The following is a 45,868-nucleotide window of genomic DNA, read 5'->3' as shown; positions in this document are numbered from 1 at the left end:
CATCAAAGCCGTCATAGCCGAACCGGCCGATCAGGCCGGCCACCGCCGCCGTAAAGGCCGCAAAGGAGGTCGACCTCCCGCCTTCGATGCCGAGGACTACAAGCGCCGCAACGTCGTCGAACGAGCCTTCAACGTCTACAAACAATGGCGCGGATTAGCCACTCGCTACGACAAACTCGCCCTGACCTACCGCGGCGGCACCGTACTCAGAGCCATCACCATGTGGACCAACTTATTGGGAGACACGCCCTAGCCGAAGCCGCCGGCGTTGCGCAGCAGGAAGTCTGTCTCGGTATCCCGTCCCATTTTCGGGTCCGGCACCGGCCGTGTGTCCTTGGTCGCGATCATGTCCTCGGCCCGGACCGGCTCCGGCAACTCGCTATACCGCCCCCCGGCACTATCCGGTTCCCCGTTCGCCGCGTCAACGCCATTCGCCGGATCTTCGGGGTTCTTCGCGCTGTCGCGGCTCTCCGCGGCTTCAGAGTACTCCGCGTCCTCGAGGTCTTCGGCCAACCAACCCTTGTCCACCATGGGCACCAACCTCCCTGCTTCCAGTATGCGCCACCCACGCACTCTGGTCGAGGCCGGTGAGGGCACCGGCACGGGGCTGGTTCCCACGAGACAGCCACCGCCTGCAAGCGGGCACTGCACGAGCCAGACGCCCGCCACAGGCAGCCACCGCCCGGCGGGCGGCCCCCACGAGCCAGGTGCCTCCCGCTGAAAAAAATAGTTCCCACCGAGGTGGAGGATTGCACCCCTCTACCTCGGCGGGAACGGTTACCTCACGCCCGGTGGGCCCGAAAGGCACACACCAAACGAGCCGTCGGCAAACTTATACCTTGACGACCTCGCTGGTCACCGGCGTCGGGTTGCTGAGCAAATCCAGCACCGGGCAGTGCGCGTCAACGGCCTGGCGCAGTTCTTCGTACCGCTCCGCCGACTCCGGCCCGCTAATGTTCACCTTCAGGCGGACCTCGCCGAAGCCGGGGCGCACGGCGTCGTCCTTGCCGAAGATTCCCCGCACGTCCAGGTCACCCTCGGCTGCGATGTCGATATCGTCGACCGTGATCCCCAGCTGGTGCGCGTACAACCGGTATACCACCACCTGGCAGGAGATCAGCGCGCCGAGCGCGGCCTCAACCGGGCTGGTGGCTTCATCATCGCCGGCAAGTCCCGCCGGCTCGTCGATGTGGAATTCGTGCTTGCCAGCCGTCACGCGGGTGGCAACCGAGCCGACGCCTTCGCCGTTGGCCGTGTACGTCAGCTTCGCGTTGGCGGTGTCCTCGGTAATCTTGCGGTCCCAGAACGCGCCGGCCTCGTTCAGGCGGTCGGCGCGTTCGGTGGTCACGTCCTTTACTGCGGTCTCAGTCATGAGTCCCCTTCGTGTCGTGGCGCATGCCATGCACGGCGCCATACTTACGCCCCCGTTTCGTCACCGGGCCAGCGTCGAATCGTCACCTGGGGCACCCCGCTACAGCGACGAGGGTTGCCGCCCGACCAGCCAGGGCTTTCGGTCGGGACTCTTGATTCTGTTTCGATTCTGCGGGCTCGACGGCGGAGAACTCAACCTGCGGGAGTAACAAAAGTCAACATGGACCACGACGACGGCGGCAAGGAGCCAGCGACGACGGCGGCCACCGCCACCGGGGATGGTGACGCGGACCATGACGGCGACGACAGGAACCGATGACCACGCGGTAACGGCGGGCGGCCCCGACGACAACAGTCCGAAAACGACACCGCCGCCGGCTTCCACACCCGATTGTCACGAAGTGCCCTTATACCGCCTGACGAAGAGGCACTTTTTGTCCTCTCGCCGGGGTCCTCACCGGCAAAACGGCACATAACGTCCATTCGCCCGTCCGCAGAGGGCACTCGTGTGGAAGTTACGCCGCTTCCCGGAAGAGCTCTCCAATGATGCGCGCCCCGCGCTGGATGTCATCCTCGGTGGGCAGGCAGAAAGACAGCCGCATCTCGTTGTGCCCGGCGCCATTGGTGTAGAACGCCGTGCCCGGCACAAACACCACCCCGCGGTCGATCCCCTCGTAGGCCAGCTTTTCGGTATCGATCCCGTCCGGAACCGTCACCCACAGGTAGAAGCCGCCAGTCGGCTGGTTCCAGGTGGTGCCCTCCGGCATCACCTCTTCCAGCGTCTGAACCAAGGCCTCGAACTTCCGGCAGTAGATCCCCCGGTACTCGTCCAGCTTGGTCTTCCATGACGGGTCGTCCAGGTACGCGCTGATCAGCTGCTGGTTGAACACCGCCGGGTTGAGCGCCCCCGTTTCGCTGGTGTTGACCATGTGCTCGTGCAGCCACGACGGCGGCAGCATCCATCCCACCCGCGGGCCGGGCGCGATCATCTTGGAGAACGACCCGAAATAGATGGTGATGTCGGCAAAGTCCGGCTGGATGGCACGCGTAGTGGTGCCGTCGAACCCGAGCAGCCCATACGGATTGTCCTCGAACACCAGCATGCCCTCCGCCCGGCACAGTTCACCGATCCGGGTGCGCCGTTCAGCCGACAGATTCACTCCGCCGGGATTTTGGAAGTTGGGGATGGTGTAGACACCCTTCGGCGTCTTGCCCACGGCACGGACCTGGGCGAGCAGCCGCTCCAGTTCGGCAACCACCATACCGTCGGCGTCGACCGGCACATGCACAATCTCAGCCTCGTACCCGGCGAACGCGGCCATGCCCCCGGCGTACGATGGCCCCTCGGCAAAGATGACATCACCTGGGTTGACCAGCACCCGGGCGGCGACGTCGATGGCCTGCTGGCTGCCGGTGGTGACGACGACGGCGGCAGGGTCAGCGGTGATGCCTTCCAGGGCCATCAACTCACAGATGTGGCGGCGCAGTTCAGGGATCCCCTCGCTGGGGCCATATTGGAACGCCTTCGAACCGTGATGCTCCAGGATGCGGTGAGCGTCGTCCGCCAGCCGATCGAACGGCAGCGCACCCAGATACGGTGCCCCATTGGCGAACGAGATGGTGTCGGGCCGGGGCGAGGCCCTCAGGATCTTGCGCACTTCCGACGGCTGCGCGGCGATGGCGCGTTGCGACAGGTAATGCTCAACGTCGACTGACTGCTCAGCGAATACAGACATCCGCCTCCTTTCAAGGCACAACCCCGCCGACACCAGCGGCGGCAGAGCATTCGGGAAAACGGCCTGTTACCGGAACGGAGAAGTTGGCAACGGCGATACAAGCTTCGCTTCGAGTGTGGCCGGTATTTTCAGAACTGTCCAAGACCGGTTTACGATACGCCCCATACCGGCAAGGTATGGGGCCCGCAGAGCCACACGTTGCCCTGCAGGAACACGCAACTTCCGCTGAACCGCCGGTAAGGCACCAGCGCCGCTACCCGCCGCCGTCGTCGCGCTCCCTGGCACCGGCGGCAGCCAGCTTCGCCGCAGCACGATTGGTCCGCCAGATCACGAACGCGCCGGAGGCAGCCACCAGCACGATCCCGACATAGGCCGCGGGCGACAGGCTCTGCCCCATCAACAGCGCGCCAACCAACGCACCGGTCACGGGATCGATACTGAACAGCACCCCGACGGTGGCCGCCGAGGTCAGCTGCGCGGCCAGCACATCCATCGAGAACGTGAACGCGACACCAAGCAGTCCGCTCAGCGCCAGCAGGCCCCAGTCGGGCGCATCCACCCGCGGGATCTGCGGGACGGAAAACGGCAATAGTACGACGGCGGCAACGGTCACCGACAGCGACAGTCCCTTGAGTCCGGAGCTGGCTTCCGACGCTTTGCCGATGCGGGCCGACATTACGGTATAGACGGCGAATGCGGCGGCCGCGCCCAATCCGAACACGTAGCCCAGCGGGTCGAAGTCCGCCGCGGGACCAGCGATCAGCGCCACCCCCACCAGCGCGAGCAGGGCAAACATGCCATCGCGGAGTCGGCGGGCGGCCAGCATGGCCACGGTGAAGGCGCCAAGGAATTCCAGCGTCACGGCCACGCCGAGCGGCAGCCGGCTCAGCGCGAGGTAGAAGAAGACGTTCATCGCCGCCATCGCCACCCCGAACACCAGCACGCCGCGCCAGTCCGCCTTGCCCAGCGCGCGGATATTGGGCCGGGCAATGGTCAGCAGCACGACGGCGGCAATCACCATCCGCAGCCCGGAGACACCCATGGTGGTGTAGGAGTCGAACAACGAAAACGACACCATTGACGAGATCTGGATACCCAGCGACCCCATCAAGACGGCGAGCGCGGCGATCAGCCCGTTGGACCGATTACCCAGACGCGCCCGTAGAGCGCCGGCCACCTATTCAGCGGCGGCGAGCTGCCCGCACGCGCCGTCGATCTCCTCACCGCGGGTGTCGCGCATCGTTGTCGGGATGCCGGCGGCAATCAGCCGGTCGATGAACTCCTGCGCCACGTCCTTCTCCGACGCGGTCCAGATGGAACCGGGGGTGGGGTTAAGGGGGATGGGATTCACGTGCACCCAGCCGCGACCGCGCTGGTTGAGCTTCTTGGCCAGCAGGTCGGCTCGCCAGGCATGGTCGTTCATGTCCTTGATCAGGGCGTACTCGATGGAGACCCGGCGGCCGGTGGTCCGGTAGTAGTTGTAGGCGGCATCGATCGCCTCGTCGGCCTTCCAGCGGCTGTTCACCGGAATCAGCTCGTCGCGCAGTTCATCGTCCGGGGCGTGCAGCGACAGCGCGAACGTGATGGGGAGGTCCTCGTTGGCCAGCTTGTTGATCGCCGGGACCAGTCCGACGGTGGAGATGGTGATGTTCCGGGCGGACATGCCGAGTCCTTCGGGTGCCGGATCAACCATCCGCCGCACGGCATTCATCACGCGCTTGTAGTTGGCCAGTGGCTCGCCCATTCCCATGAAGACGATATTGGTGACCCGCTCGGCGTCGTGCCCGCCGTCGGAGCGCAGTGCGCCGAGATCCCCGTCGGCGATGGCGCGGTTGGCCGCGACGATCTGGTCCACGATTTCGGCCGAGGACATGTTCCGGGTCAGTCCCGCTTGGCCGGTGGCACAGAACGGGCAGTTCATCCCGCAGCCGCACTGCGATGACACGCACAGGGTGATCCGGCCCGGGTAACGCATCAGCACCGACTCGACGAGGGCGCCGTCGAACAGCCGCCAGAGGAACTTGATGGTGTCGCCGTTGTCGGTGGTGAGCTTCTTGACCTCGGTCAGTAGCGGCGGGAACATTTCCGCTGCCAGTTCCTCCCGGCCTTCCTTGGGCAGGTCGGTCATGTCGGCCGGGTCGGTGGTGTAGTGGTTGAAGTAGTGCGTCGACAGCTGCTTGGCGCGGAACGCGGGGTGGCCCAGCTCGGCCACCTTGGCCTGGCGTTCGGCCATGGTCAGGTCCGCCAGATGTGCGGACGGCTGCTTCACCCGCGGGGACTTGAACTGCAGTTCGGGACGGCCATCGGGCGCGACGGCCTGCTCCCATCCCTCGGTGGCGGGACGGACTTGGGGGCGGTTCGTATCGGGAGCCGGGGTTTTAGCGACAGACATCGTCGCCCATTGTCCCATGGTTTGGCGGTCTTGTGATTCGATGGCCTCATGAAACTCGCCACGATACGCCGCCCGGACAATCCCGCAGAGACCTACGCCGCCGTCGTCTCCGGCAATGAGACCGCTGAGCTGAGTGGATATGCCGACGTCGGCGCCTACCTGGCCTCCCCCAAGGCGGCGCGCGACGAAGCGGTCGCTGCAGCCGCGCCCGCCAGACGCGTCAGCGACGTTTCCTTCGCCACGTTGATTCCCGAGCCGTCCAAGGTGTTCTGCATCGGGCTGAATTACCGCAACCACATCCTGGAGACCGGCAACGAACTGCCCGAGTACCCGACGATTTTCACCAAGTTCGCCGATTCACTGACCGGCGCCCACGACGACATCGAGATTCCCGCCGAGGAGCACCGGATCGATTGGGAGGGCGAACTCGCCATCGTGATCGGGCAGGGCGGGCGCCGGATATCCGAGGCCGACGCCGCGGCAGCCGTCGCCGGCTATGCGGTGTCGAACGACATCTCGATGCGCGGCTGGCAGAGCCGGACGTCGGAGTGGACGCAGGGCAAGTGCTGGGAGGCTTCCGCGCCGGTCGGCCCGTATCTGGTCACGCCGGATGAGTACGACGACGGCGCCACCATCACCACGAAGGTCAACGGCGAGGTGGTACAGCAGGATTCAACCGGCGACCTCGCCTTCGGCTCCGCCGCGCTGGTCTCGTACCTGTCCACCATGGTGACGCTGCGCCCGGGAGATCTGATTCTCACCGGAACGCCGGCGGGTGTGGCGCTGGGTCGCCGGAACGAGCAGGGACGGCATCCCTGGCTGAAGGCCGGGGACGTGGTCGAGACGGAGATCGCCGGCCTCGGCGCGCAGCGGAACACGTTTGTCTGACGCGACGTGGCCACCGACCCAGTGGCGGGCAATTCCATCTCAAAGGCGGTCGCCCTTCGCCTGACCCGAGGTGCATGGGGCCGCCGGAACGCCTTCGCCTGAAATCCAGGTCGCCGAGGTAGGGGGTTTCCGCCCAGGTAGCGGGTTGCAACCCGCTGACTCGCGGCTAACCCCCTACCTCGGCTTAGACTCGTAGCCGATGGCACTACTCGACGAACCGCTCACCGATCGGGAGGGCCCATGACGACCGGAATCGTGATTGCCGCGGTCATTGCCATCCTGGTGGGCTCGACGCTGCAGCGGCTGTCCGGAACGGGAGTCGGGCTGGTGGTGGCTCCGGTGCTGGCCCTGCTCATCGGTCCGGCGCTCGGGGTGTTCGTCACGAATTCGACGACGGTGGTCTCGGGTTTCCTCATCATGCTGGCCGTCATTCGTGACGTGAATTGGAAGCGGTATCTCATCTTCATGCCCATGGCGCTGCTCGGGGCGATTCCGGCTGCGTTTATGGTCCGCGAAGTCGATGCCGCGTGGCTGAATATTGTCATCGGGTCAGTGGTGCTCATTTCCCTGGCGCTGACCTTCGGGACGCCGCGCGTTCCCCATGTCCGGACCCACGCGCTGACCGGGGCGACCGGCCTGGTCGGCGGCTTCCTCAATACAAGCGCCGGCGTCGCTGCCCCGGCCATGGTGATGTACTCGAAGTTCTCCCGCTGGAATCAACGTTCCTTTGCGGCGACGATGCAGCCGACGTTCATGACCATGGGCATCTTTTCGGTGGGTACCAAGCTGGCGGTGGGCGCCACCACCATCGAGCAGCTGCCGCCATGGTGGCTTTTCCCGATCATCGTGGTCACCGTGATCGCCGGTATTCGCATCGGCGCTTGGCTGGCGAAGAAGGTCTCGATGGACGCCGCACGCAGAGTCGCCATCACGCTGGCCGGAATGGGCGGGGCGGTGGCGGTCATCCGCGGCATGGCGATGCTGGCCTAATGGACCGGCCGGGCGGCGCGCCCTATGCTGGCGAGTCGAGCTATATGTACACCATGGTCCGCTATGCCAGCCGACGCTCGGCCTCGGCGACACCCTGGCGGCAGGCCTTCCCGTACTTTTGCTCGCGGCGCATCCGCTGCCACACCGTCGGCACCGGCTCCAAGCCGCTGGATCCGGGCTCCGGCGCTTCAGCCACCTCCAGCACGGCACCGGTCTCGGTGCTGTCCGGGCTGCTCCCGGTGCAGAATCCGCGGTACTGCCAGGTGGACCATTGCTGCCGGTCCGGGAACGACGCGTCCTGTCCGGCCAGCACCGCCCGCCCGCGCGGTAAGGCGCCTCCGGCCACCGGTTCCAGCAACAGCGCGCGGGAGGAACCGGATTCGGCCGCACGGACCAGATGTGTTTGGAGGCGGCCATCGACTGACACAGCCAGCAGGTACTCAACGGCCAGCGGGCGTTTGGCGTCCGACGACGTCGGACCCTGCCCGGTCCGTGGCGGCAACGAACGGAGTGCCTCGACGTCGAGGGTGACAATCAGCCGCGGCAGGTACCACCAGTGTTCCCGGCGCAGCAGCACGGAGTCGGCAAAGACCCGCGCCGGCGGGTGGCGGCGCAGCTCCTGTTCCAGCAGTTCCTCAGTGAAGGTCGAGCCGTCGTAGTCCTCCACCAAGGCCGGGCGCCCGGTGATGGCGCCCGGCACAAAGGTGCTGCTCGTGGACCGCGTCTCGGTGAAAGCGAAAGCGGCCTGCGGTGCGGCGGCGATACTGCGGGCAAGGTCGGCGTACGCGTAGCTAAAGGCGATGGCCGGAGTCTCACCCCAGAGCAAGACGACGGCGCCGCACGCCCGGATGCCGCCGTCGTCGTCGATCCATGCCACATCCGCCAAGGAGGAACCATGCACCGTCCTGGTCACGCTGTCCACAATCACTCCTCACCAGCTGCCGCCAGAAAATCCGGGTGATCACCACCGTATAAGACGCGCTGCCCGACGCCGGCACCCGACGCCCCGCCCCCGACGCCGACACCCGATAACAGTCGAAGGCAATCCGCCGACCCCAGTGACCCATGCCACTGCTCAGCATGCTTGGCATGTTAGGCTGGTGCGGAATTCGCCCACAGCGAAATTTGGCCATGTTGCAAGGGAGACCATCATGCCGGCGCCAGTCATTGTCGCCATCGTAGCCGTCCTGTTCTGGCTCGGATACCGCTACTACGCCGGGTACCTGACTAAGCACGTCTACGCGCTGGACCCCAAGTTCGTCACTCCGGCCCACCAGTTCACCGACGGCATTGACTTCGTGCCGACCAACAAACACGTGCTGTTCGGCCACCACTTCACCTCGGTCGCCGGCGCCGCCCCCATTGTCGGCCCTGCGATCGCAGTTTTCTGGGGGTGGGTCCCGGCGCTGGCCTGGATCGTGCTGGGCACCATCTTCGCCGCCGGAGTCCACGACATGGGGTCGCTGGTGGTCTCCGTGAGGCACAAGGCACGCAATATCGGCACCATCGCCCAGGACATCATCAACAAGCGGGCGAGGACGCTGTTCCTGCTGATCATCTTCTTCCTGCTGACGCTGGTCAACGCGGTGTTCGCCGTCGTCATCGGCAACTTGTTTATCGCCAACCCCGGCGCGGTGATCCCGATCTTCCTGCAGATTCCCGTTGCGATCGCGATTGGCCAGTACATCTACCGCACCAAGTCGGCGGCACTGATCCCCTCCCTCATCGGTCTCATCATCCTGTACTTCCTGATCTGGGTCGGCCAAATGGTCCCGGTCGATATCAGCCCGTGGGCCGAGGCAATCGGTATGGAGCCGCGGAACCTGTGGGTGATCATCATGTTCGCCTACACCTTCATCGCTTCCAGAATTCCGGTATGGATGCTGCTGCAACCACGTGATTACATCAACTCGCACCAGTTGTTCGTGGCGCTGGCGATCATCGTTACCGGCATCACCGTCGGCTGGGAGACAATCGTGGCCCCCGCCTTCAACGACGTGCCGGAAGGCTCACCGTCGATCTTCCCGTTCCTGTTCATCACCATCGCCTGCGGCGCCATTTCCGGATTCCACTCCCTGGTCTCCTCGGGCACGACGGCGAAGCAGTTGAACAAGGACACGGATGCCCGACACGTCGGCTATGGCGGGGCCCTCGGCGAAGGCAGCCTCGCAACCGGTGCTGTATTGGCGGCCACGGCCGGTGTTGCCGCCACCCGCGCCGATTGGAACGAACTCTACTCGGACTTCGCCACGGCCTCGGGCGGCGGCGTCGGAAACTTCGTCAACGGCATCGCCGCCTTCGCCAACAACCTCGGCATCCCGCTTCAGCTCGGAGCGGTGTTTGCCGCCGTCGTCGTCATCGCTTTCGCCGCAACCACGATGGACACGGGTGTGCGGCTGCAGCGCTACGTGGTGCAGGAAATCGCCGAACTTGCCGGTTGGAAGACGCTCTCGCGCAACCTGACGCTGGCCAGTTTGGTGGCAGTGCTCGTCCCGCTGGGGATGGCACTGCTGCCCGGCGGCGGCGAGGACGGCTACACTTTCGGCGTGCTGTGGCAACTGTTCGGCACCACCAACCAGCTCACTGCCGGTCTCGCCCTGGCCGTCATCGCGGTGTGGGTGACCCGCGGCGGACGCTCCATCTGGCCGGTGGTCGTCCCGCTGGTGTTCCTGCTGATCATGACCACCTGGGCGCTGATCGTGAACCTGATCAACTTCGTCGAAGCCGGCCAGTGGGTGCTTGCCCCGCTCGACCTGATCATCTTCGGCCTGGCGATGTGGCTGATCGTCGAGGCAGCGCTGGCGTTGGGCAAGGCACGCCGCGGCGAACCTGCCCCTGTTGCCGGCGGGAACGACGACGGCGCCGGGTCCGGCGGCGGAACGGCCGCCCGCGGCCGGCACGTGGACACCGACCGGTCGGAGGAGTAGGACAGCCATGCAGGTGATTCTGGTCCGGCCGTGGCGGAGCGCCACCATCGGCGGCGGCTGCTGCAGCGCCGCGCCGGACAGCGTCGCCCTGGAAGAGGACCCCGACGACCACGCCACAGCCCACGCGTGCCATGACGCCATGGATCCGGTCGCCCAAACTTACCGCTTGCTGCGCAACCGTGTCCCCGCCGTCGACGTGCAAATGACGACGGCGGACAACACGCTTTTTCTACTGCCGGCCACCTACCGTGCCGCGCGAGAGAGGCACGGCCGGTGGCAGGCGGTGCGCCAGGCCACGCGTTCGACGACGGCAGGCGCCGTGATCATCGACGGCGACGTGGCCGGCGACATCGAGACCATGGGGCCCGAAGCGGTGCTGGACCAGGTGCAGGCCGCGGCGTAGCCATGGCTCGGGCGACCATGGTGGAGCCCTGGTGCCGCACCCCGATACCCGCAGCCCGTAGGTGCCCACCTCTTGCCCCTGGACCCGTCATGGTGTCGAATCTGTAGGCAAGGAGATTTTTCGGCAGCATCGCGATGACCGGGGAAGGCAGCTATGTCCACGAAAGGCACAACGGACGGAGCGAAGAAGCCGGCCCGCGGCGCAGCCGATCACCCCCGCCTCGAGGCACCGGAACCGGCGCAGCGGCCCGCCTCCATCCGTAATATCGCCCTCGTTGGCCATTCCGGCGCGGGCAAGACGATGCTGGTCGAGGCGTTGCTGGCTGCCACAGGAGCGATCACGCGTGTGGGGTCGGTCCTCGACGGCACTACCGTCAGCGACGCGGAGGCATCGGAAGTCCGCCAGCAACGTTCCGTCTCGCTCGCGGTGGTTCCGGTGATGTCCGACGACGTGAAGGTGAACCTGCTGGACACCCCCGGCTACGCCGACTTCACTGGGGAGCTGCGGGCCGGGCTGCGGGCGGCGGACGCGGCGCTGTTCGTGGTCTCGGCCGTCGACGGCGTTGACGCCGCAACCACCGCCCTGTGGGCCGAATGCGAGCGCGGGTCGCTCCCCCGGGCCGTGGTGATCAGCCAGATGGATCATCCCCGGGCAGACTACGACGGCGTGCTGGCGGCGTGCCGGCAGTCATTCGGCGAGGCGGTATTGCCGCTTTACCTTCCCGTGCGCGACGGCGGGATGGTGACGGGGCTGCAGGGACTGTTGTCCGGAACCGTGCCGGATAGCGAGGATAGCGAGGTGGCCGACGCGGAGCCGGCGCGGAATGCGCTCATCGAAGGCATCATCGCCGAGAGCGAGGACGAGACGCTGATGGACCGGTATCTCGGTGGCGAGCAGATCGGTTTCGAGACCCTGGCCGCCGATCTGGAGACCGCCGTCCGCCGCGGATCGTTCTTTCCGGTGCTGGCCACGTCGTCGGAGACCGGCGTCGGCACGGCCGAACTCCTGGAGATGCTGCGCCGGGCGTTCCCTTCGCCGGCCGACTGCACGCCGCCGGGCGCGACCACCCTGGACGGGGCCAGCACCCGCGCGTTGGCGTGCGATCCCCAGGGACCGCTCGCCGGTGAGGTGGTGCGCACCACCAGCGACCCGTTCCTCGGCCGGATCAGCGTGGTGCGCGTCTTTTCCGGGACGCTCCGCGAGGATGTGGCAATACACGTGGGCGGACACGGCCTGGCCGACCGCGGCCACCCCGACCATGACAGCGACGAACGGGTCACCCATCTCTATGCACCCATGGGCTCCGCCCTCCGCGCGACGCCGTACTGCGTCGCCGGTGACATCTGCGCGCTGGCGAAGGTGCTCAGTGCCGAGACGGGCGACACCGTGTCGGCCAAGGAGAATCCGCTGCTGATCGAGACCTGGGACATGCCCGAGCCGCTGCTGCCGGTCGCCGTCGAGGCCGCCTCGCATGGCGACGAAGACGCCCTCATCCGGTCACTGGCCAAGGTCACGGCGGGCGATCCCACGCTGCAGGTGGAGCGCAATGCCGAAACCCATCAACTGGTCCTGTGGTGCATGGGCGAGGCCCACGCTGATGTGGTCCTCGACCGGCTGCGCGAGCAGGGAGTGAACCTGCACACGGTCGACGTCGTCACCCCGCTGCGGGAAACGTTCACCGGGCACGCCGCCGCCCAGGGCAAGCACGTCAAACAGTCCGGCGGACACGGACAATACGGAATCTGCGACATCGAAGTCGAGCCGCTGCCACGCGGCGGCGGATTCGAATTCATCGACCGGGTCGTCGGAGGCGCCATCCCCAAGACCTTCGTCGCCTCGGTCGAGAAGGGTGTCCGTGACCAGATGCAGCAGGGAGTCTCGGACGGTTTCCCCGTAGTCGACATCAAGGTCACATTGGTCGGCGGCAAGACCCACGGCGTGGACTCGTCCGATGCGGCGTTCCAGGCGGCCGGTGCACTGGCCCTGCGCCAGGCCGCCACCGCGGCCAAAATCCAGCTGCTGGAACCGGTCTCGGCCGTGAGCATCAGCGTCCCGGACGACTACGTCGGCGCGGTGATGAGCGATTTGTCGACCCGGCGCGGTCACCCCACCGGCACGACGTCGGCCGACGGGGAACGCACTGACGTCACAGCAGAGGTGCCGGACCAGGAACTATTGCGGTACGCCGTCGAACTGCGTGCCCTGACCGCGGGCACCGGCCGGTTCGCCCGAAATTACCTGCGGCACGAACCGGTGCCGTAGTCCGGGATTGCCTGGAAACCACCGCATACAAAGGAGCGCGACGATGAGCACCACACTTGCCACCTACATTTCCCTGCCCGGCAATGCCGATGAAGCCTTCGCCCATTGGCAGGAGGTGTTCGGCGGGCAGTTGGAGCTGATGAAGTACGGCGATGCGGATCTGGAAGGGATGCCGTTCGAACCGGATCCGGACCTGGTCGCCCACGCGGTGCTTCACACGCCCGGAGGGGATATCGCCGGCGGCGACGGGATGCCCGGGGAGGGCGGCCTGCCCCTGCGGGGAACGGCCTATTCGTTGCTGTACTCCGTGGACGATCCGGCCGAGGCCCGGACACTGATCCAACTGCTACTGGATGGCGGCGGCTCGGTGAACATGCCATTCGAGGTGGCGCCGTGGGGTGATTGGTACGGCCAGGTCTTCGACCGGTTCGACGTGATGTGGGCCTTCGTCGCCCCGGACAGCGAGGCGTACGGTCACGCCTGAGGCCGGCGGGTCGGTTCGAAGCACGGACGCGAACGTGCATGTCGCGCATTGACTGCTGTGGAGTCTTGCCAGCCGGTGCGAACTCCTTACTCGAAGAAATCCTCATCGATCTCGACAACGTCATAACTCTGCCGCGCTTGAACGCCCACCCGATACTTAATCATCAGCGACACCAGCCGCACTCCATCGATGAGGATCACCCGTGTGGGGATGCTTTGCGCATAGCTTTCAGCGGAAGCAGTGAAGGCGCTGCTAGTGATGAATACGCCTTTGGCCGCCCCGAATCCATGGAGGGCACCGACGAATGCATTGATCGTCTCAACGCCAACGTTGCTGCCGGCTGCATAGCGCTTGGCTTGCACATAGATGCGGTCCAGCCCGAGTGCATCCTGGTCGATGACCCCGTCGACCCCTCCGTCGCCGGTGCCACCTATCCGTCGTCCGCGTTGCTCTGCACCGCCGTACCCCATGGCCAACAGCACCTTGACCACGGCCTCTTCGAAGAAGTCCGGACTGCTATTTCGAAGCCTGGACAGGAGAGACTCGGCCACTTCGGCCTCGATTCGGTCAACCCCGGTCTCGATTTGCTCGAGCGGTGACAATTCGCCCGCATCAGCAGCCCTTGGGGGTTTCGCCGAGGACGAGGCCTTCGTCCGCTTGGCCCGCTCGTAGTCGGCATATGCCGAGATCTCAAAGAGGTCGGACTGGCTTATGCCACCTGGCTTGTTCTTCAGCAGCCCACGCCCGACGTCGGTCATCACGTAGGTCGCCCTGGCCGGCTTTTCGACGGCTGTTGCCTTGAACAGATCGGACATTGCCCAACCCACACGATTGACAGCCTTGGAGTCGCCCGCGCCCAGCAGGACTTTCCGCTGCTCAGGAGTAATTTTGGCGACATCCAGTGCGGCATCGATCAAGTCACGTCTCGCCCAAGTTCGCCCGTCCGACAAAACTTGAAGCACAGGGATCATAAACGCTTGCCACGGCGGTATCCCGTCGCTGGCTTCAGCTTCGGTCATCAGAACTCCCCTTCCGAAAGCCGCAATCCCTCTAATCACGCATGCCACCACACACATAATAATCCGCTGGTGGTATCCATATTGGTAGGGGTTGACGTGTACATAACCGAATCGTGTTCCATTTGCTGCTTGGACTGCCAGCGTCGGCCCGTCTGAATCGTGGGCGGGCTCGGGGAACGAATCGGGATCTCAGCGGTAATTGCCTTCTCAACTACATCGATAGCTGATTCCGCTCACTTCCAACGGATTGGAGATGCCGCCACACCAGAAGGCGTTCCATACGTTATCGACTTGGCTAATGAGGTCCGATAAACACATGGTTCAGCTTAGCGGCCATCGCCTGCCGTGGGCTGGCACCGGGCAGGTCGTCTACTGGGGGATCTGGACAAGCCACGGCTTCTCCATCCTCAACCGGCTCCGCTCGCATCTACCTGACGTGTCCACTGTGCTGATGGATATCACTACCTTGGAGGCGTACCAGGACCTGGCAGTAATCGAACCGCGTCCAGCCACCGCGGCATTGACGCATTTATTGCCCGAGGAGAACGCCGTCGTGGGCGAACTCGCTGCCCGCGGCAACCTGCGCCTTGAACAGGAACGCCTCGACTGGGCACACTGCCTTGAGGTTTTGCTCAGCGCAGCGAACCGGCCTCAACGGTGACCAGCGGCTGGTTAATCCGCAGGTCCCGTCGCTGACATGGGTCTTTCAGCAGCTCACAGCACGAGGCTCGCTGCCATGATCAACCCGAGCGAGATGACCGACGCAATGGATATCGGCAGTGTGAGGGTCTTCAGTGTGCCTTGCGTCGACAGCCCGAGCAGCGGCTGGAAGATCCAGAAGAAGTTGCTGTTCAGGTGGATCCCGAACAACGCACCGGACGATGCGGCAAGGGCGACAAGCACCGTCGGGACATCGAGCGACCCGAGGACCGGAGCCAGGATCCCGCCTGCGGTAATGATCGCCACCGTGGCCGAGCCCAAAGCGATCTCCAGGATCACCGCGATCAGCCAGGCCAGGAACAGCGGGGCGAGGATGCCCGCCGAGAAGTAGTCACCGAGGATATTCTCCAGCCCCGTCTTTCCGATGACCGCCGCCAGCGAACCGCCGACGCCGGTGATAATCAGCACGATGCCGCTTTCCCGGAAACCGTTGCTGATCGCGGAGTCTGCCCGTTCCTTTGTCAGGTAGCCCCAGGCGAGCAGGTACGCCGATACCAAGGCAATGAAGATGGCAATGACCGGATCTCCGATGAACGAGATGAATCCGCCTTCCACGCCTGCGATCTTGGCGACCACGCCGGCGGAAACCAGCACCAGTGCGATAAGCACCGGCAGCAGCGAGATCCGCAGCGGCGGGTGGTGATTTCCGGCCGGTTCGGCGTCCGTCCCGGCTCCACTGCCGCCATGACCGGCAGCCGACGTCGTGCCTTCATCCTGCCCGGCTCCGACTGCTGCCTTGGTTCCTTCCACGGCCATCTCGTCTTTCGCCGGATTCCACAGTCCGCGGTTGACCAGCCAGCCGTAGATCAAGATGGTCAGCACCGCTGTCGGGATCGCGACCAGGATCCCGGCGACGAGCATCAGGCCGAGCGGGACGTCCAGCAGGCCTGCGATCGCTATCGCCGCAGCGCCGGGGACGACAAACACCAGCCCGACGTTGATGCCAATGGCCAGCGCCGTGCTCATTTTAGCCATCCCGCCCTTGCCCATCCGGGGCGCCAGCGACCGGACCAGCGGGGCCATCAGGACCAGCAGCACGTCCCCGTAGATGACGGGAAAGAATGTGGTCAGGGTGACGCTGGACGCCAGAGGCAGCTTCCGGGGAGCAAACAGCCTGAGGAGCTTGTCGACGATACTCTGCAGTGTTCCCATTTCGGCGAGCAGCGACCCCAATAAGACACCCATCGCGATGATCAAGCCGACGGAGGCCATGATGTCGCCGAACCCCGTGGCGAGGGCTTCGGTGGTTCCCTGGAATCCCAGCCCTGCGGCCAGTCCCAGGTAGATCGATCCGGCCAGCAGCGAGATCACCGGGCCAATGCGAGCCACCATGATGAGCAGAATTATTACCGCTATGGCGACGCCTGTGTGGACCAGGACCAATATATCGCTCACGTCACTCCCCTCCTACAGGTTGCTTGCCTCCAACAGCCTGGCAGTGACGTGAGTTACAGAACAATGACGCAACGTCGCCGTTTCGGCGGTCCAACTTGGGCAAATGCACATCACTGTCGAAGTGGACTGCGTGCCGCGCATGAGCAACAGCCTTGCACCTGCCATGACCGAGTTGTGATCCCCATTGAGCACTTGTCGCGGGGGCCGAAACCAGGGTGATAACGAAAACTCGACCTGACTTCATCTGGTCACCCGGGGCCAGAAGACCATAGAATCCAAATATGGGCTTCGAACGAATCACAATTGACCCCACGCGCATGGGCGGAGTGCCCTGCATCCGTGACCTGCGGGTCACGGTGAGCATGGTCTTGGGTCAATTGGCCGGCGGCGCAACTCTCGAGCAACTGCTGACGGACTACCCGTATTTGGAAAGTGCTGATGTGACGGCCGCGCTGGAATACGCTGCGATGATCGTCAACGAGCGTGAAGTGCCGATCGCCCGACCGGCATGAGGCTCCTGCTCGACGCCAACCTGTCGCCCAAGCTCGTCGAACCCCTCACAATCGCAGGCTATGAGGCGATCCACGTCCTTGATGTCGGACTGCTACGCGCCAAAGACGACGCCATCTTCAAGTATGCCGCTGATGTGGGCTGTGTCGTGGTCACAGCGGACAGCGACTTCCCGATGATGCTGGCTCTACAGCGAACCGACCGGCCATCGGTCGTTTTGTTGCGCCACATCGCCGAACTACCGTGCCACAAACAGGGCGACTTACTGGCAGCGAACCTGCCTCTTGTGGAAAAGGACCTGCGGGCGGGCGCCATCGTCTCATTGAGCCCCGCTCGGTTGGCGGTGCGCGACCTACCAATGCAGTAGTAACGCTGATATTGGAAAGCGCCACGGAAGCCAGCCGGTATGGCACTATCAGAGCTACCCTTCGCCCCACTGCGGCGCGCGCAGACCGTGCACGTTGGCGTATTCTGCACGCCCCGAGGGTTGCCAGCCGGCCAACAATTCCTCATCCGGCCGATACACCTCGATGCCCAGTGGGTGACAGACGTCGATGGGATCGCGGGCGTCCGGCCCCCACATCGGAACGGAGAGGTCGCCGCCCGGGCAGGTGGACAGTGCACACAGCAGATCGGTTTCGGCGAAGAACTCGAAGTAGTCGCCCTGCTTCGCCGGGCAGGTCTTCATGAAGTACCGGTCTTCGTCGTTGAGACCGGTGCATTGGAAGACGTTGAGCACGTCGTGCACGTCGAATTCCGTCAGCCCGTAGGGCAGCACCGCGCGGGTGAGGTTGGAGTGGCAGTGGTAGTCGAAGTCCTCGCCGCTGAGCATCCGGTTCACGTACGGGTCGCACCGGGTTCCCAGCAGGTCGTGGACCCGGCCGCCCTCGTCGTCGAACCCGTAGTCGGCAAGGCTGTCGCCGGTGATCGTGGCCAGCGGGCGCATGAACGGCAGCGTGGACCACAGCCGGTCGAAAGTGCTCACGTGCGCGGCCTGCAGCTGCCGGGTCCGGGCGGCCCACATCCGCTCACGGGGATCGTGCCGGTTCCAGAGGTTCAGGTCGCCGACCTGAGCGCCTTCGATCGTCACGATGCGGCACAGGTGTCCGGCCGGCACCTCCCAGGCCCGTCCCGAGCGGAGGGGAATCACGAACGAGTCGACGGCCTCCCGCCGGTCGGTTGATTCGCCGATCGTCCGGTAGAAGTCCCGGTCGAGGTCCAGGGCGCCGCCCGGGCTCGCCTGGTATGCAGCTGCTGTCGGCTTCATGGCGTCATGTCCTTTCGATCGGTGGTTTAAGTCGCGGCAGTTGGCTTCGGAGCCCGGCCCGCCGCCGTCTGGCGCCTGCCTCGCCGGCACTGCGACGGACAAAGTCGAGCACCTGGCGTTGAGAGTGTGCCTGCGACTATATCCGCTCCGTTCAACAAATGCCGTCGCGGTCATCGTCATCGCCCAAGCAGCCAACGGCATTCTGCTGCCCATCATCGCCGCATTCCTGATGATCGTCATGAACCGCAAGGGGTTCCTGGGCAAGTACAGCAACGGAACATTCACTAACATCTGCGGAACGGTCGTGTTGGTGGTCGTCACCGGGCTGGCGGTGTACCAACTCGCTGATGTGGTCGGACTGCTGCCCGGCTAAGAGTTAGCATCAGCGCATGCCCTCGAGCCGCCTGACAACCGGAGCCACCGCTTCAACACGCTTTCCCGCGCTGCTGCTGACTGCCCTGGCGATGCTGTCGATGGCCGGCCCGATTGCCACCGATCTCTACCTGCCGGCCTTCCCGCGCATGGCGCAGGACTTCGACGTCGGCGCCTCGGCCATCCAGCTGACGCTTACCGCTTTCCTGCTGGGCATGAGCGCCGGCCAGCTGCTGTTCGGGCCGCTGTCCGACCGGTACGGGCGGATTCGCCCGTTGCTGATCGGCTCCAGCGTTTTCGTGCTGTCCTCGGTGGCGGTGGCGCTGTCCCCGACCATCGCCTGGTTGATTGCGTTCCGGTTCCTGCAGGGGGTCAGCGCCTCTGCCGGGGTGGTGCTCAGCCGTGCGGTGATTTCCGACCGGAGCTCCGGGGCGCAAGCGGCTCGCTTATTCAGCATTTTGGCGACGCTCGTCGCCGTCGCACCTGCCGTGGCACCGAGCCTGGGCAGCCTGATCTTCGTCAACGCCGGCTGGCGTGCGGTGCTGTGGGCGATCACCGCTATGTCGATTCTGATGCTGATCGGCGCGTTGTGGCAGGTGCGCGAGTCATTGCCTGTCGCGCGGCGGCGCACGGGTCCGCTCTTCGGCGGGCTCGCCGTTGCCATCCGCCACCGGCGGTTCGTTGGCTATGCGGTCCTCTTCGCATCGGCTTTCGGCGTGATGATGGGCTATATCTCCGCCTCGCCGTTCCTCTACCAGGAAATCATCGGGCTGTCCCCCCACCGTTTTCGCAGTGCTCTTCGGCGCCAACGCCTTGGGCCTGATGAGCGGCGGCCTGATATCGGCCCGGCTGGCAGGACGTGTGCCGGTGAGAAGGACCGTCACCGTGGCGGTTTGCACCCTGGTGGGTGTCGCGGCAGCCTTTTTCCTGTGCGCTTTGTTCAGCGCCCCGGGGTGGACGCTGGCGGTGCTGGTGTTCCTGCTGACCACCAGTGTCGGATTCACCATGGGCAACACGACCAGCCTCGCCCTGGCCGAAGTACGGCATGTCTCCGGCAGCGGCTCTGCCTGGCTGGGTGGTGCTCAGTTCACCATGGGAGCAGTCGTCAGCCCGCTGACCGGGCTGGGCGGTGCGGCAAGTGCGGTCCCGCTCGGCCTGGTGCTGCTCGGTGCAGCCCTGCTGGCCGCCGGGGCGTTGTTCGCCACCCGCGACCGCTTCCACCAGGTCGACTGACCGAGCCTGCCGAGCTGCCCTGCCCGCACCAACCCCTTGCCAAGGGCAACGAGCCTTGGCAGACTTACTCCCGGAAGGGAGGAGTCATGTGTCCAGGCCCCGAGGTGGGACCGGAAAATGAGGATTTCGGCGAAGATGTCGAACGCGCCGCGATTTCCACTGGGCACCTTCCCTCTTTCGACCGTGTCGAGGAGCTGCTGCAGCAGGCACGGTACCGTTATGCGGATGTCGACGACGGAGCGGTGGCAGACTACATTCCAACGCTCGCCCGGGCCGAGCGAAATCTGTACGGACTCGCCGTCACCGAAGTCAATGGTTCCACCCACACCGCCGGGGATGCGTGGCCGCGCTTTTCGATCCAGTCCATCTCCAAGGCCTTCGTCTACGGTGTGCTGTGCCGCGAACTGCCCCACCGGCAGGTGTGGGAGAAGATCGGGGTCAACAACACCGGCCTTCCTTTCAACTCCGTCATGGCCCTGGAGCTCAATGCCGGTGCGCCGAGGAATCCGATGGTCAATGCTGGTGCGCTTGCCGCCACCAGCCTGGTTCCCGGGGGCAGCTCCGAGGCGAAGTGGCAGCTGATCCAGGAGTCGCTCTCCGCCTTCGCCGGACGTCGGCTGGAACTGGATGTGGAGACGTATGAATCGGAGGCAGCGACCAACCAGCGAAATCGGGCCCTGGCCCGGCTGCTGGACAGCTATGGTCACCTGTATTTCGATCCGGAGGCAACCACCGACATCTACACGAAAACCTGCTCGCTGCTGGTCTCGGTGACCGACCTGGCCACTATGGGCGCTACATTGGCCGACGGCGGGGTCAACCCGGTCACCGGCGAGCGCGTCGTCGATTCCATCACCTGCCGGCACGTACTGGCATCGATGGCCGCGTCAGGGCTGTACGAGCGCTCCGGCGATTGGCTCTACGACATCGGAATGCCGGGCAAGAGCGGGGTCTCCGGCGGCATCATCACCGTCTCGCCCGGAAAGGGCTGCATTGCCACGTTCTCCCCGCCCCTGGATCCGGCAGGCAACAGCGTCCGTGGCCAGCGCGCCACTCGCTTCCTCTCCCGAACTCTCGGACTGAATCTCTTCGCCTCCAGACCGGACTGACGATTGGAGCTAATGTAATGTCTCATGACGGGGCCACCGCTTCGGCCGCCGCACGGAACTCCTGGCGGCCGATGATCGCCATCGCGCTGACGCAAGTGCTCATGTCATTCAACGTGGCTGCCCTGCCCGTTTCCCTCGGGGGCATGGTCGAAGACTTCGGTGCGGCGCCGACCACCGTCAGTACCGGCATCGTCATGTACGGTCTGGCCGTGGCGGCGCTGGTCATGCTTGGCGCCAAGCTGGGACAGCGTTTCGGCTGGGTGGTGGTGTTCCGCGGTGTGCTAATCCTCTTCCTGCTCTCAACAATCCTCATGGTGACGGCGCCCGGAGTCTGGTTCATGATCGCGGCGCAGGGCCTGGCCGGCGCCTCCGCCGCGATACTCGTCCCCGCTTTGGTCGCGCTGATCGCCGAAAATTACCACGGGGACCAGCAGGCCACTGCAGTCGGGTCGTTGGGATCGGCGCGGGCGGCCTCGGGGATCAGCGCCTTCCTGATCGGCGGTGTGCTCGGAACCTACATCGGCTGGCGACCGGTGTGGATGCTGCTTGCCGGCTTGACTATCCTGATCTTCATCCTCAGCTTCAGCCTGCGCGGCGACCGCGGCGACCGCACCGTGACCATCGACGGTGTCGGGGCGATCCTGATCGGCACGTCAATCATGTGCCTGACCCTGGGCTTCAACAACCTCAACGGCTGGGGTGTGCTCGCCGCGACCGACGGCGCACCGTTCAGCCTCATCGGCCTCTCCCCCGCCCCGGTGCTGATCCTTATCGGGGTGGTGCTCGGCCACGGCTTCCTCGTGTGGACCCGACGGCGCAGCGCCATCGGCCAGGTGCCGCTGATCGATCTTCGGGTCATCGGCACCCCCAAGGAGCGGGCAGCGATCTTCGCCATGTTCATCATCGTCGCGCTCGAAGCGGCCGTGAACTTCACCATTCCGCTGTATATCCAGATCGTCCAGGGCCGCAGCGCGCTGGACACCGCCTTCGCCATGATGCCGTTCAACCTGACGGTGTTCATCTCGGCACTGCTCGTCGTGCGCTTCTACCGGAAATTCTCCAGCCGCACGATCGCCCAATTCTCTTTCTGCCTCACCACTATCGCCCTGGTGTGGCTCGCCATCGTCGTCACCAACGATTGGCAGACGCTGCCAACGATCCTCGGGCTCATCGCCTTCGGGGTCGGCCAGGGTGCCTTGGTCACGCTGGTGTTCAACGTGCTGGTTACCTCCGCTCCGGCATCGTTGGCCGGCGACGTCGGCTCTGTCCGGGGCACGGCCCAGAACCTGGCCTCGGCCGTCGGCACCGCCGTCTCGGGCGCGCTGCTGGTGATGCTGCTGTCCATTGGCATCACCCAGTCCATAGCCGTCAACGGCGGGCTCTCCGATGACCTCGAGGCCAGGCTCGAAGTGGCCGATGTCAACTTCATCGCCAACGACCAGCTGCGCGACACCCTCGAGGACAGCAACGTCGCCCCGGCCGATGTCGACCAAGCGGTACAGGTCAACACCGAGGCCCGGCTGACCGCGTTGCGGACCGGGCTGCTGGTGCTGGCCGGAATCAGCGCCCTGGCAATTATTCCGTCCCGCCGGCTGCCGCAGCGCCGGCACGAGGAGATCCCGGATCCCAGTCCCGAGGACTCGTCTGTCGCGGCCGGTGAATCATAGCGGCCGGCATCCACGTCGTTGGCCGGCCGGGTTCTGCCTTGCCGGGGGAAGACTCCCCGCGGGCATGCCACTGGCGTAGGGGCTCAGGACTATACGGCAGGGTGATGTGCGGGCTGTATGCCTGCTCCTACCGTAATGCGCATGATGAACACAGATCTACGGGCCGAGCCTGCGGCAACGGCCACTGAGAACCTCCCCGCTGTCGAACTGCGCGGCGTGAGGCGAACATACGGAAAGCACGGTACCGCGGTAAATGCGCTCGACGGCGTCAGCACCCGTTTCCCGGACGCGGGGTGGACGGCGGTCATGGGCCCATCCGGCTCCGGGAAGTCGACCCTGCTGCACGCCGCGGCAGGGTTGGAATCAGTCACCAGCGGTGAGGTGCTGCTCGCGGGCACCGACATCACCGCAGCCTCGGATGAGGAGCTCACGTCCCTGCGCAGGGACACCATTGGCTTCGTATTCCAGAACTTCAACCTGATCGGCTCGCTGACCGCCGAGCAGAATGTGGCCCTGCCGCTGCGGCTCGGCGGCCAGCGCGTATCCACGCGGGACGCCAGAGACGTGCTGGCGAGTGTGGGCCTCGCCGACCGGTCCAGGCACCGGCCCCGCGAACTCTCCGGCGGCCAGCGCCAGCGTGTCGCCATCGCGCGGGCGATGATCACGCGCCCGGCGGTGCTCTTCGCCGACGAACCGACGGGAGCGCTCGACTCCTCGTCGGCAAAGAGCGTGCTCGCCCTGCTCCGCGACATGGTCGACACGTCCGGGCAGAGCATCGTCATGGTCACCCATGACCCGGCGGCCGCGGCGTGGGCAGATTCCGTGCTGTTCCTCTCCGATGGCCGGATCGTCGACCATGCCCACAGCCCGACGGCGCCAGGAGTCGCCGAACGTCTCGCGGCACTGGAGGTATGAGGGCAATGCTCCGGCTTTCGGCAAGTACGTTCCGCGAACAGTGGCAACTGTTCCTCGGCTCGATCCTCACGGTGGCCATTGGCGTGGCTCTCGTGCAATCGTCGCTGCTCATCCTCGTCACGGCGGCAACGTTGGAGGCGCCTGCTGGACTTTCCACCCTGGAACGCGCGCAGCTGATGGACAGCTACGCCCTGGCGATCCCCGTAGTCGGTATCACGCTCGCGCTGGCGCTGTTCCTGACCATTTTCATAGTCAGCTCGACCTTCGCCTTCACCGTCGCCCAGCGCAGGCGGGATCTGGCGCTGCTCCGGCTCACAGGCGGCAACCGGAAGCAGTTACGCAAGCTGCTGCTGGGCGAGGCGGCACTGCTCGGACTGGTTGGCACCGCGCTCGGGGTTCCGCTGGGCCTGGCACTGATGCGGTTGCAGTCGCAACTGCTCGTTATGTTCGGTTTCCTCCCGGCCGGGTTCCGCCCGGGATGGCAGCACTGGATCTTCGCGGTGTCCGTTGGCATCGGTCTCGGCGTGGCGCTCGCGGGTGTGCTGGCCGCATCGCGCCGGGCCGGGCGGGTACGGCCGCTGGACGCCCTCCGCGGCACCGGCGACGAGGCGCGGGTGATGACAGCGTCACGTTGGTTCGTCGGGATGGTCTTCCTGGCGGTGGCCGTGGCGTTGATCATCGTTGCCCAGTCGGTGGATCCATCGGGCGCGATGCCACTGATGATGCTCGTCACGCTCGCGGCCGCGGTCGGACTCTCCACGCTGAGCCCGCTTGTCGTCCCGGTCTTTGGCCGGGTACTCGGATTGCTCTTTCGTAAGCACACGATCGGCACCCTGGCCGCGGCGAACGTGCGCGACGGCGTCCGGCGGAACGCGGCAACGGCTGCGCCACTGATCATGCTCGTCGGACTCCTTGTGGGTCTGCTCGGCACTTCGTTCTCGAGCACGGCGGCATCCGAACAGACGCTGCACCGCGATACAGCGGCCGACCTCGTCGTCACCTCCCCGGCGGATGAGGCGCACCGCATCCCGGGAGTCCAAGCCGTTGCCAACGCGTCAGTAGAGGTCGACGTGCCGCTCGTCATGACGAACGTCGAGCACGAAGAGGACGCGCTCGGCGGAGCAATGGAGTCCGGGAACGCTCGGGTCGTGGACCCGGACGACTACCTGCGGGCGCACCGTGTGCAGCCGGTAGCGGGTTCACTGGAGCAGTTGCACGGACAAGCTGTTGCCTTGGGGCCCGGGCGTTCCGGAGAGCTCGGGTACTCAATCGGCGACACCGTCCACCTGAAGATCGGGGACCGACAACTGCAACTGCCGATCGTCGCGGTGCTGCCCACGACGCCGTACGGCGGCCCTGACCTGTTGTTGCCGAAAGGAATTGCGCCGGAGTCCGTGCTTCCGTCGGCGACGGCGCAGACATTCGTCTCGACGGTTCAGGGGGCTGACCCCGCCGCGGTTGGCGACAACATCCGGACGGCGGTTCCCGGCACGGTCGATAGCGTCGACGCATGGGTGCAGCAACAAGCCGCTGCGGAGCAGGACACCCAGTTGCGCATCTTCACCGTGCTCCTCGGGATGGCGAGTCTGTACGCCCTCTTCGCAGCAATCAACGCTGTGGTGGTCATTACCGCCGCCGATCGACGATCCGAGTTCGCCGCGGCCCGGTTGAGCGGGCTCACCAGAAGACAGGTGGTGCGGATGGCGGTGCTGGAGTCTGAAACGGTCACCGCAATCGGGATCCTGCTGGGCGGCGTCGCTGCCACCGGGACAATCCTCGGGATGCGCGGGGCGCTGGAACGCATGAGCGGCGTCGGCGTCGTGGAACTTCCGTGGCTGGCCATCGGTGCCCTGGTGGCAGGCGCATTCCTCGTCGTCGGCCTCACCAGCCTGTGGACTGCCCGGTCGGCAACCCGGATGAGCCCGATTTCATTGGTCAGCGATGAATGAGGTTCACGGTCAGCCGGCGGAACGGCGGCAACGGTTCAGGGAGCTTAAGCCCGACGGCGGCAGGAACCAGTTGCCCCAGCATCACCGGCCTGCGCGCTCCGGTGATGTCCGGCAGCGTCGATGCGATCCCGTGCCAGCTGTGGAAGCCGATCAGTGCGAAGAGATAGTTTTCCTTCGCGTCCGGATCCAGCCCGTGGTGGGCGCTGACCGTAAGCTCCACACCATGGGCGCCGGTCCGGCGCTTCAGCGATTCCATCAGGGACGGATTATGCACGCCTCCCCCGGATGCGATCACGGACACCGGCGCCGCCGGCCGCCCGCTCAGCGACTCCGCCAGGGTGGCAGCGGTGAATTCGGTCAGCGTCGCAACCACGTCGGCCAGTTCCAGTCCCTGGTAACCCTCCGCACGGATCGCTTCCTCCACGAAGTCCAGCGTGAAGGTTTCGCGTCCGGTCGATTTCGGGGGCTCCTGTTCAAGGTAGGGGTGTGCCATCAACCGCTCGAGCAGCGCCTCATCCACCGTCCCGGCAGCGGCGAGCGCACCATCCCGATCATACCCGAGCCGGCCGCCGGTGCGCGCATTGGTGACGGCGTCGATCAGGCAGTTGCCGGGCCCGGTGTCCCAGGCGGTGACCCGGCCGCCGGGTTCGACCATTGAGACGTTGGCGATTCCGCCGAGATTCACGGTGGCCACGGCGGCCTCCCGCGCGTCGGCCGCAGTCTGTAGCCACAGCCGGTCGAAGATCCCCATCAGTGGGGCGCCCTGCCCGCCGGCCGCGATGTCGGCGGCGCGCAGGTTGGCCAGCACCGGGGCACCTGTCGCTTCGGCGATCCACGCCGGTTCGCCGAGCTGCAGGGTTCCGGCCGCCACTCCCCCGTCGACCCAGTGATGGACCGTCTGCCCGTGCGAGACGACCAGGTCCACGCCCCCGGCCCCGTGCCCCATGGCGGCGGCTCCGAACTGCCGCCCCAGCAGTGCGTTGAGTTCGTTGACTTCGGCCATGGTGACCGGTTTCGGGGTCATCGCCCGCAGGATCCGCGCCCGGAGCGGTTCGGGCCATTCAACCGTTGCGAAAGACACCGGCGTGAGGACCAGCGCGGTCCGGTCGCCGTCGTCGACGGCAATATCGACGACGGCGACATCGATCCCGTCGGCCGATGTTCCCGATTGCACTGACATGATGCGCATGGCTCTCAGCGGTCCTGCACCAGTCGGCGGGCCAGCGCTTCGCCCGTTGATCGGGACAGCCCGCAGGTATGGATCATCGGCCACCGGGGCTGCGTGGATGGCACCATCCCGGCGTTGATACAGATGCTCTGCGGCAGCTTCGCGTGGATCCGATCAGCTGTGGCGAACTGCGTTCCGCCTGGTTCGAGGTTGTCGGCCAGCACCAGCACGCTGTCCTCCGCCCCCAGTTCCAACTCCGCAATGGTGGACTCCACGGCGGCCGGATCAGTCACGGGTCGGGCTGTGACAGCCACCTTCTGCGCCAAAGCTGTACTGACGACGTCGGCGGTCTTCCCGGCAGCCACGTTGCGGCCTGTGCGTATGTCGAGGATGCAGACCGGCCCGGTCACCGTGCCCCGGCCGCGGATGGCGCGGCCTTGGATGGTCCGACCCGTGACCTCGACCCAGTCCACGGCTGGGGCCCATGGCTCCGGTTCCTGCCGTGTCCATTCGACGAACCGGCCGATCCGCTCCGCCGAAGCTTCCAGCCGGGCGGGCGGAATATCGCCGGCCTCCACGGCCTGCAGCAGGGCATCGCGCACCTGGAGGTACTCAGACTCGTCGCTTCCCGGCGCTGTCGAGTGGTTGGCGGGGTTGCCCACGCACAGCACATCGGCCCCGGCCTGCACCGCCATCACCGCACCGGGGCCCGAGCCGACGGTGGCGCGGATGGCCGCCATATCCAGCGCATCGGTGATCAGCAGCCCCTCGAATCCGAGTTCCCGGAGCAGCGCCCCGGCGTCGGGATTCAGGGTGGCCGGCTGCCGCCCCAGTTCGTCGATCACGATGTGGGCGCTCATCACCGCCTGCACTCCGGAATCGACGGCCGCTTGAAACGGAGGCAGGTGGTGTTCGGCCACCTCCTCCAGCGACCGTGACAGCCGCGGCAAGTCGAGGTGCGAGTCGGTGCTGGTGTCGCCGTGGCCGGGAAAGTGCTTCGCGCAGGCACCCACCCGCCGCGACTGGATGCCTTCGGCCATGGCCTGTACGTGCCGGGACACGAGCGGCGTGTCGGAACCGAAGGAACGCACGCCGATCACCGGGTTGAGCGGGTTTGTGTTGACATCGGCCACCGGCGCCAGCGCCATATTGATGCCGGCCTTCCGGGCCAGCTCCCCGAGGGTTCGACCGGCCTCGCGGGTGATGCCGACGTCGTCAAGCGTCCCCAGTGCCAGGGCGGAGGGCACGGTCGAACCGGCTGCCGCCTCCAGCCGGGATACGCTGCCGCCCTCCTCGTCGACGGCGATGACGGCATCCGGATTGGCCGCTCGGATGGATGCCGACAGTGCTGGCAGCTGGTGAGGGTCATCGGCGTCGACATTTGGCGCGAAATAGACGATGCCGGCCAGCCCGTTGGTCAGCGCGGTGTCCAGCCAACCGGGCAGGGTGGTGCCATGGAATCCCGGCAGTACCAGGGCGTTGACCAGCCGGACCAGGCCCGGGTCGCTCATCCCTTCACCGCCCCGGAGACCAGGCCGCTGCTGAGTTTGCCCTGCACGGCGACGAAGAAGATCATCACCGGGATAGTGATGAGGGTGGAGGCGGCCATGATGTAGCCCCACTGGTTCGAATACTGGCCGAAGAACTGCTGCAGGCCCACGGCCACCGTGTACTTTTCCGGGTCGTTCATGAAGGTCAGCGCGAAGATGAATTCGTTCCACGCGGTGATGAAGGCGAACACGCTGGTGGCCACCAACCCCGGCGCCACCAGCGGGAAGAGCACCGAGCGGAACATCCGCCACCAGCTGGCGCCGTCGATATAGGCCGCCTCTTCCAGTTCCTCGGGAACCGCGGCGACAAAACCGCGGAGCATCCAGATCGCGAACGGCAGCGAAAACGCCACGTAGACCACCACGAGCCCGAGCAGGCTGTTGAGCATCTGCAGGTTCCTCACCTGGACGAACAGCGGGATGACCAGTGCCTCGAGCGGAACCATTTGGATAATCAGCACCATCATCAGGATGCTGGTGCGGAATTTGAACTTGAAACGGGCGACGGCGACAGAGGCAAACAGCGCCAGCGCACCTGATGCGGCTACAGTGAGCAGCGCGACGATGACGGAGTTCAGCAGGTACCGTGCGAAGCCGCCCTCGGCGAGGACATACGTGAAGTTTTCCAGGGTGAACTCGACCGGAATCAGCGACGCTGAGGCGCTGGAGGCCCGCGCATCGAAGGCGCCGGAAATCATCCACAGGGTCGGGAACAGCGTGAAAATCAGCAAGGCCGCCACCGCCACGCTCTTGCCGAACAGGATCCATTTGGCGCGCCGGCTCCGGGGCCGCCGGGCCGGAATCCGTGCCCGGGTCGCATCTGCCGGGACACCGGGGGCTGCGGGGGCTGCGGGAGCGCTCATTTCTCCTCCTTGAACAGTGTCCGCACGTACACCACGCTGACCACCAGCAGCATCACGGTCAGCAGCACAGCAATCGCGGACCCAAACCCGTACCGGTTCTGTGCAAACGACTCGACGTACGACCAGACGCCCAGGTTCAACACCGATCTGTTGGAACCGGACCCACCGGGCATCAGGTAAATCTGTGCGAAGACCTTGAAGTCCCAGATGGTGGACAGGATCACCACCACCGCGAAGACGGGTTTCAACGTTGGGAAGATGATCTGAAAGAAGCGGCGGATGGCGCCCGCGCCATCGACAGTTGCCGCTTCGATCATCTCCTTGGACACTCCCAACAGTCCCGCCAGCACCGTAACCGCGACGAAGGGAAATCCGTGATGGATGATGTTCAGCACCACAATGGCGTAGAAAGACCAGCGGTCCGTGAACCAGTTGTGCGGTTCGTCCAGGATCCCGGCGCCCAGCAGCAAGGTGTTGACCAGACCGGTGTTGGCGTCGAACAGCCAGATCCACACATAGGTCCCGGTCACCGCCGGCATAGCCCAGGCCACCATGATGCAGCTGCTGACAATCGCCCGCCACATCCGGTTCAGCGACGCCAGCAGCAGGGCGACGAGTGTACCGAAGACCACGGTCCCGCCAACGGCGACAATGGCGAAGCCGATGGTGTTGGGCAGCACGATCTGCCACAGCATCGGTTCGCTGAAGATCTCTGCGTAGTTGTCGAACCCGATGTAGTTGGACTCGCCGCTGACGATCTGGCGCAGTCCGTACTCCTGCAGCGAGAACAGGAAGACCCGCACCAGCGGCCACAGCAGCAGCGCCGGTGCCAGCAACAGCCAGGGCCGGGTGGCTCTGAGTCTGAGTTTCCGCCGTCGTCGTGAAGGCGTTGGGTCACCGGCCACGCGCCGGTTTGACCCGCGCGTGACCGGTGAGGTGGTTGAACTGCTCAATGGCCTACTTACTGTTCAGGATTTCTTCGATCTCCGCAGCCGCATCCGACGTCGCCTGCTTGACGGTCTTGTCGCCGGCAAGGATCGACTGGAGCATGGCGGGAATCGTCTTCTTTCCCTGTACGGCTCCGAACTTCGGCGTCACCGGAACCGTTGTGCCGGCTTCCACCATCTGAGTGGCGAAGGGCTTGACCATTGGATCATCGGAATTAATCGACTTCTCCAGCAGGGATTCCGTGCCCGGGAAGTAATTCGTCTCCTCGGCCCACTGAGCTGCCAGATCCGTCGTCGTCAACATCTTGACGAACTCCCAGGCCAACTCCGGGTTGTCCGCACTGTTGAAGACGCTCAAGTGCGACCCGCCGAGGAACGACGGGCTATAGCCGCCGTCGGGTCCGGGAATCGGGAACGCGCCCAGCTTGCCTTCGAGATCCGGGTTCTTCTCAATCAGCGTCGGAGCGGCCCACGAGCCGAGGATGGCCATCGGCAGCTTGCCCTTGGCGAAGTTGTCCAGCACGTCCGTGGCATCCCAGGTGGTCGCCGCCGCCGAGGATAGACCGTGCTCCAAGGCTAGATCGGTGTAGAACTCGATACCCTGCCGCGCTTCCGGGGACGTCAGTCCCGAGACCCACTTGCCGTCCTGCTGGGTGGCGAGCTTGCCGCCGGTGCCCCAGATGAACGGGTACGCCGCGTACTGCGAACCGCCGGGGACCGCCCACGGGATCAAGTCCGGCTTCTCCTGCTTGATCGTCTGCGCGGTCTTGAGCAGCTCATCCCACGACTGCGGCTCATCCAGGTTCAGTTCCTTGAACACATCGGTTCGGTAAATCACGGACCGCACACCGGCGTACCACGGCATACCGTAGAGGCTGCCATCAACTGTGCCGGCTTCCACCAGGCCGTCGACCAGATCTTCCTTGATCCCGGCAGCCTTCACTTGCTCGTCGAGCGGTGCCAGCGCACCGGCCTGGGCGAACTCCGCCGTCCACGTCGTGCCCGTTTCGGCCACGTCAGGTGTGGTGCCGCCGGCAATCGAGGTGACGAAACGGTCATGCGCCTCGCCCCACTGGACGAACTGCACGTCGAGCTTCGCACCCGTCTTTTCCTTGAACTTCTGTCCTGCCTTCTTAAAGAAAGCATCCGCGTTGGGATTGGTCCCTTCCATGATCCAAACGCTGAGTGTTTCCCCTTCGCCGCTTTTGCCGTTGCCGCCGCTGCCACCATTACCGCCGTCGTCGCCGCTCCCGCCGCTTCCGCAGGCGGTCAGCCCGAGGGCGGTAACCGCCGCAATCGCCAGGGAGGTCCTGAATTTCCTCATCGAACTGGCCCTTCACTCTTGGAGTTGGCCGTGACTGGAGTCACAGCCCACACACGAAATTAGTGTTCTCCATCACATAAGTCAATGAAATTTTATTACATCTGGGTGAAGATGGCGCTGGGCCGACGGCGGCTAACTGCGCTTAGCGATTGGACACCGCTTGGCCCATCTTCTTGATTGCCTTGGTCAAAACTGGTTTCGGCATCGCGAAATTGAACCGCACGAATCCCGTGCCGGCATCTCCGCAGTCTGCCCCGTCCGTACATGCGACACCGGCCTCGTTCAGGAAAAACTGCTGCGGGCTCTCGCCAATCTCGAGGGCACGACAATCGAGCCATGCCAGGTATGTGCCGTCCGGTTGCGTGCAGGAAACGCCGGGCAGGTGTTCGGCGATGAGATCGCTGAGGAGTTTTCGATTCGAATCCAGGTACGCCAGGACGTCCGAGAGCCATTGGTGGCCGGCCGCGTAGGCAGCGGTGTTGGCGACGACGCCGAGGTTGCTCGCGCCGTGTTCGGCCATGAAGCCAACATCCGCCCACACTTTCGCGTCGTCGTCGTTGGTCAGGATCAGCTGTGCGCACTTCAGCCCTGGAAGGTTCCAGGCTTTCGACGCCGAGGTGGCGGTGATGGTGTGTGCCGCGGCGGCGGCTGACACCGATGCGTAGGGAATATGGCTTGAACCCGGGTAGATGAGCGGAGCGTGGATCTCGTCCGAGAACACCCGGGCGTTGTGCCTATCGACAATGTCGGCCACAGCCCGCATTTCATCCCGCCTGTAAACCTTGCCGATCGGGTTGTGGGGGTTGCAGAAGACGAGTAAACCTCCCCGGCCCGAAAGCGCTTCGTCGATGCCATCGAGGTCGAGGGCCCAGTTTTCGCCGTCGGACAGCATGGGAACCTGGATGATTTCGCGATCCAGGGTTCTCGGCAGCCACAGGAACGGCATGTAGGCCGGCGTCGGGAGGACAACGGCTGAGCCGGGCTCCGAAAAGTATTCGATAGCAACCTCGAGGCCCTTCAACACATCAGGCAGCGGCCGGATGTTGGCAGGCTCCACCTTCCACGCGTACGAATCCTGCAGATACCGAGACGTCGCCTCGGACAGCGCGCCATCGACTGCATCCGGCATATAGCCAAACAACGACTCGGCGACGGCGGTCTCCACGGCACTTGTCACCGCCGGTGCCGTGCCGAAGTCCATCTCGGCGACGAATGCGGGTATCGCGCCTGGATACGTTGACCATTTCTTGCTCCCGCGGGCGCGCAACGACTCTTCGGTAATGGCGTCGAACTGGACAGTCATGACCTCTCCTCCGGTTCCCTGTTTCCGTTCACTGTATCGAGACGGCCTTGCACACGGTCCCGTACCCCGAAACGGATCTCCTCTCCTACCGCGAGGTGCATCCCCCTCTCCTACCGCGAGATAGCACCTCCGCCTCGAGATAGCCCCTTGCAACGGGCTACCTGGCGGCCAAATAGCTACCTCGGAGGGAGGCCAAAAGCCGGCCGCGGCTCCCGCACCCTTTGAACCTGATCGAAGAAGGTTCAGGCTAAACTGGTTCTATTCACTCGATCATTTGCTGGGGGCAACAATGACCAAGGCAGTTAGTGCCGCGCGCCGTCGCGGGTTCGGCACATCCTGGAAAACCGGACTCGTCGTCCTATTGACGGCGGCACTCGTGGGTTGTGGCAACTCGGCGGGAGCCGAAACGGGAAGTGTCGTCCGGATCATCGATGGCGACACTCTCGTCATCAACATCGATTCCGAGAATGAAACCGTACGGCTGCTGAACGTCGACACTCCGGAAACGAAGCACCCGGATAAGCCGGTCGAATGCCTGGGCACGGAAGCGACCGATTTCCTCCGCGATATGCTCCCACCCGGCACCCAGGTCGGGCTCGATTACGACGAGGAACGAACTGATCAGTACGGGCGCACCCTCGCCGCTGTCTTCACATCTGATAAAACCTTGGTGAACGCGGAAATCGCGGAGCAGGGCCTCGGGGTCGCGGTCCTCTTTGAACCCAACGACAAGTACTACAGTCCTGTCCGCGCAGCCCAGGATCAGGCAAAGAAGCAGGAGCACGGACTCTACGACTCAGCAACGGGATGCTCCGTTCCCGCCGAAGTGGATCAAACCCTGCAATCTCTTGCAGACGCCATCGCCGCACCGGCGGGGTCAACGGCAGATTCAGCCGCCGCAACGGCTGCGACCTTGGTGGCGGCGATCACGGCGGCGGAATCCCTTGAAGAAGCGTTTGAGGCGGGCAAGGACACCACCCGCTGGCTCGCCGCTACCGGCGCAAAGACCACCGGGTTCACGAGCAAGCTCGGCGCAAAGATTTCCGCCGGCAAAGACCGGCTCCAGAAGGTCGAAGCCAAGGCGGACAAGCTGAAGAAGTCCGAGGCGAAGGAAGCAGCCGAAAAGAAGGCCGAAGCCCGCCAACAAGCAGCCGCCAAGGCCGAACGGGAGCGGAAAGCTGCCGAGGAACGGGCTGCCCGGAAGGCTGCCGAGCAGGCTGCCGCGGCGGAACGGGATCGTTTGAGAAACCTTCAACCCGCCCCGGCGCCACAGCCGCCTGCCGCTCCGGCACCGGCGCCCGCTGCGCCCAGGCCCGCACCGCCCAAGCCCGCTCCGAAGCCGGCTCCCGAACCTGCGCCCACGCCCAAGCCCGCTCCCGAGCCGGCCAATCCATATCCGGGATACACCGGACCGCGTTGCTACGACCCCGGCGGCGTGACCTGGCAGCCGTGCTAGCAGACCCGAATTCTGCAGTACACCCCTGCGTTTCAGATCGGTCCGCGACGCCGAGAGAGCGCCTCCGCCGCCAGGTAGCCCCTTGCAACGGGCTACCTGGCGGCTAAGTAGCTATCTCGGCGGGAGCCCGAGGGCAACGCCACCGGGCCGCGCTGTGACCCACGCCCGCGTCGCGCCAGGGCGGCTATTGAACCGCCCGCGTACGGTGGGGCATTGTGGACAGTGACAACGCGATAGAGATGAGGGATCGTCATGGCTGAAACCGGTGCCATCAGTATTGATCTGAACAGCGACGTCGGCGAGTCATTCGGCCGCTGGGAGCTCGGCGACGACGCCGCCATCTTTGAGTCTGTCTCCAGCGCCAATGTGGCGTGCGGATTCCACGCCGGAGACCCCGCCTGGATCAGCGCTACCTGCCGCGCGGCCGCAGCGGCGTCAGTCACCATCGGAGCCCACCCGGCTTACCGCGACCTGCAGGGGTTCGGCCGCCGCTTCATGGACGTCGCCCCCAGCGAGTTGGCCGACGACGTCGTCTACCAGATCGGCGCTCTGCAGGCCCTCGCCGCCCGGGCCGGTACGGCGGTGAAGTACGTGAAACCGCACGGTGCCCTGTACAACACCATCGTCCATCACGAGCAGCACGCCCAGGCCGTCGTCGACGCCGTCAAGGACGTCGATCCGTCGCTGCCGCTGATGGTGCTGCCCAACTCGGCGGTGCTGAAGCTCGCGGACCAGGCCGGGCTGCGCACCGTCCAGGAGGCTTTCGCCGACCGCGCCTACAACCCCGACGGAACCCTGGTCTCCCGGCGGGAGTCCGGCGCGGTGCTGCACAACACCGAGGACGTCGTCGAACACGTGCTGCGCGTGGCGACCGAGTCGAAGATCAAGACCACGGACGGCACCGTGATCGACGTCGACGCGGACAGCATTTGCCTGCACGGCGATTCCCCCGGAGCCGTCGAGATGTCGGCGGCCGTCAGGGACGCCCTGCGCGAGGCCGGAATCACCATCGCCTCGTTCGCCTGAACGGTGCAGATTCGGGGCATCCGGCCGGTCGGCACCCATGCCGTCATGATCGAGCTGGGCAGCATGGACGACGTATTGTCGCTGAAGTCCCACCTGTCCGAACATCCGCTGCCCGGCCAGGTCGACGTGCTCGCTGCCGCCGAAACCGTACTGGTCACCGCCGATTCGCCGGCCGCCATCCGGACTATCGCCGCCGAAGTTCCGCGGCTCGATCTGTCCGGCCCGGCCGATCTTGACGACACCCTGCGCGAGATCGAGACGGTCTACGACGGCGAAGACCTGGACGATGTGGCGGAGCTGACCGGCTTGAGCCGTGATGCAGTGATCGAGGCACACACGGGCCGGCCATGGATCGCCGCCTTTGGTGGTTTCGCCCCCGGATTCGCCTACCTGGCCGACGGCGACGAGCGGCTGGAGGTGCCGAGGCGCGCAAGTCCGCGGACCGAGGTGCCTCCCGGTTCGGTGGGCCTGGCCGGCAAGTTCTCCGCCGTGTATCCGCGCCGCTCCCCGGGAGGATGGCAGCTGATAGGCCGCACCGCCGCCAGAATGTGGGACCTGGACCGCAAGGACCCGGCATTGGTGGCACCGGGCAACAGGGTGCAGTTCAAGGCAGTCCGCGAACTGATCGATGTCCAAGGAACTGCACCCGGCTCCCAGCACGCCGAAGCCGGCCCGGAGGACGCTGAAACCGGGGCATCCACCGGCCCCGAGGACCGCGGCGAACCCGGCGAACCCCGAGAGCCTGCCGGATCGGGAGTATCCGTCGTCTCCCCCGGTGCGCAGAGCCTGATCCAGGACCTGGGACGGTTCGGCTATGCGGATCTGGGCGTCTCGGAGGCAGGAGCGCTCGACGCACCGGCGATGACCGCTGCCAACCGGCTGGCCGGCAACCGCCCGAACGACGCCGTCGTCGAAACCGCGATGGGCGGACTGACCATCAAAGCGCACGGCGACCAGGTAGTGGCCGTCACGGGCGCCTCATCCTCGCTGACCATCAAGGGCACGGCCAACACGCGAAGCGCACCCTTGGAGACGCCCTTCGCGCTGCTCGACGGCGAACAACTCACCATTGGCCCGGCACGGCGGGGGCTGCGCAACTACGTGGCCATCCGCGGCGGCATCGACGTGCCCGAGGTGCTGGGCAGCCGGGCCACCGACACCATGTCCGGGCTCGGCCCCGAACCGCTCGCTGCGGGATCGTTCATCCCGGTGGCCGAAGCACCGCCGACCAGCGTCGTCGCCCACCCGGGTCCGGCGGCGGATGAGCCCTCGGCAGACGAAGGTCCTGTCACCGTGGACATTGTTCCGGGGCCCCGCGACGACTGGTTCGACCAGGCCGCCTTCGAATCATTGTGCAATCAGGACTGGGGAGTGACGCCAAAGTCCAACCGGGTGGGACTTCGCCTCGACGGCACACCGCTGGAACGTGCCGCATCCGGCGAACTGCCCAGCGAAGGAACCGTGGCAGGCAGTATCCAGATGCCGCCGTCGGGCCTTCCAGTGCTGTTCCTGGCCGACCATCCGGTGACAGGCGGATACCCGGTGATCGCGGTGGTGACCCATAGGGACCTGGGCAAGGTGGCGCAGATACCTCCGGGCGGAACCATCCGGTTCCGGGTGGCCGAGGCGCCGGTTGGGCTCGGCAACGACGAAGCGGGAGAGACGGGATGACAATGCGAAAAGTGCTGATCGCCAACCGCGGCGAAATCGCCGTGCGGGTCGAACGCGCATGCCTGGACGCGGGCATCGAGTCGGTGGCGGTGTACGCGGACGACGACGCCGACGCTCTTCACGTCTCGCTGGCCGATGAAGCCTACGCGCTGGAGGGATCGACGCCGGCCGAAACCTACCTCAACCAAGCCAAGATCCTCGACATCTCGAAGCGATCCGGTGCCGACGCCGTGCATCCGGGCTACGGTTTCCTGTCCGAGAACGCGGACTTCGCGCAGGCGGTGCTCGACGCCGGCCTGACCTGGATCGGCCCCTCGCCTGAGACGATCCGGGCCTTGGGCGACAAAGTCACCGCCCGGCGCATCGCCTTGGAAGCCGAGGCGCCAATGGCCGCGGGTAGCGATGGTCCGGTCGAATCGGCTGAAGAGATCCGGCAGTTCGCTGAGGACCACGGATTCCCCCTGGTGCTCAAGGCGGCCCACGGCGGAGGCGGCCGGGGCATGCGGGTCATCCGGGACTCCGCAGAGGTTGAAGAGGCCTTCGATTCCGTGGTCCGGGAAGCGGAGTCCGCGTTCGGCCGCGGAGAGTGCTTCCTGGAACAGTTCCTGGATAATCCGCGCCATGTCGAGGCCCAGGTGATCGCCGACACCCACGGGAACGTCATCGTCGCCGGAACCCGGGACTGCTCCCTGCAACGCCGGCATCAAAAGCTGGTCGAGGAAGCCCCGGCGCCCTTCCTCACCGACAAACAGCGCAGCATGATCCACGCATCGGCCCGGGCCATCTGCCGCCAGGCGGACTACCACGGCGCCGGAACGGTCGAATTCCTGCTCGGCGGCGACGGAACCGTTAGCTTCCTCGAAGTCAACACCCGGCTGCAGGTGGAGCACCCCGTCACGGAAGAAACCTCCGGCGTCGACCTGGTGCTGGCCCAGTTCCGCATTGCCGACGGCGGTGCCCTCGACATCGCCGAGGACCCCGAGCCCTCCGGCCACGCGCTCGAGTTCCGGATCAACGCCGAGGACGTCGGCCGCGGATTCCTCCCCTCCCCCGGCAGGGTCGAGTCCTTCGCCGCGCCCACCGGACCGGGGATCCGGGTGGACACCGGCGTTCGGTCCGGAGGCACCATCGCCGGCCAGTTCGACTCCATGCTGGCCAAGCTCATTGTCACCGGCTCCGACCGGCCGCAGGCCATCCGCCGTGCCCGCCGCGCGCTGGCCGAACTGGAAGTGACAGGACTTCCCACCGTGATCCCGTTCCACCGCGCGGTGCTGGAGGAGCCTGCGTTCACCAGCGAAGAGGGGCTGGGCGTTCACACCAACTGGATCGAAACCGAGTTCGCCGAACGAATCCCCGCCGATCCCTCCTACAACCCGGTGGGTGCCTCCGGCGGGCGGCAGACCTTTAATGTGGACATCGACGGGCGGCGGGTGAGCCTGGGCCTGCCGGCCGGGCTGCTCGCCAGCATCGGCACCGGGACCGGAGCCGGAGCCGGAACGGCCTCAGTTGGAAGCGGCCCCGATGAAGAAGACACCGCCGAACTGCGCTCCCCGATGGCCGGGTCCCTGGTGAAGTGGCTGGTGAAGTCCGGAGACGAAGTCTCCGAAGGAGATCCCGTCGTCGTACTTGAGGCCATGAAGATGGAGTCCACCATTGCCGCCCACCGCTCCGGCACCATCGGCGAACTCGGGCAGCAGCCCGGCGACAAGATCGATGCCGACGCCGTGCTGACCGTCATCGAATAAGCGGCCGCCCCTACAGCCCCAATACAGCCGGAGCGAACCGCACCAGTGCAGCCACGGCAAGCCCGCCGACGCCGGCCACCAGCAGCGCGACGTCGGCCACGCCAACCGCTCCCAGCGTGGTGGCGGGCCGGTGGGTGAAGGAGAAACCGCGCAGCTGCAGCGTCGACATCATGGTCCCGGCCCGCCGCGCCATGATGATGACCGCGGGGACAAACAGCTTTGCCATGTTCGTGATGCTCTCGATGGGCCTGCGAATGGTCAGTTCGATGCCCTTGAGTTTCATCGCGTCGATGGTGCGGAAAATGTCCGACATGCTGGCGTACATCAGCAGGAACGAGTAGCCGACCAGGAAGCACAGCGGTTCCGGAATCTTCAGACCGCGCATGCCGTCAGTGATCTTGTCCGGCGACATCGTGGACAGCAACGCCATGCTCAAAAACAGCGCGGCCGACCATGCCAGCCCCAGCCGCAGCCCGAACGTCAGGTCGCCGTCGAACGGCGTGAAGTCATCCGCCAGCAGCTCCTGCCCCAGCGGAATGGCGACCAGTCCGATGAAGTTGGGCAGCTGCAGCAGCCACAGGATGAGCAGCACCAGCGGAGGGACCCGCGCGGCGATGCTCAGCGCGAGCCCGAGGACGCTGGCGGCGAGCATCCACTGCCAGTTCGGGGCGGTGTAGAGGAAAATGATGACGACGGCGAACAGCAGCAGCTTGATCCGCGGGTCGCGGCGATGCAGGAAACTGTTCTTCTCCGTGTACAGCAGGGGAACCCGCATCTCACACCTCCTGTTTGACGGGATAAAGCTGCGTGGCCAGTTCGGCCACCGTGATCGCGTCCACGCCGAAGGGCGCGGCGACCTGTGCCGCGCGCGGCGGGCGCAGCGACGTTTTCGCCAGCGCTTCCGCTCCCCTGGCGCCGAACACGTCATGGGGGCTGCCTGAAGCAACCACTCGTCCGAGGTCGAGCAGGGTGACCCTGTCTGCGGTTTCGGCCACCAGGTCCAGGTCATGTTCAACAATGACGACGGCGGTGCCCCGGTCACGGAGCTGGTGCAGCAGCCGGCGCAGTGCGGCGCGGGCCGGAGCATCCAGCGACACCCGGGGTTCGTCGAGGATCAAGACGGCCGGATCGAGCACCAGTGCGCCGGCAATGGCCACCAGCTTGCGGTGGCCGCGGGACAGGTGGGTCGGGTCCTGGTCCATCAGCTCCGGCGGGAGGCCCACCAGTTCCACCGCCCGGTCGACGGCGTCGGAGATCTGCTCGTCGGAGATGACAACCTCGCGCTTGAACCACCCCGCGCGGCGCTTCCGGCGCCGGTGCAGCGCGTCGCCGATTTCCTGGCGCACGGTGCGTTCGGTGATCTGCTCGTCCGGGTTCTGCAAGGCGGTGCCCACGCTTCGGGCCAGCTCGGCCGGCGAACACTCCCGCGTGTCCTGCCCGTCCATCACCACGGTTCCCGAGGAGGGACGGACCAGCCCGCAGAGCATCCGCAGCAAGGTGGACTTGCCTGCCCCGTTGCCGCCCACGATTGCGTGGACCTCGCCCCGGGCCACCTGCAGCGCCACGTCCTGCACCGCCGTCGTGCCATCCTTGTAGGCGAACGACACACCGTCGATGGCGACGGCCTTCGGACGGTCGCCTGGTTCAGCGGGGCGAGTGCCGGATTCGGCCGGACGGTCAACCGGCTCCGGGGCTTGTACCCCCGGTGCAGGTTCCATCGATTCCGGGCCGGCCGCCGTCGCGGGATCCAATGCTGCCGGCGGCTGGACCGCTGAGGTCAGCTCTTCGATCGTGAGCGGGTTATCGGGCAGCCCGGCAGCCTGGGCGACCTGCACGACGACGGGTGGTTCAACCTGCGCATCGTCGAGTGCGGCCAGGTCGCGCAACAGCTCGCCGGCCGGGCCCAACGCACTGACCTCGCCCTCGCGGAGCATCAGCAGCTGGTCGGCAACGCCAACCAGCAGGTCGATGTCCTGCTCCACCACCACGAGGGTCATCCGGTGTGAGAGCTGGCTGACCAGCGAACGGATTTCTTCCTTACCGTCCGGGTCCAGCAGCCCGGTGATGTTGTCCAGGATCAGCACCTGCGGGTTGGCCGCCAGCGCCGCGGCAATGGCGACGCGCTGTTGCTGGCCGCCGGAGAGCTCCCAGGTGCGCTTGTGCTCCAGGTCGAGCCCGGCCAGCCCAAGTTCGCCGAGCAGCCGTCGCGCTTCCGCCTCCGCCTGCTTCACCGGCACATCGTGGTTGAGCATCGGGGCCATCACTTCGGAGAGCATGGTGATCTGGGTCAGCTGGGACGCGTAGTCTTCGAACACCAGGCCGATTCGCTGCGCCACCTCAGACACCGGCGCCTGGCGCGGGTCGAGGTCCACGACCTCAAGGTCACCGCCGGATTCGCCGCCGGTGGTGCGCGGCACCAGGCCGGCCAGCGACATGCACAGGGTTGTTTTCCCGGCACCCATCGGGCCGACGACACCGAGCACCTCCCCTGCGTTCAGCTGCAGGTCGACGTCGGCCAGTGCGGGATAGTCGGTTTCCGGGTAGGTCAGTTCAAGCGACTGGGCTGTAATCATGACTTGGCTTCACTCTTCGACGGCGTTTCGGTGGAAGCGGTGCGCCGGCTTGATGCCTGCGGGCGTTGCGGCGTAAAGCCCAGCAGCCGTTCGACCCTGCCGTGCAGGGCTCGCACCAGCGGGATGGTGATGATGGCGCCGAGGATGATGCCGTGGGTGATGGTGTTGCCGAGGGCACTGAAGAGGGCAACGCTCAGGCCTTCTTCGCCAAAGACCAGGAAGGCGGATGCTTCAATCACGGCCTGGACCAGTGCTCCGACCAGGCAGGCCATCGCGACGCGGCCCCACTTCAGCGGTTGCCCGTTGACGATCAGCCCGGCGATGGCGAAGCCGATGAAATAGCCGGCGAAGCCGAAGACGTCGTCGACCTCGTAGCCTTCAATGATGTCGCCGATGGATTCGCCGACGGCGGCACCCAGCGGGATAGCCAGGGTCGGCAGGCCCTTGGGCAGCAGGGCAAGGAACATGAACGGAATGAAGAATGGCTTGAAGTCAATGTCTACGGGGATCTCGGGGATGCGTTCGAAGATCAGCAATCCGAAGAAGAAGAGCACGGCAACCAGTGCGGCCACCACCATGGCTCTGGGAGCAGAAGCGCGGGTGTCGGTCTGTTGCGTGGGCGCGGTTTTCTTGTTGGCGGTCATGGAACCCTCACATGGTGAACGGAAAGGTGCTGCTGGGGTATCGCTTCGATGGGGAACGATGGCGGATTTATTCAACGCCTGCCATCGACAGTAGGTACGCGGAATTAACCGCCGGTCAGCCGAAGGTGAATAGAAAATGAACTTTGCGGCCCCCGCTATTGCACATTGCCTCAGGCCACGATATGGGGGCCTGTCGCAGCAGAGCCGCACGCCTTTGCGCAGACATCCCGCGCCGCCGCGCGGCCTGTCCCGGCAATGGTTCCGTAGTGTTGCTTTCATCCCTGATGTCGGTTGGTCTCAAGGAGGAAGCGCGTGCGGGCGATTGTTTTGGGCGGGACGGGAGCTATCGGAGGAGCGACGGCGGCACATCTGGCAGCAGCTGGATGGTCTGTCGAGGTGACCGGACGGGATCCGGATGCGATGCCGCCCGAATTAGCCAGCGCCGGCGTCTGCTTTCACCCGATTGACCGGAACGACGTGAAGGCCATCCAACATTTGGTCGGCGATGGGGCGGAGTTGCTCGTGGACCTGGTGGCGTACCGTGGCGCTGATGTACGTGCACTAGTTCCGGCCATGAGATACGTGTCAAGTCCGGTTCTCATCTCAAGCAGGGCCGTCTATGTCGATCCCGTTGGCCGCCATGTCAACGGTGATGCTCCACCGCGGTTTCCGGGCCCGATTGCCGAAAGCGCACCGACGCTACCACCCGCCGGGGACGAGGTGGAGCCATTCAGCCGCGAGGGATACGCGCCATCAAAGGTCGCGGCCGAACGAGTAGCGCTGGATAGCGGGTTGCCGGTCACCGTGATCCGCCCGTCCAAGGTTCATGGACGCTGGGCGCGCAACCCTCGTACCCGCGACCTGGTCGAATCGATGCTCCGTGGTGACGAGCGGATTGAGCTGGCGGAGCATGGTGGTTCAATTGACCATCTCACAGCGGCGGCGAATACTGCAGCGCTCATCGCAACGGTTGCCAAGCTGCCAGGGGCGAGGATTCTCAACAGCGCGGATCCCGATACTCCAGCTGCCGAACAGATCGTTGAGAGGATCGGCACACGGCTGGGCTGGACCGGAACACTCGATCTCCTCGACGACATGTCCGACCCAGAGCGGGGACGACACCCGTGGCTGGCGCCACATCCGATCGTGCTCGATACGGGAGCATCCGCCCGGCTCGGATACGACCCAGTTGGCACCGGTTTGGACCTGCTCTCTGAAGAGATCGATTGGGCGGCCACGGAATATCGCGCCAGGTAGCCGATCTGATTACTGGGACGAGGCAATCGCGCTATGGTTGGGCCCGTGGTAGGAGCTGAAACATTGTTGCTGCGGTGATGGGAAACCTATGTCAGTTGATCGATATGAAGATGTCCCTGCTGAAACGCCGTTCAAGCTGGGGTTGCATCATGTCCAACTCGCGTTACCTCCGGGCGGTGAGGACGATTGCCGAAAATTCTATGTCGACATTCTTGGACTTACTGAAGTGGAGAACCTCCGGTACTTGCCGCTCGAGGCGGCCTTTGGGTTCGAGCCGATAATCTCGAGATCCACCTGGGCGTCGAACAAGATTTCAAGCCGCAGAAGAAAGCTCACCCCGGCATCCTGGTTCAGGACATCGACGCTTTGGCCGCACAGGTTGAGGCACATAGAATGACTCCTGAATGGGACGGAAGCTTTCCAGACATGCGTCGCTTCTATTTGCCGGACAACAACGGCAACCGTCTGGAATTCCTCTCGCCAGAGTCATAAGGCAAGACTCTAAGAAGCGCTTCATCTGATTCGATTCTGCTCTGGCCTATGCGTGACCGGTCTTGTTCCAGCCGCGCCCGAGGGTGATCGGTGCCCGTCCACAAAGTGGAAGCTGGTCCCGTTGGCAGATTCAATCGGCTGGTGTGGGTAGTGCGACATTGTGGGTAGTGCGACATGACGAACACCGGTGTCTGAAACGGTGGTTCGTCGCCCCACCAACCGCGCCAACGGTCGTCGGGCCATTCGCCTGCTTGGGGCCGAACTTACCCATCGCCGATAGGAACCGGTTTACAGATGGCCCCTCGGTGGCTGCTGTCCCAAGGATCGTTGACGGACGTATGGTGAGGTGATGGAGCGCGCGCCCGCGGATCCCGTCTATAGTACTCGTCCACTAACCGGTGACACCTGGAACGACTTCGCCAAGCTAGTGGAGGAGAACAACGGCGTCTGGGGCGGCTGCTGGTGCATGGGTTTCCACCCTGAAGGGGTGGGTAAAGGCCACACCGTTGCGCAGAACCGCGATGCCAAGCACGCACATGTGCGCCGGGGAACGGTCCACCAGATCCTAATCTACGACGGCGTGACGTGCGTGGGGTGGTGCCAATACGGTCCCCCAGCAGAGCTTCCGGGTATTAAGAATCCCGCCGCTTACAACAAGGAACTTAGCGAACTTCCTGACTGGCGGATCGGTTGCATCTTCACCGGCAAGGGCCATCGCCGAAACGGAGTCGCGAGAGCAGCAGTCGCCGCCGTCCTGGCTGCGGTCGGGGAATCTGGTGGCGGTCTCGTCGAGGCCTATCCTGAACAGGCCGAAGGCCGTGAGCTGCAGCGGGGCAGCTACTTCCACACTGGGCCCGAGACCCTGTTCGAGGACTTCGGATTCGTGCGCGACCGCAGAATTGCCAAATGGCGTTGGGTGATGCGTCTCCGGGTGTGATCGTGCTTCCTATTTCCGACCGGCCGCCTGCTGTACGCTCGCAGACATGGCACTTCAGCGGATGGACAACGTGGGCATTGTCGTAGACGATCTGGACGCCGCTGTTGCGTTCTTCGCTGAGCTCGGCATGGAGCTGGAAGGCACAGGGGAAATCGAGGGCCTCTTTGCGGATCAGACCGTCGGACTCGACGGTGTCCGGAGCGACATCGCAATGATGCGCACTCCGGACGGCCACGGCAAGTTGGAGTTGACCAAATACCACAACCCCGCGGTCTCGGGCACCGGACAGGAGGATCCGCCGCCCAACACGCTGGGCCTGCATCGCGTGATGTTCGCGGTCGACGACATCGATGACACCATCTCCCGCCTGCGCGCCCACGGCGCCGAACTCCTCGGCGAGGTGGCGCAGTACGAGTCCATCTTCCGGCTTTGCTACCTTCGCGGCCCTGCCGGCATCATCATCGCCTTGGCTGAACAGATCGGCTGACGAGAGCCCGTGACGGCGATGCCCATTGATCGGTGCAGGTACGGCCCGCCGTGCGCAGAGCAACATCATCGTTGGATGGCATCGCCCGGATCGCGGCCGATGCGCGCCAGCAGCCGTTCGCTGAGCACGACATCATGTGGAGCTCGTTTCAGTTGCAGTGGATCCGCAACGACTCCCTGCTGCCGGAGAACCTCGACCAGATGCCCCCAGTGGGCAGCTTCCATGTCGTCGGACGAACGCCCGTCAAATGGTTCGTCCGGATACGGGCAGTCGCTGAACACCAGCGTCATCGTCGACGTCGACGGACGTCACCAGGCCAGTCACTGAAGGAGCGCCCCCATTTTTACAGCTCGACATGTTCAGGTACCGTCAAAGCGATCCACCACCTCATGCCCTGGCATCGAATTTGGCCTGCAGGTACCAGGAGAAGTAGCCGCGGTAGCGGGCCTGTAGGTCAGAGCGCTGCCAGTCCCGGCCGTGAATGGTGCCGCGGCACATGGCAGTACCGCAAGTGCAGCTCATCTGCCCATCATAGTCATCGAACAGCGCATAGTCCGTGGTCAGCTCTTCACCGGCGCGAATGTCACGCATGGCAATCAGCACGATATTGCCGCCGAAGCCGACGTTCGGCTCACAGGAGTGGTTGAGGAATAGCATCGCCGACTCGTATTCAGCCTTGGTCAGGGCAACCAGATGCAAGCTATCAGCGATTTGGACCTCGGAGTTCGGCAGCGGATCAGGCAGTATGTGAAGCGTCTGCGTGGTCACGATATGACCACCTTTGACGGCCACAACCTCGCCGCCGGCGATCGGTTC

At 65.2% G+C, this 45,868-nt stretch carries 44 protein-coding genes, 1 pseudogene and 1 riboswitch (1 of these 46 cut by a window edge); of the genes and pseudogenes, 24 read left to right on the top strand and 21 right to left on the bottom strand.

What is annotated here, in order from left to right:
* The coding region (locus H535_RS0117800; protein WP_026820616.1) for a transposase at nucleotides 1-253 on the top strand (253 nt) is incomplete at its 5' end.
* Here the strand turns inward: H535_RS0117800 and H535_RS26405 are convergent.
* The 5 genes from H535_RS26405 to rlmN all read right to left on the bottom strand — a co-directional run bounded on the left by H535_RS26405 (nucleotide 250) and on the right by rlmN (nucleotide 5,499).
* Nucleotides 250-531 carry a hypothetical protein gene (locus tag H535_RS26405; protein ID WP_035770086.1) on the bottom strand — a complete coding sequence of 94 codons (282 nt, stop codon included), beginning with the start codon at nucleotides 529-531 and terminating at the stop codon, nucleotides 250-252. The genes H535_RS0117800 and H535_RS26405 overlap by 4 nt on opposite strands.
* Before the next feature lie 301 nt (nucleotides 532-832).
* Entirely contained in the window at nucleotides 833-1,372 is a 540-nt protein-coding gene (locus tag H535_RS0117790) for an OsmC family protein (RefSeq protein WP_051299491.1), read from the bottom strand.
* A gap of 35 nt (nucleotides 1,373-1,407) precedes the next feature.
* A riboswitch (SAM riboswitch) is annotated at nucleotides 1,408-1,529 on the bottom strand.
* A gap of 357 nt (nucleotides 1,530-1,886) precedes the next feature.
* Nucleotides 1,887-3,107 carry an aminotransferase-like domain-containing protein gene (locus H535_RS0117780; RefSeq protein ID WP_026820614.1) on the bottom strand — a complete coding sequence of 407 codons (1,221 nt, stop codon included), beginning with the start codon at nucleotides 3,105-3,107 and terminating at the stop codon, nucleotides 1,887-1,889.
* 253 nt (nucleotides 3,108-3,360) lie between these two features.
* On the bottom strand, nucleotides 3,361-4,284 hold the full coding sequence (locus H535_RS26400) for an EamA family transporter (protein WP_051299490.1): 924 nt from the start codon (nucleotides 4,282-4,284) through the stop codon (nucleotides 3,361-3,363).
* On the bottom strand, nucleotides 4,285-5,499 hold the full coding sequence (gene rlmN / locus H535_RS26395) for a dual-specificity RNA methyltransferase RlmN (protein ID WP_035770103.1): 1,215 nt from the start codon (nucleotides 5,497-5,499) through the stop codon (nucleotides 4,285-4,287).
* 48 nt (nucleotides 5,500-5,547) lie between these two features.
* Here rlmN and H535_RS0117765 point away from each other — a divergent pair, with 48 nt between their 5' ends.
* On the top strand, nucleotides 5,548-6,387 hold the full coding sequence (locus H535_RS0117765) for a fumarylacetoacetate hydrolase family protein (RefSeq protein ID WP_026820613.1): 840 nt from the start codon (nucleotides 5,548-5,550) through the stop codon (nucleotides 6,385-6,387).
* Between the two features lie 240 nt (nucleotides 6,388-6,627).
* Nucleotides 6,628-7,377 carry a sulfite exporter TauE/SafE family protein gene (locus H535_RS0117760; protein ID WP_026820612.1) on the top strand — a complete coding sequence of 250 codons (750 nt, stop codon included), beginning with the start codon at nucleotides 6,628-6,630 and terminating at the stop codon, nucleotides 7,375-7,377.
* A gap of 61 nt (nucleotides 7,378-7,438) precedes the next feature.
* On the opposite strand, the gene H535_RS0117755 is transcribed toward H535_RS0117760, so the two are convergent.
* Complete coding sequence (locus tag H535_RS0117755) at nucleotides 7,439-8,299, bottom strand: pyridoxamine 5'-phosphate oxidase family protein (protein WP_155838763.1); 861 nt, start codon at nucleotides 8,297-8,299, stop codon at nucleotides 7,439-7,441.
* Between the two features lie 229 nt (nucleotides 8,300-8,528).
* Between H535_RS0117755 and H535_RS0117750 the strand changes: the two genes are divergently transcribed.
* The 4 genes from H535_RS0117750 to H535_RS0117735 all read left to right on the top strand — a co-directional run bounded on the left by H535_RS0117750 (nucleotide 8,529) and on the right by H535_RS0117735 (nucleotide 13,453).
* Nucleotides 8,529-10,304: a carbon starvation CstA family protein gene (locus H535_RS0117750; protein ID WP_026820610.1), complete on the top strand. Its 1,776-nt coding sequence runs from the start codon at nucleotides 8,529-8,531 to the stop codon at nucleotides 10,302-10,304.
* A gap of 7 nt (nucleotides 10,305-10,311) precedes the next feature.
* Nucleotides 10,312-10,707, top strand: coding sequence for a hypothetical protein (locus H535_RS26390; protein WP_035770085.1), 396 nt, complete (start codon nucleotides 10,312-10,314; stop codon nucleotides 10,705-10,707).
* Nucleotides 10,708-10,860: 153 nt separating this feature from the next.
* Nucleotides 10,861-12,969 (top strand): elongation factor G-like protein EF-G2, encoded by a 2,109-nt coding sequence (locus tag H535_RS0117740; RefSeq protein WP_026820609.1) that lies wholly within the window; start codon nucleotides 10,861-10,863, stop codon nucleotides 12,967-12,969.
* A 43-nt stretch (nucleotides 12,970-13,012) separates the two neighbouring features.
* Nucleotides 13,013-13,453: a VOC family protein gene (locus H535_RS0117735; RefSeq protein ID WP_026820608.1), complete on the top strand. Its 441-nt coding sequence runs from the start codon at nucleotides 13,013-13,015 to the stop codon at nucleotides 13,451-13,453.
* An 86-nt stretch (nucleotides 13,454-13,539) separates the two neighbouring features.
* Here the strand turns inward: H535_RS0117735 and H535_RS0117730 are convergent, their stop codons facing one another.
* Nucleotides 13,540-14,472, bottom strand: coding sequence for a restriction endonuclease (locus tag H535_RS0117730; RefSeq protein WP_026820607.1), 933 nt, complete (start codon nucleotides 14,470-14,472; stop codon nucleotides 13,540-13,542).
* 316 nt (nucleotides 14,473-14,788) lie between these two features.
* Between H535_RS0117730 and H535_RS0117725 the strand changes: the two genes are divergently transcribed.
* A complete protein-coding gene (locus H535_RS0117725; protein ID WP_162144908.1) occupies nucleotides 14,789-15,133 on the top strand; it encodes a Wadjet anti-phage system protein JetD domain-containing protein in 345 nt (114 codons plus the stop codon).
* A 53-nt stretch (nucleotides 15,134-15,186) separates the two neighbouring features.
* Here the strand turns inward: H535_RS0117725 and H535_RS0117720 are convergent, their stop codons facing one another.
* Nucleotides 15,187-16,587 carry a GntP family permease gene (locus H535_RS0117720; protein WP_026820605.1) on the bottom strand — a complete coding sequence of 467 codons (1,401 nt, stop codon included), beginning with the start codon at nucleotides 16,585-16,587 and terminating at the stop codon, nucleotides 15,187-15,189.
* A 281-nt stretch (nucleotides 16,588-16,868) separates the two neighbouring features.
* Between H535_RS0117720 and H535_RS0117715 the strand changes: the two genes are divergently transcribed.
* Nucleotides 16,869-17,099 carry a DUF433 domain-containing protein gene (locus tag H535_RS0117715; protein WP_026820604.1) on the top strand — a complete coding sequence of 77 codons (231 nt, stop codon included), beginning with the start codon at nucleotides 16,869-16,871 and terminating at the stop codon, nucleotides 17,097-17,099.
* A complete protein-coding gene (locus H535_RS0117710) occupies nucleotides 17,096-17,464 on the top strand; it encodes a DUF5615 family PIN-like protein (RefSeq protein WP_026820603.1) in 369 nt (122 codons plus the stop codon). Before H535_RS0117715 ends, H535_RS0117710 begins: the two co-directional genes overlap by 4 nt.
* A 54-nt stretch (nucleotides 17,465-17,518) precedes the next feature.
* Here H535_RS0117710 and H535_RS0117705 read toward each other — a convergent pair whose 3' ends face one another.
* The gene (locus H535_RS0117705; RefSeq protein ID WP_026820602.1) at nucleotides 17,519-18,364 is read right to left on the bottom strand and encodes an urea carboxylase-associated family protein; all 846 of its coding nucleotides are present in this window, start codon (nucleotides 18,362-18,364) and stop codon (nucleotides 17,519-17,521) included.
* Nucleotides 18,365-18,404: 40 nt separating this feature from the next.
* Here H535_RS0117705 and H535_RS0117700 point away from each other — a divergent pair, with 40 nt between their 5' ends.
* The 7 genes and pseudogenes from H535_RS0117700 (at nucleotide 18,405) to H535_RS0117670 (ending at nucleotide 25,609) form a co-directional block, all read left to right on the top strand.
* Nucleotides 18,405-18,737 carry a hypothetical protein gene (locus tag H535_RS0117700; RefSeq protein ID WP_155838762.1) on the top strand — a complete coding sequence of 111 codons (333 nt, stop codon included), beginning with the start codon at nucleotides 18,405-18,407 and terminating at the stop codon, nucleotides 18,735-18,737.
* A 16-nt stretch (nucleotides 18,738-18,753) separates the two neighbouring features.
* Nucleotides 18,754-19,464: pseudogene (locus H535_RS30430) on the top strand (Bcr/CflA family efflux MFS transporter); the annotation flags it as partial.
* 64 nt (nucleotides 19,465-19,528) lie between these two features.
* On the top strand, nucleotides 19,529-19,969 hold the full coding sequence (locus H535_RS30085; protein WP_026820599.1) for an MFS transporter: 441 nt from the start codon (nucleotides 19,529-19,531) through the stop codon (nucleotides 19,967-19,969).
* An 86-nt stretch (nucleotides 19,970-20,055) separates the two neighbouring features.
* Nucleotides 20,056-21,078, top strand: a complete 1,023-nt coding sequence (gene glsA, locus H535_RS30080; RefSeq protein WP_035770084.1) for a glutaminase A — start codon at nucleotides 20,056-20,058, stop codon at nucleotides 21,076-21,078.
* Between the two features lie 17 nt (nucleotides 21,079-21,095).
* Nucleotides 21,096-22,745 (top strand): MFS transporter, encoded by a 1,650-nt coding sequence (locus H535_RS0117680; protein ID WP_155838761.1) that lies wholly within the window; start codon nucleotides 21,096-21,098, stop codon nucleotides 22,743-22,745.
* Between the two features lie 141 nt (nucleotides 22,746-22,886).
* Entirely contained in the window at nucleotides 22,887-23,660 is a 774-nt protein-coding gene (locus H535_RS0117675) for an ABC transporter ATP-binding protein (protein ID WP_245580369.1), read from the top strand.
* Nucleotides 23,657-25,609, top strand: a complete 1,953-nt coding sequence (locus H535_RS0117670) for an FtsX-like permease family protein (RefSeq protein WP_211236627.1) — start codon at nucleotides 23,657-23,659, stop codon at nucleotides 25,607-25,609. Before H535_RS0117675 ends, H535_RS0117670 begins: the two co-directional genes overlap by 4 nt.
* Here the strand turns inward: H535_RS0117670 and H535_RS0117665 are convergent.
* The 6 genes from H535_RS0117665 to H535_RS0117640 form a co-directional block, all read right to left on the bottom strand.
* Entirely contained in the window at nucleotides 25,596-26,798 is a 1,203-nt protein-coding gene (locus tag H535_RS0117665) for an anhydro-N-acetylmuramic acid kinase (protein ID WP_026820594.1), read from the bottom strand. The genes H535_RS0117670 and H535_RS0117665 overlap by 14 nt on opposite strands.
* Before the next feature lie 5 nt (nucleotides 26,799-26,803).
* Complete coding sequence (locus H535_RS26380) at nucleotides 26,804-28,288, bottom strand: glycoside hydrolase family 3 protein (RefSeq protein ID WP_035770082.1); 1,485 nt, start codon at nucleotides 28,286-28,288, stop codon at nucleotides 26,804-26,806.
* Entirely contained in the window at nucleotides 28,285-29,190 is a 906-nt protein-coding gene (locus tag H535_RS0117655) for a carbohydrate ABC transporter permease (protein WP_081416781.1), read from the bottom strand. The genes H535_RS26380 and H535_RS0117655 overlap by 4 nt, the downstream gene beginning before the upstream one ends.
* Nucleotides 29,187-30,095 carry a carbohydrate ABC transporter permease gene (locus tag H535_RS0117650; RefSeq protein WP_051299494.1) on the bottom strand — a complete coding sequence of 303 codons (909 nt, stop codon included), beginning with the start codon at nucleotides 30,093-30,095 and terminating at the stop codon, nucleotides 29,187-29,189. The genes H535_RS0117655 and H535_RS0117650 overlap by 4 nt, the downstream gene beginning before the upstream one ends.
* Nucleotides 30,096-30,147: 52 nt before the next feature.
* Nucleotides 30,148-31,461, bottom strand: a complete 1,314-nt coding sequence (locus H535_RS0117645) for a sugar ABC transporter substrate-binding protein (RefSeq protein ID WP_026820591.1) — start codon at nucleotides 31,459-31,461, stop codon at nucleotides 30,148-30,150.
* Nucleotides 31,462-31,603: 142 nt separating this feature from the next.
* Nucleotides 31,604-32,764, bottom strand: a complete 1,161-nt coding sequence (locus H535_RS0117640) for a MalY/PatB family protein (RefSeq protein ID WP_026820590.1) — start codon at nucleotides 32,762-32,764, stop codon at nucleotides 31,604-31,606.
* A 289-nt stretch (nucleotides 32,765-33,053) separates the two neighbouring features.
* On the opposite strand from H535_RS0117640, the gene H535_RS27970 reads away from it, so the two are divergent.
* From H535_RS27970 to H535_RS0117620, 4 genes are all read left to right on the top strand, one after another.
* Nucleotides 33,054-34,220 carry a thermonuclease family protein gene (locus H535_RS27970; protein WP_081416780.1) on the top strand — a complete coding sequence of 389 codons (1,167 nt, stop codon included), beginning with the start codon at nucleotides 33,054-33,056 and terminating at the stop codon, nucleotides 34,218-34,220.
* A gap of 252 nt (nucleotides 34,221-34,472) precedes the next feature.
* Complete coding sequence (locus H535_RS0117630; RefSeq protein WP_035770081.1) at nucleotides 34,473-35,246, top strand: LamB/YcsF family protein; 774 nt, start codon at nucleotides 34,473-34,475, stop codon at nucleotides 35,244-35,246.
* Nucleotides 35,247-35,249: 3 nt separating this feature from the next.
* Complete coding sequence (locus H535_RS0117625; RefSeq protein ID WP_026820588.1) at nucleotides 35,250-36,917, top strand: 5-oxoprolinase subunit B/C family protein; 1,668 nt, start codon at nucleotides 35,250-35,252, stop codon at nucleotides 36,915-36,917.
* Between the two features lie 2 nt (nucleotides 36,918-36,919).
* Nucleotides 36,920-38,662 (top strand): acetyl/propionyl/methylcrotonyl-CoA carboxylase subunit alpha, encoded by a 1,743-nt coding sequence (locus H535_RS0117620; RefSeq protein ID WP_026820587.1) that lies wholly within the window; start codon nucleotides 36,920-36,922, stop codon nucleotides 38,660-38,662.
* Between the two features lie 10 nt (nucleotides 38,663-38,672).
* Here the strand turns inward: H535_RS0117620 and H535_RS0117615 are convergent, their stop codons facing one another.
* From H535_RS0117615 to H535_RS0117605, 3 genes are read right to left on the bottom strand one after another with little or no spacing between them, the layout of a single operon-like run.
* Nucleotides 38,673-39,437: an energy-coupling factor transporter transmembrane component T family protein gene (locus tag H535_RS0117615; RefSeq protein ID WP_026820586.1), complete on the bottom strand. Its 765-nt coding sequence runs from the start codon at nucleotides 39,435-39,437 to the stop codon at nucleotides 38,673-38,675.
* Nucleotide 39,438: 1 nt separating this feature from the next.
* Nucleotides 39,439-41,235 carry an ABC transporter ATP-binding protein gene (locus H535_RS0117610; protein ID WP_026820585.1) on the bottom strand — a complete coding sequence of 599 codons (1,797 nt, stop codon included), beginning with the start codon at nucleotides 41,233-41,235 and terminating at the stop codon, nucleotides 39,439-39,441.
* The gene (locus H535_RS0117605; RefSeq protein WP_026820584.1) at nucleotides 41,232-41,879 is read right to left on the bottom strand and encodes a DUF8171 family membrane protein; all 648 of its coding nucleotides are present in this window, start codon (nucleotides 41,877-41,879) and stop codon (nucleotides 41,232-41,234) included. The genes H535_RS0117610 and H535_RS0117605 overlap by 4 nt, the downstream gene beginning before the upstream one ends.
* 312 nt (nucleotides 41,880-42,191) lie before the next feature.
* On the opposite strand from H535_RS0117605, the gene H535_RS0117600 reads away from it, so the two are divergent.
* Complete coding sequence (locus H535_RS0117600; RefSeq protein WP_026820583.1) at nucleotides 42,192-43,136, top strand: NAD-dependent epimerase/dehydratase family protein; 945 nt, start codon at nucleotides 42,192-42,194, stop codon at nucleotides 43,134-43,136.
* 198 nt (nucleotides 43,137-43,334) lie between these two features.
* On the opposite strand, the gene H535_RS29690 is transcribed toward H535_RS0117600, so the two are convergent.
* The gene (locus H535_RS29690; protein WP_026820582.1) at nucleotides 43,335-43,526 is read right to left on the bottom strand and encodes a hypothetical protein; all 192 of its coding nucleotides are present in this window, start codon (nucleotides 43,524-43,526) and stop codon (nucleotides 43,335-43,337) included.
* Nucleotides 43,527-43,977: 451 nt separating this feature from the next.
* Here H535_RS29690 and H535_RS0117590 point away from each other — a divergent pair, with 451 nt between their 5' ends.
* Both H535_RS0117590 and H535_RS0117585 read left to right on the top strand, forming a co-directional pair.
* On the top strand, nucleotides 43,978-44,565 hold the full coding sequence (locus H535_RS0117590) for a hypothetical protein (RefSeq protein ID WP_026820581.1): 588 nt from the start codon (nucleotides 43,978-43,980) through the stop codon (nucleotides 44,563-44,565).
* Nucleotides 44,566-44,611: 46 nt separating this feature from the next.
* On the top strand, nucleotides 44,612-45,052 hold the full coding sequence (locus tag H535_RS0117585) for a VOC family protein (protein WP_026820580.1): 441 nt from the start codon (nucleotides 44,612-44,614) through the stop codon (nucleotides 45,050-45,052).
* 65 nt (nucleotides 45,053-45,117) lie between these two features.
* Here the strand turns inward: H535_RS0117585 and H535_RS26370 are convergent, their stop codons facing one another.
* Both H535_RS26370 and H535_RS26365 read right to left on the bottom strand, forming a co-directional pair.
* Nucleotides 45,118-45,342: a hypothetical protein gene (locus H535_RS26370; protein ID WP_051299486.1), complete on the bottom strand. Its 225-nt coding sequence runs from the start codon at nucleotides 45,340-45,342 to the stop codon at nucleotides 45,118-45,120.
* Nucleotides 45,343-45,439: 97 nt separating this feature from the next.
* Nucleotides 45,440-45,868: the 3' portion of an SET domain-containing protein gene (locus H535_RS26365; RefSeq protein WP_035770080.1), read on the bottom strand. It continues 78 nt past the right edge of the window; the window shows 429 of its 507 coding nt (coding positions 79-507); the start codon falls outside the window, past its right edge; the stop codon is at nucleotides 45,440-45,442.

It is taken from the genome of Arthrobacter castelli DSM 16402 (assembly GCF_000430705.1).
Lineage (GTDB): Bacteria > Actinomycetota > Actinomycetes > Actinomycetales > Micrococcaceae > Arthrobacter_C > Arthrobacter_C castelli.
The sequence above is the reverse complement of the archived record's forward strand: the minus strand, read 5'-3'. Positions and strand labels throughout refer to the sequence as shown.

Excerpts from the sequence above, each read along its gene's own strand:
- H535_RS26405 (WP_035770086.1), bottom strand. The coding sequence starts at position 531 with ATGGTGGACAAGGGTTGGTTGGCCGAAGACCTCGAGGACGCGGAGTAC.
- H535_RS0117790 (WP_051299491.1), bottom strand. The coding sequence starts at position 1,372 with ATGACTGAGACCGCAGTAAAGGACGTGACCACCGAACGCGCCGACCGC.
- H535_RS0117780 (WP_026820614.1), bottom strand. The coding sequence starts at position 3,107 with ATGTCTGTATTCGCTGAGCAGTCAGTCGACGTTGAGCATTACCTGTCG.
- rlmN (WP_035770103.1), bottom strand. The coding sequence starts at position 5,499 with ATGTCTGTCGCTAAAACCCCGGCTCCCGATACGAACCGCCCCCAAGTC.
- H535_RS0117765 (WP_026820613.1), top strand. The coding sequence starts at position 5,548 with ATGAAACTCGCCACGATACGCCGCCCGGACAATCCCGCAGAGACCTAC.
- H535_RS0117760 (WP_026820612.1), top strand. The coding sequence starts at position 6,628 with ATGACGACCGGAATCGTGATTGCCGCGGTCATTGCCATCCTGGTGGGC.
- H535_RS0117750 (WP_026820610.1), top strand. The coding sequence starts at position 8,529 with ATGCCGGCGCCAGTCATTGTCGCCATCGTAGCCGTCCTGTTCTGGCTC.
- H535_RS26390 (WP_035770085.1), top strand. The coding sequence starts at position 10,312 with ATGCAGGTGATTCTGGTCCGGCCGTGGCGGAGCGCCACCATCGGCGGC.
- H535_RS0117740 (WP_026820609.1), top strand. The coding sequence starts at position 10,861 with ATGTCCACGAAAGGCACAACGGACGGAGCGAAGAAGCCGGCCCGCGGC.
- H535_RS0117735 (WP_026820608.1), top strand. The coding sequence starts at position 13,013 with ATGAGCACCACACTTGCCACCTACATTTCCCTGCCCGGCAATGCCGAT.
- H535_RS0117730 (WP_026820607.1), bottom strand. The coding sequence starts at position 14,472 with ATGACCGAAGCTGAAGCCAGCGACGGGATACCGCCGTGGCAAGCGTTT.
- H535_RS0117725 (WP_162144908.1), top strand. The coding sequence starts at position 14,789 with ATGGTTCAGCTTAGCGGCCATCGCCTGCCGTGGGCTGGCACCGGGCAG.
- H535_RS0117715 (WP_026820604.1), top strand. The coding sequence starts at position 16,869 with ATGGGCTTCGAACGAATCACAATTGACCCCACGCGCATGGGCGGAGTG.
- H535_RS0117710 (WP_026820603.1), top strand. The coding sequence starts at position 17,096 with ATGAGGCTCCTGCTCGACGCCAACCTGTCGCCCAAGCTCGTCGAACCC.
- H535_RS0117705 (WP_026820602.1), bottom strand. The coding sequence starts at position 18,364 with ATGAAGCCGACAGCAGCTGCATACCAGGCGAGCCCGGGCGGCGCCCTG.
- glsA (WP_035770084.1), top strand. The coding sequence starts at position 20,056 with ATGTGTCCAGGCCCCGAGGTGGGACCGGAAAATGAGGATTTCGGCGAA.
- H535_RS0117680 (WP_155838761.1), top strand. The coding sequence starts at position 21,096 with ATGTCTCATGACGGGGCCACCGCTTCGGCCGCCGCACGGAACTCCTGG.
- H535_RS0117675 (WP_245580369.1), top strand. The coding sequence starts at position 22,887 with ATGATGAACACAGATCTACGGGCCGAGCCTGCGGCAACGGCCACTGAG.
- H535_RS0117670 (WP_211236627.1), top strand. The coding sequence starts at position 23,657 with ATGAGGGCAATGCTCCGGCTTTCGGCAAGTACGTTCCGCGAACAGTGG.
- H535_RS0117665 (WP_026820594.1), bottom strand. The coding sequence starts at position 26,798 with ATGCGCATCATGTCAGTGCAATCGGGAACATCGGCCGACGGGATCGAT.
- H535_RS26380 (WP_035770082.1), bottom strand. The coding sequence starts at position 28,288 with ATGAGCGACCCGGGCCTGGTCCGGCTGGTCAACGCCCTGGTACTGCCG.
- H535_RS0117655 (WP_081416781.1), bottom strand. The coding sequence starts at position 29,190 with ATGAGCGCTCCCGCAGCCCCCGCAGCCCCCGGTGTCCCGGCAGATGCG.
- H535_RS0117645 (WP_026820591.1), bottom strand. The coding sequence starts at position 31,461 with ATGAGGAAATTCAGGACCTCCCTGGCGATTGCGGCGGTTACCGCCCTC.
- H535_RS0117640 (WP_026820590.1), bottom strand. The coding sequence starts at position 32,764 with ATGACTGTCCAGTTCGACGCCATTACCGAAGAGTCGTTGCGCGCCCGC.
- H535_RS27970 (WP_081416780.1), top strand. The coding sequence starts at position 33,054 with ATGACCAAGGCAGTTAGTGCCGCGCGCCGTCGCGGGTTCGGCACATCC.
- H535_RS0117630 (WP_035770081.1), top strand. The coding sequence starts at position 34,473 with ATGGCTGAAACCGGTGCCATCAGTATTGATCTGAACAGCGACGTCGGC.
- H535_RS0117620 (WP_026820587.1), top strand. The coding sequence starts at position 36,920 with ATGCGAAAAGTGCTGATCGCCAACCGCGGCGAAATCGCCGTGCGGGTC.
- H535_RS0117615 (WP_026820586.1), bottom strand. The coding sequence starts at position 39,437 with ATGCGGGTTCCCCTGCTGTACACGGAGAAGAACAGTTTCCTGCATCGC.
- H535_RS0117610 (WP_026820585.1), bottom strand. The coding sequence starts at position 41,235 with ATGATTACAGCCCAGTCGCTTGAACTGACCTACCCGGAAACCGACTAT.
- H535_RS0117605 (WP_026820584.1), bottom strand. The coding sequence starts at position 41,879 with ATGACCGCCAACAAGAAAACCGCGCCCACGCAACAGACCGACACCCGC.
- H535_RS29690 (WP_026820582.1), bottom strand. The coding sequence starts at position 43,526 with ATGTGCCTCAACCTGTGCGGCCAAAGCGTCGATGTCCTGAACCAGGAT.
- H535_RS0117590 (WP_026820581.1), top strand. The coding sequence starts at position 43,978 with ATGGAGCGCGCGCCCGCGGATCCCGTCTATAGTACTCGTCCACTAACC.
- H535_RS0117585 (WP_026820580.1), top strand. The coding sequence starts at position 44,612 with ATGGCACTTCAGCGGATGGACAACGTGGGCATTGTCGTAGACGATCTG.
- H535_RS26370 (WP_051299486.1), bottom strand. The coding sequence starts at position 45,342 with ATGACGCTGGTGTTCAGCGACTGCCCGTATCCGGACGAACCATTTGAC.